General features: G+C 61.3%; 54 protein-coding genes and 1 pseudogene (2 of these 55 running past the window's edge). 31 read left to right on the top strand and 24 right to left on the bottom strand.

The window, feature by feature from the left end; all coding sequences use genetic code 11:
- The 3 genes in view from FJW06_RS21215 to FJW06_RS21205 are tightly spaced (at most 13 nt apart) and all read left to right on the top strand, a layout consistent with a single transcriptional unit that may run on beyond the window.
- Positions 1 to 71 carry the end of an ABC transporter ATP-binding protein gene (locus FJW06_RS21215; RefSeq protein WP_140754139.1) on the top strand. Its footprint begins 1471 nt before the window's first position, so only the last 71 of its 1542 coding nucleotides appear in the window; the start codon falls outside the window, past its left edge; its stop codon occupies positions 69 to 71.
- Positions 55 to 1149 (top strand): ABC transporter permease, encoded by a 1095-nt coding sequence (locus FJW06_RS21210; protein ID WP_140754138.1) that lies wholly within the window; start codon positions 55 to 57, stop codon positions 1147 to 1149. The genes FJW06_RS21215 and FJW06_RS21210 overlap by 17 nt, the downstream gene beginning before the upstream one ends.
- Before the next feature lie 13 nt (positions 1150 to 1162).
- Positions 1163 to 2083, top strand: a complete 921-nt coding sequence (locus tag FJW06_RS21205; protein ID WP_140754137.1) for an ABC transporter permease — start codon at positions 1163 to 1165, stop codon at positions 2081 to 2083.
- A gap of 804 nt (positions 2084 to 2887) precedes the next feature.
- On the opposite strand, the gene FJW06_RS21200 is transcribed toward FJW06_RS21205, so the two are convergent.
- A complete protein-coding gene (locus FJW06_RS21200; protein WP_140754136.1) occupies positions 2888 to 3097 on the bottom strand; it encodes a hypothetical protein in 210 nt (69 codons plus the stop codon).
- Positions 3098 to 3875: 778 nt separating this feature from the next.
- On the opposite strand from FJW06_RS21200, the gene FJW06_RS21190 reads away from it, so the two are divergent.
- Positions 3876 to 4172, top strand: a complete 297-nt coding sequence (locus tag FJW06_RS21190) for a hypothetical protein (RefSeq protein ID WP_140754134.1) — start codon at positions 3876 to 3878, stop codon at positions 4170 to 4172.
- A gap of 299 nt (positions 4173 to 4471) precedes the next feature.
- On the opposite strand, the gene FJW06_RS21180 is transcribed toward FJW06_RS21190, so the two are convergent.
- A complete protein-coding gene (locus tag FJW06_RS21180; protein ID WP_140754133.1) occupies positions 4472 to 5038 on the bottom strand; it encodes a DUF488 domain-containing protein in 567 nt (188 codons plus the stop codon).
- A 255-nt stretch (positions 5039 to 5293) separates the two neighbouring features.
- Between FJW06_RS21180 and FJW06_RS21175 the strand changes: the two genes are divergently transcribed.
- The gene (locus FJW06_RS21175) at positions 5294 to 5857 is read left to right on the top strand and encodes an EF-hand domain-containing protein (protein WP_140754132.1); all 564 of its coding nucleotides are present in this window, start codon (positions 5294 to 5296) and stop codon (positions 5855 to 5857) included.
- Between the two features lie 106 nt (positions 5858 to 5963).
- Here FJW06_RS21175 and FJW06_RS21170 read toward each other — a convergent pair whose 3' ends face one another.
- Positions 5964 to 7085 (bottom strand): mandelate racemase/muconate lactonizing enzyme family protein, encoded by a 1122-nt coding sequence (locus FJW06_RS21170; RefSeq protein WP_281404893.1) that lies wholly within the window; start codon positions 7083 to 7085, stop codon positions 5964 to 5966.
- Between the two features lie 148 nt (positions 7086 to 7233).
- On the opposite strand from FJW06_RS21170, the gene FJW06_RS21165 reads away from it, so the two are divergent.
- From FJW06_RS21165 to FJW06_RS21135, 7 genes are all read left to right on the top strand, one after another.
- A complete protein-coding gene (locus FJW06_RS21165; protein WP_246674751.1) occupies positions 7234 to 7995 on the top strand; it encodes an FCD domain-containing protein in 762 nt (253 codons plus the stop codon).
- Positions 7992 to 9653 (top strand): GMC family oxidoreductase, encoded by a 1662-nt coding sequence (locus FJW06_RS21160; protein ID WP_140754131.1) that lies wholly within the window; start codon positions 7992 to 7994, stop codon positions 9651 to 9653. The genes FJW06_RS21165 and FJW06_RS21160 overlap by 4 nt, the downstream gene beginning before the upstream one ends.
- A gap of 58 nt (positions 9654 to 9711) precedes the next feature.
- Positions 9712 to 10692, top strand: a complete 981-nt coding sequence (locus FJW06_RS21155; RefSeq protein ID WP_140754130.1) for an ABC transporter substrate-binding protein — start codon at positions 9712 to 9714, stop codon at positions 10690 to 10692.
- 60 nt (positions 10693 to 10752) lie between these two features.
- Positions 10753 to 12303: a sugar ABC transporter ATP-binding protein gene (locus FJW06_RS21150; RefSeq protein WP_140754129.1), complete on the top strand. Its 1551-nt coding sequence runs from the start codon at positions 10753 to 10755 to the stop codon at positions 12301 to 12303.
- A gap of 35 nt (positions 12304 to 12338) precedes the next feature.
- A complete protein-coding gene (locus tag FJW06_RS21145) occupies positions 12339 to 13304 on the top strand; it encodes an ABC transporter permease (protein ID WP_246674759.1) in 966 nt (321 codons plus the stop codon).
- 3 nt (positions 13305 to 13307) lie between these two features.
- A complete protein-coding gene (locus FJW06_RS21140; protein WP_140754127.1) occupies positions 13308 to 14276 on the top strand; it encodes an ABC transporter permease in 969 nt (322 codons plus the stop codon).
- 200 nt (positions 14277 to 14476) lie between these two features.
- Complete coding sequence (locus FJW06_RS21135; RefSeq protein WP_140754126.1) at positions 14477 to 15439, top strand: manganese catalase family protein; 963 nt, start codon at positions 14477 to 14479, stop codon at positions 15437 to 15439.
- Between the two features lie 270 nt (positions 15440 to 15709).
- Here FJW06_RS21135 and FJW06_RS21130 read toward each other — a convergent pair whose 3' ends face one another.
- A complete protein-coding gene (locus FJW06_RS21130) occupies positions 15710 to 15928 on the bottom strand; it encodes a DUF3606 domain-containing protein (protein WP_140754125.1) in 219 nt (72 codons plus the stop codon).
- A gap of 269 nt (positions 15929 to 16197) precedes the next feature.
- Complete coding sequence (locus FJW06_RS21125) at positions 16198 to 17115, bottom strand: hypothetical protein (protein ID WP_140754124.1); 918 nt, start codon at positions 17113 to 17115, stop codon at positions 16198 to 16200.
- A 306-nt stretch (positions 17116 to 17421) separates the two neighbouring features.
- Between FJW06_RS21125 and FJW06_RS21120 the strand changes: the two genes are divergently transcribed.
- The 3 genes from FJW06_RS21120 (at position 17422) to FJW06_RS21110 (ending at position 21471) form a co-directional block, all read left to right on the top strand.
- Positions 17422 to 18594, top strand: coding sequence for a glycosyltransferase (locus FJW06_RS21120; RefSeq protein WP_140754123.1), 1173 nt, complete (start codon positions 17422 to 17424; stop codon positions 18592 to 18594).
- 2 nt (positions 18595 to 18596) lie between these two features.
- Positions 18597 to 19736, top strand: a complete 1140-nt coding sequence (glf, locus tag FJW06_RS21115; protein WP_140754158.1) for a UDP-galactopyranose mutase — start codon at positions 18597 to 18599, stop codon at positions 19734 to 19736.
- 61 nt (positions 19737 to 19797) lie between these two features.
- The gene (locus FJW06_RS21110; protein ID WP_140754122.1) at positions 19798 to 21471 is read left to right on the top strand and encodes a glycoside hydrolase; all 1674 of its coding nucleotides are present in this window, start codon (positions 19798 to 19800) and stop codon (positions 21469 to 21471) included.
- A gap of 49 nt (positions 21472 to 21520) precedes the next feature.
- On the opposite strand, the pseudogene FJW06_RS30685 reads toward FJW06_RS21110, so the two are convergent.
- Positions 21521 to 21661, bottom strand: a pseudogene (locus FJW06_RS30685) (NADH-quinone oxidoreductase subunit D); the annotation flags it as partial.
- Positions 21662 to 21930: 269 nt separating this feature from the next.
- Between FJW06_RS30685 and cyoA the strand changes: the two are divergent.
- The 5 genes from cyoA (at position 21931) to FJW06_RS21080 (ending at position 26442) form a co-directional block, all read left to right on the top strand.
- Entirely contained in the window at positions 21931 to 22836 is a 906-nt protein-coding gene (gene cyoA, locus FJW06_RS21100) for a ubiquinol oxidase subunit II (RefSeq protein WP_246674749.1), read from the top strand.
- Positions 22837 to 22838: 2 nt separating this feature from the next.
- The gene (cyoB, locus tag FJW06_RS21095) at positions 22839 to 24842 is read left to right on the top strand and encodes a cytochrome o ubiquinol oxidase subunit I (RefSeq protein ID WP_181178485.1); all 2004 of its coding nucleotides are present in this window, start codon (positions 22839 to 22841) and stop codon (positions 24840 to 24842) included.
- Positions 24839 to 25507 (top strand): cytochrome (ubi)quinol oxidase subunit III, encoded by a 669-nt coding sequence (locus tag FJW06_RS21090; RefSeq protein ID WP_140754119.1) that lies wholly within the window; start codon positions 24839 to 24841, stop codon positions 25505 to 25507. The genes cyoB and FJW06_RS21090 overlap by 4 nt, the downstream gene beginning before the upstream one ends.
- Positions 25504 to 25914, top strand: a complete 411-nt coding sequence (gene cyoD, locus FJW06_RS21085) for a cytochrome o ubiquinol oxidase subunit IV (RefSeq protein WP_140754118.1) — start codon at positions 25504 to 25506, stop codon at positions 25912 to 25914. Before FJW06_RS21090 ends, cyoD begins: the two co-directional genes overlap by 4 nt.
- 201 nt (positions 25915 to 26115) lie before the next feature.
- Positions 26116 to 26442, top strand: coding sequence for a hypothetical protein (locus FJW06_RS21080; RefSeq protein ID WP_246674747.1), 327 nt, complete (start codon positions 26116 to 26118; stop codon positions 26440 to 26442).
- A gap of 368 nt (positions 26443 to 26810) precedes the next feature.
- On the opposite strand, the gene FJW06_RS21075 is transcribed toward FJW06_RS21080, so the two are convergent.
- The gene (locus FJW06_RS21075) at positions 26811 to 27956 is read right to left on the bottom strand and encodes an FAD-binding oxidoreductase (RefSeq protein ID WP_140754117.1); all 1146 of its coding nucleotides are present in this window, start codon (positions 27954 to 27956) and stop codon (positions 26811 to 26813) included.
- 147 nt (positions 27957 to 28103) lie between these two features.
- Between FJW06_RS21075 and FJW06_RS21070 the strand changes: the two genes are divergently transcribed.
- From FJW06_RS21070 to FJW06_RS21045, 6 genes are all read left to right on the top strand, one after another.
- Positions 28104 to 28760: an XRE family transcriptional regulator gene (locus FJW06_RS21070; protein ID WP_140754116.1), complete on the top strand. Its 657-nt coding sequence runs from the start codon at positions 28104 to 28106 to the stop codon at positions 28758 to 28760.
- 122 nt (positions 28761 to 28882) lie between these two features.
- Positions 28883 to 30430: an ABC transporter substrate-binding protein gene (locus FJW06_RS21065; RefSeq protein ID WP_140754115.1), complete on the top strand. Its 1548-nt coding sequence runs from the start codon at positions 28883 to 28885 to the stop codon at positions 30428 to 30430.
- A gap of 17 nt (positions 30431 to 30447) precedes the next feature.
- Positions 30448 to 31464: an ABC transporter permease gene (locus FJW06_RS21060; protein ID WP_140754114.1), complete on the top strand. Its 1017-nt coding sequence runs from the start codon at positions 30448 to 30450 to the stop codon at positions 31462 to 31464.
- Positions 31464 to 32351 (top strand): D,D-dipeptide ABC transporter permease, encoded by an 888-nt coding sequence (gene ddpC, locus FJW06_RS21055; protein ID WP_140754113.1) that lies wholly within the window; start codon positions 31464 to 31466, stop codon positions 32349 to 32351. Before FJW06_RS21060 ends, ddpC begins: the two co-directional genes overlap by 1 nt.
- The gene (locus FJW06_RS21050; RefSeq protein ID WP_140754112.1) at positions 32348 to 33343 is read left to right on the top strand and encodes an ABC transporter ATP-binding protein; all 996 of its coding nucleotides are present in this window, start codon (positions 32348 to 32350) and stop codon (positions 33341 to 33343) included. Before ddpC ends, FJW06_RS21050 begins: the two co-directional genes overlap by 4 nt.
- Positions 33340 to 34299, top strand: coding sequence for an ABC transporter ATP-binding protein (locus FJW06_RS21045; protein WP_140754111.1), 960 nt, complete (start codon positions 33340 to 33342; stop codon positions 34297 to 34299). The genes FJW06_RS21050 and FJW06_RS21045 overlap by 4 nt, the downstream gene beginning before the upstream one ends.
- Before the next feature lie 41 nt (positions 34300 to 34340).
- On the opposite strand, the gene FJW06_RS21040 is transcribed toward FJW06_RS21045, so the two are convergent.
- The gene (locus FJW06_RS21040) at positions 34341 to 35804 is read right to left on the bottom strand and encodes a M81 family metallopeptidase (protein ID WP_140754110.1); all 1464 of its coding nucleotides are present in this window, start codon (positions 35802 to 35804) and stop codon (positions 34341 to 34343) included.
- 151 nt (positions 35805 to 35955) lie between these two features.
- Between FJW06_RS21040 and FJW06_RS21035 the strand changes: the two genes are divergently transcribed.
- Entirely contained in the window at positions 35956 to 37215 is a 1260-nt protein-coding gene (locus FJW06_RS21035) for an amino acid deaminase (RefSeq protein WP_140754109.1), read from the top strand.
- 86 nt (positions 37216 to 37301) lie between these two features.
- Here the strand turns inward: FJW06_RS21035 and FJW06_RS21030 are convergent, their stop codons facing one another.
- The 5 genes from FJW06_RS21030 to FJW06_RS21010 form a co-directional block, all read right to left on the bottom strand.
- Positions 37302 to 38105: a M55 family metallopeptidase gene (locus FJW06_RS21030; RefSeq protein WP_140754108.1), complete on the bottom strand. Its 804-nt coding sequence runs from the start codon at positions 38103 to 38105 to the stop codon at positions 37302 to 37304.
- 78 nt (positions 38106 to 38183) lie between these two features.
- Positions 38184 to 39854, bottom strand: coding sequence for a serine hydrolase domain-containing protein (locus FJW06_RS21025; RefSeq protein WP_140754107.1), 1671 nt, complete (start codon positions 39852 to 39854; stop codon positions 38184 to 38186).
- An 18-nt stretch (positions 39855 to 39872) separates the two neighbouring features.
- The gene (locus tag FJW06_RS21020) at positions 39873 to 40745 is read right to left on the bottom strand and encodes an ABC transporter permease (RefSeq protein WP_140754106.1); all 873 of its coding nucleotides are present in this window, start codon (positions 40743 to 40745) and stop codon (positions 39873 to 39875) included.
- Positions 40742 to 41749: an ABC transporter permease gene (locus FJW06_RS21015; RefSeq protein WP_246674745.1), complete on the bottom strand. Its 1008-nt coding sequence runs from the start codon at positions 41747 to 41749 to the stop codon at positions 40742 to 40744. The genes FJW06_RS21020 and FJW06_RS21015 overlap by 4 nt, the downstream gene beginning before the upstream one ends.
- Positions 41750 to 41847: 98 nt before the next feature.
- Positions 41848 to 43782, bottom strand: a complete 1935-nt coding sequence (locus FJW06_RS21010) for an ABC transporter substrate-binding protein (RefSeq protein WP_246674744.1) — start codon at positions 43780 to 43782, stop codon at positions 41848 to 41850.
- Between the two features lie 123 nt (positions 43783 to 43905).
- Between FJW06_RS21010 and FJW06_RS21005 the strand changes: the two genes are divergently transcribed.
- The 4 genes from FJW06_RS21005 to FJW06_RS20990 all read left to right on the top strand — a co-directional run bounded on the left by FJW06_RS21005 (position 43906) and on the right by FJW06_RS20990 (position 48330).
- Positions 43906 to 44859 carry a LysR substrate-binding domain-containing protein gene (locus FJW06_RS21005; RefSeq protein WP_140754105.1) on the top strand — a complete coding sequence of 318 codons (954 nt, stop codon included), beginning with the start codon at positions 43906 to 43908 and terminating at the stop codon, positions 44857 to 44859.
- 189 nt (positions 44860 to 45048) lie between these two features.
- Positions 45049 to 46017, top strand: coding sequence for an ABC transporter ATP-binding protein (locus tag FJW06_RS21000; RefSeq protein ID WP_140754104.1), 969 nt, complete (start codon positions 45049 to 45051; stop codon positions 46015 to 46017).
- A complete protein-coding gene (locus FJW06_RS20995; protein ID WP_140754103.1) occupies positions 46014 to 46964 on the top strand; it encodes an ATP-binding cassette domain-containing protein in 951 nt (316 codons plus the stop codon). The genes FJW06_RS21000 and FJW06_RS20995 overlap by 4 nt, the downstream gene beginning before the upstream one ends.
- 118 nt (positions 46965 to 47082) lie before the next feature.
- Positions 47083 to 48330, top strand: coding sequence for an FAD-dependent oxidoreductase (locus FJW06_RS20990; RefSeq protein WP_140754102.1), 1248 nt, complete (start codon positions 47083 to 47085; stop codon positions 48328 to 48330).
- A 150-nt stretch (positions 48331 to 48480) separates the two neighbouring features.
- On the opposite strand, the gene FJW06_RS20985 is transcribed toward FJW06_RS20990, so the two are convergent.
- The 11 genes from FJW06_RS20985 to FJW06_RS20935 all read right to left on the bottom strand — a co-directional run.
- Positions 48481 to 49677, bottom strand: a complete 1197-nt coding sequence (locus FJW06_RS20985; protein ID WP_348644066.1) for an FAD-binding oxidoreductase — start codon at positions 49675 to 49677, stop codon at positions 48481 to 48483.
- A gap of 115 nt (positions 49678 to 49792) precedes the next feature.
- Positions 49793 to 50476 (bottom strand): amino acid ABC transporter permease, encoded by a 684-nt coding sequence (locus FJW06_RS20980; protein WP_140754101.1) that lies wholly within the window; start codon positions 50474 to 50476, stop codon positions 49793 to 49795.
- 3 nt (positions 50477 to 50479) lie between these two features.
- Positions 50480 to 51172: an amino acid ABC transporter permease gene (locus tag FJW06_RS20975; RefSeq protein WP_140754100.1), complete on the bottom strand. Its 693-nt coding sequence runs from the start codon at positions 51170 to 51172 to the stop codon at positions 50480 to 50482.
- A gap of 118 nt (positions 51173 to 51290) precedes the next feature.
- Positions 51291 to 52103: a transporter substrate-binding domain-containing protein gene (locus FJW06_RS20970; protein ID WP_140754099.1), complete on the bottom strand. Its 813-nt coding sequence runs from the start codon at positions 52101 to 52103 to the stop codon at positions 51291 to 51293.
- A 53-nt stretch (positions 52104 to 52156) separates the two neighbouring features.
- Entirely contained in the window at positions 52157 to 52831 is a 675-nt protein-coding gene (locus tag FJW06_RS20965) for an amino acid ABC transporter ATP-binding protein (protein ID WP_246674757.1), read from the bottom strand.
- Positions 52832 to 53496: 665 nt separating this feature from the next.
- Entirely contained in the window at positions 53497 to 54759 is a 1263-nt protein-coding gene (locus FJW06_RS20960; RefSeq protein ID WP_140754098.1) for an ABC transporter substrate-binding protein, read from the bottom strand.
- Between the two features lie 50 nt (positions 54760 to 54809).
- Positions 54810 to 55241 (bottom strand): hypothetical protein, encoded by a 432-nt coding sequence (locus tag FJW06_RS20955; RefSeq protein WP_140754097.1) that lies wholly within the window; start codon positions 55239 to 55241, stop codon positions 54810 to 54812.
- Positions 55238 to 56293, bottom strand: coding sequence for an aldo/keto reductase (locus FJW06_RS20950; protein WP_140754096.1), 1056 nt, complete (start codon positions 56291 to 56293; stop codon positions 55238 to 55240). Before FJW06_RS20950 ends, FJW06_RS20955 begins: the two co-directional genes overlap by 4 nt.
- Positions 56290 to 56649, bottom strand: coding sequence for a TIGR04076 family protein (locus FJW06_RS20945; protein ID WP_140754095.1), 360 nt, complete (start codon positions 56647 to 56649; stop codon positions 56290 to 56292). The genes FJW06_RS20950 and FJW06_RS20945 overlap by 4 nt, the downstream gene beginning before the upstream one ends.
- Positions 56650 to 56651: 2 nt before the next feature.
- Positions 56652 to 57140: a DUF3830 family protein gene (locus FJW06_RS20940; protein ID WP_140754094.1), complete on the bottom strand. Its 489-nt coding sequence runs from the start codon at positions 57138 to 57140 to the stop codon at positions 56652 to 56654.
- A 1-nt stretch (position 57141) separates the two neighbouring features.
- Positions 57142 to 57671: the 3' portion of a GntR family transcriptional regulator gene (locus tag FJW06_RS20935; protein WP_140754093.1), read on the bottom strand. Its footprint extends 199 nt past the window's final position; only the last 530 of its 729 coding nucleotides appear in the window; its start codon lies off the right edge, out of view; it ends in the stop codon at positions 57142 to 57144.

Below are 57671 nucleotides of genomic sequence, written 5' to 3'. Positions count from 1 at the left end.
GGCTCTTGATGACCGGTCGAACGATGGGCAAGGACCAAACGGGGAGTAGCAGCGTTGCACTTCAGGATTGAACAACGGCCAGAGCCTTCAGCCGTGATGCGCATCGCGGCGCCGGTGCTAGCGTCCGTGCTCACGCTGATCGTCGGCTCGATCTTCTTCGCCTCGCTCGGGCACGATCCGCTGCCGACGCTCTATGCCTTCTTTGTCGAGCCGCTGAGCTCGATGAACGGCCTCTCGGAATGGTTGCTGAAAGCCTCGCCGCTGATCCTGATCGCCTGCGGCCTGGCGATCGGCTTTCGCGCCAATGTCTGGAATATCGGCGCCGAAGGCCAATTCATCATGGGCGCGGTTGCCGCCAGCGGCGTCGGCCTGTTCTGGTCGGACCCGGACAGCGCGCTGCTCCTGCCGCTGATGTTCCTGGCCGGAATGGCCGCCGGCATGGCCTGGGCGGCGATCCCTGCCTTCCTGCGCTCGCGCATGAACACCAATGAGATCCTGGTCACGCTGATGATGACCTATATCGCGACGCTGTTTCTGTCTTATCTGGTGCATGGACCATGGCGCGATCCGGCCGGCTTCAACTATCCGCAGACGGCGTTGCTGCCGGCGGCGGCGATGTTTCAATCCTTCGATCCTGCCTACCGGTTGAACTCCTCGATCTTCATCACCGTCGTCGCCGTGTTTTTGATGTGGCTGTTCACCGACCGCAGCTTCCTCGGCTACAAGATGTCGGTCAGCGGCGCCGCCCCGCTCGCCGCTCGCTATGCCGGCTTTCGCGAGTCGGCTGCCGTGTGGATCGGATTGCTGGCTGGCGGCGCGGCGGCGGGCATTGCCGGCATGGCGGAGGCTGCCGGACCGCTCGGCCAGCTCTCGCCGCAAGTCTCGCCTGGCTACGGATTTGCCGCCATCATCGTCGCCTTCATCGGACGGCTGAACGCCTTCGGCATCGTGCTTGGCGGGCTGTTGATGTCGCTGCTTTTCCTCGGCGGCGAAGGCGTGCAGATGACGCTTGCCCTGCCCTCGGCACTGACGCGCATCTTCCAGGGCATCCTGCTGTTCTTCCTGCTCGCGGCAGACTTCTTCATTTTCTATCGCATCCGCCTGGTGCGGCCAGCGCCGGACGCGCATGCGCTCGAGACGGCGCGATAGCGGGAGACACCGGATGGAACTCTTCACCGCCATCTTCACCGGCACCATCGTCGCCGCCACGCCGCTGATCTTCGCCGCACTCGGCGAGCTCGTGGTCGAGAAATCGGGCGTCCTCAATCTCGGCATCGAAGGCATGATGCTGATGGGCGCAGCACTTGCCTTCTGGGCGGTCACCGCCGGCTATTCGATGCCGGTTGCGATCCTCGCCGGGGCTCTGGCTGGCGCTGCCGCCTCACTGCTGTTCGGCGTGCTGGCGCTCACCTTCCTCACCAACCAATATGCCGCCGGCCTGGCGCTGGCGATCTTCGGTTCCGGCGTCTCTGCCTTCATCGGGCGCGGCTTCGGCAGCGATCCGATCGAAGCGCTGCATGGCGTCAACATCGCGATCCTGTCCGGCCTGCCGGTGCTTGGGCCGCTGCTCTTCCGTTTCGACCCGCTCGTCTATCTGGCCCTCGCCATGTTCGTCGCGATCAGCTGGTTCCTCTACCGGACCAAGGCCGGCCTCATCCTGCGCACGGTCGGGGAATCGCCGCAGACCTCGCATGCCATCGGCTATCCTGTGATCCGGATCCGCTACATGGCGGTACTGTTCGGCGGCCTGATGGCCGGCCTTGCCGGCGCCTATCTGTCAGTCGCCTATACGCCGCTCTGGGTCGAGAACATGACCGCGGGCAAGGGCTGGATCGCACTGGCGCTGGTGGTGTTCGCCACCTGGCGGCCGCTGCGCGTCCTGCTCGGCGCCTGGCTGTTCGGCGGCATGACGATCCTGCAGCTCCAGGGCCAAGCGCTGGGCCTACAGGTTCCCTCGGAGCTGCTTTCGGCCCTGCCCTATCTGGCGACGATCGTGGTGCTGGTGCTGATCTCGCGCAATCGCCAGATGCTTGCCCTCCACTTCCCCGCCTCGCTGGCAAAGCCGTTCCGCCCGGCGGGCTAGCCGGGCGTGTTGATTCACGGAGAACTCAAAGAACCAGAGAATACGGCATTCTGAACATGGAACCACCCATCCGAAACGCTCGTGACGTAGTTGCTTTTTGGGGTGATGAAAGAGCCCGCACCGGGGGGGGAACGATGCGGGCTCATGCCGGGAACTGCCAAACCCGACGCGACGCCGTGAAACACTGGGAGGGGCACGCGTCGCGGCTACCCAACATTGGCGTGACGAGAATGTTCCGTGGGATCAATACCTTCGCTTCAGGAAGCGCGCTTCACGCAGGAGCGATGCCCAGTCAGTGCCGATCATCTCGACGAGCTCTCGGGTCTGCTGTCGGAAATCCCTGTCTCCTAACCAGCCGCCGAACCACAGATCAGCCAAGTCTTTCTTGTGGTCTCTTCCGTCGCGACACATCGGAAACTCCATGAATCGCGTCGAACTCGCTGAGCGGGACGGTTTCCAGGTGCGGATCAGGCGTAAGAGAAAGCGAAAAGCCCGCCGACCGAAGCCGACGGGCCATCTTCCCTCAAACTGCTCGTGCTCCCCTCCCCGGATGGTCCGCCCGAACCCAGGAACCCCGCACAAGACTCTTCCTAATGCAGTTTTGACTAATGGGCTGTAGCTCGGGAGCCACAACGAGGGGATTTCCCGGGTTGGCCGACCCGAGGAGGTGGTCTTGGGAATTCCAAAGGCCCGGCTCGCACCATGACACAGAATTGGGCGAGCCGAGCCTAGCGGGCTTCTGCTTGAAGAAATGCAGCCGATCCACCGCCAGCACCTGTCAGGCTACAGCGCAAGGAGTATCATCTAGCGACCGAGTGGCAGTTTTGACACTGACAGCAGTTCAGCCTCGTCCCTGATCCCTGCCAGGTAGTTGGCCAGCAGGCGAGATGCGAGGGCTTCGCGCCGCTCGAGGGACTGTTGTTCGACCTTCAGTTTGTCGAACACGCGACCGAGCAGCGCGACTTCTGATGAACTGAAGACGCCTGCTTCTCTGGCTCTTTCAAGAATTGGCATGAAGTCCCTCCCTAAAACAGGTCGATCCCTCAAACGCCGCAAGCCTGGCCATCAGCAACATTGGTTGTCAACAAAAAAGCACGCCGGCACTGGGCTGACGGGCTCATTAGAGGGTTGGGTTTGGGACCCGCCCTTCGTTTTCCGCTGGCACACGCTGGGCATGGCTCTCGAGCGGCGTCTCGGCAGGAGAAAGTGATCATCCGCTATATGTCGACCACATTGATCTGGTCGCCAAGCGATCGCGCCAAGGTCCAGACTGTTGGAAAACTCTTAGACTGAGTAAGAGTAGCGGCCGGTTGTCACTGCGCTCACTGAAAAGATCGGCCGCCGGCGTAGGCCGGCTCACTAGAGGCCACTAGGCGGTCCGCTTCAACTCCGTCACCCGCACACCCAGCCGGAAGGCCTGTCCGTCAGCATACGAACGTGCATAGTCCTCAGTTTCAAAGGGAACAGTGAGGGTCTTTCCAAAGGAGGTCACGCGGACCGCCCATTTGCCCTCTCTTGTAAGCTCAACCGCATGATGTTCGTGTGGCGCCATACTCTTCCCCTACGGCAGGCCGCAACGTAGCGGATAAGAGATGATTTGTATACGAACAATCGGATCGAAGCTGCAATTCTATTGTGCTTTGCGCCTGCGTAGAATCGGATTGACCTGTGGGAGCGGGTCCGACTTTCAGATTCACGGGCCAGGCGAGCCCTTGGTGTCGAAAGCTGATGCACGCTCGCTTTTGGTCACCCGTCCTGCTTGGCAGTCGGTCGGCGGAACTTTCGGCGGCCGGTGGAGTTTACCACGGCCACAGGGGGACGCTGGTTGCAAATATTCGACAGGCTCGAACGGCTGGTCCACGCAGAGGACGCCTCAGCGGCTGCGGGTGAAGCGCGATCACTGCTGGCAGAAATCGACCGCCGCGGCTCTGAACTGATCTCGGCCGCCGTCGACGATTTTCTCATCGATATGTTGACACTGGCATTCGTTGCCGAGGCGTTCGGGGGCGGAACGTTGGAAGCCGCTCGCCGGCTGGCGCAGAAGAGGTTATCCAAGATCAAGTTGTTATCTGTGGTTTTGCCTGTGTAATCCCCGCCGGTGGCCGGCCAAGCAAAGGGTTTTTGCTGTGATCCAGCGCCGACAAGGCGTCGGAGACGGGTAGCTGTCACAGCAGTGTCCCGCACCGGGCCTTGGGATTGCCTCGAACAGAAAAGCCGCCGATCACTTGCTTGTAAGCCCATCCACTTGCCAAACGATTCAAGCTGCAGGTGTCGATGTCGAGACCGTGGGTGGGAAAAGCCCAGCGATCACGCACCCGCCTGGATCGAAGTGCACGGATGAGCCGCTCGCGCCTGAAATGCGGTCTTGCTTCGGAACTTCGCCTTCCGTCAGCAGGCTGCCACTGACGGATAGATCACCGATCCGTCGTCTCGAAGAACCGCACCGGCCGTCGGTACGGCCTTCTCGACGCGGCCGTTGCCCATGAGATGGAAGACTTCCTCGCCACGCGCAAGAAGGTAATCAGCGATGACGCGGCGGTGGCACCGCCACCAGACCGCTTCCGAGCACATTATCGCGCAGCGGCGCGTCCGTATTGCGAGCAGGCGATCGAGTCCGCCTCGAAATTGCGCCGAAAGCGCATAGTCAGCGTAGTTGTGGAAGCTTTGGTTTCTCCACGCGCCGTTCGTTTCGGGCGAAACCCCGTCCACCTTGCCCCGCCGCCCGCCGAGCGGCGCCACAATTTCATAGGCGATCTGCGCCTCCGCGAGTGACGCAGCCAGGCGTTCGCTATCGAACTGCGGGTAGGCGCGGGACCCGGGCAGACGCCTCACGTCGACGACGATGCCGATCCTCCCCTGCCGAAGGATGTCGATGAATTCCTCGATTGTACGGTTCGAATGCCCGACGGTGAAGAAGGTGGTATGCGAGCGGTTGGCTGATTGCTTAGCATGCATCCTACATGACGTGGCAGCCGCTTCATTGTTCCAAGCACTCCAGGGGTGTCTCGGGACGAGAGCTGAACTGGCCGAATGCAGAGCATCTCCGGTCGCCGTGATGTCAATTATCGCCGCGCCGGAGGAAGCCATGGCCGGTTGAGAAAGTCGGCTCGTGTCACTTCATCGTGACGCGCAACGCTGGCCGGAACAATCGAGGAGACCTCCAGTTCGGGCAGCTTAAGCCAGACCACGTCCAATCAAATGGAGCATGCCATGAGATTCCCTCGCTGCACGACGGCTACGGCCGCCGTTTTAATTTTCGCGACTTTCCCTGCTCTCGCCCAGACGAACGGAACCCCTTCCCCCACCCCGGCGACCGAACAGCCCGGCGCCGGGCAGTTGCCGGATGTGAACGGGCAAGCGGGCGGCCCGACGCGTGAAATGATCCGCCAGATGATTGACCAAGCCATCCAGGAGCGGATGCAGCAGGATCGAAGCTCCGACGTGGCCAACAATCGTCAAGAAGAGGATGACGACGCTCAGGACAACGCAGATCGTCATGGCGCCCCTTGGCATAAAAACCGTTATGGCGGCCCGTCCGGCGACCACAGGATGGCTGGACACCATGGCGGGCGCATGATGATGCGTGGCGCCGGAATGCGACTGATGTTCGCGTTTTTGGACACCAACGGCGACGGATCATTGTCCGAGAACGAGGTTCAAGACGCTGTCGGGCGCATCTTCTCCGCAATCGACCAGAATGGCGACGGCAAGATCGACATGGATGAGATCCAGTCCTTCTTGCACGGCCCTGGCAGTGAAGACATGCAGCAATAGATCACACTGCACCAAGCCAAGGCCGCGACCCTTCGCGAGGCAGGGCCGCAGGCATAGCCGCGAGCTCAACGCATATCATCGTCACTGCGCACGGCAATGGTCTTGGCTAGCCCCCTTCCTCAAAGCCCTCCAGCTTACGCCAATCAAAGCTGACACCGATGCCTGGTTCGTCTGGGGCGACTGCCAGCCCATCCTGCAACATGAGCGGCCGAGTGGTGTACAGGTCGATGTCGAAACTGTGCGCCTCTACCCAACCAGCGTTTGGTTGACCTGAGACCAAACTGACATGCAGTTCCTGCATGCCGTGGCTGCACACCGGAATTCCGGCCTTGCGGGAAAGCTCGGCCACGCGCAACCAGCCTGTGATGCCGCCACAGTTCGAGGCGTCGGGCTGGATGTAGGAGAGCTTCGACCAAGCGAAGGCATGCTCGAACTCCTCGATTACATGCAAGTTCTCCCCCATGGCCAGCGGCATGCCCGTTGCCTCGGCAATGGCTGCGTAGCCCCGGTAATCATCCGGTATGATAGGCTCCTCGAACCACAGCAGATCGTAAGGCGCGAATGCTTTCGCCGCTTCGATCGCCCGATTGACGTCGAGCGCGTAATTGGCGTCCACCATGAAGGGGGTGTGCGGCCCGATGCGTTCGCGGATGGCCTTAACTCGGGTGATATCCTCGGTGAGGTCGTCTTTGCCGACCTTGATCTTCACGGCATTGAAACCGGCGGCGAGATAGGAGTCGATGCTCGCCTGCAACTGATCGAGCGAGAAGTTCAGGTCGATGCCGCCGCGATATGCCTTGGCTGTTTTGCCGGCGCCGCCGGCCATTTCCCAGAGTGACAGGCCGGTGCGCCGGCCCTTCAGATCCCAGAGCGCTATGTCGAGCGCAGAAATCGCAAACGACGCAATGCCCCCGCGCCCGACATAATGGATGTGCCATAACATCCCATCATGGAGCGCCTCGATGTCGGTAGCATCCCGTCCTTTCAGGAACGGCACCAGATCGTGCACGATCATGGCTGCGATCGCATGCCCCCCTTTGCCGCCAGTATAAGTGTAGCCAGTCCCTTCGCTACCGTCCGCCAGCCTAAGCGTCGCTGTCACCAGCTCGAAATGCGTGTGAGCGCCATGCTTGGCGTCGGTCATCACTTCACGCAGCGGCACCCGGAAAAGCCGAACCTTCACATCCGTGATTGTTGTATCGCCCATTGCGAGGCTCTCATCGTCCAATCCTATTTCGTCATACCATAATTGCACTCTGACGGGCAGATCGCAACGGTTCAGGCAAATTGTCGCCATTTTGGTCTGATGACAATTTGTTGGGCCTTGTGCTTTGGTCCGATCTGCGCATTAATGATTGCGTGAAGTGGAGGACGGCTTGCTGAGTACACCACGGCATCTTGGGACGCGGGCCACGAGCGGCGCTGCTCGCGCCGCGGACGCCATGGTGGTGGGAATCGAAGCGGACATCGCCTCCGGCAAGCTCGGTGACGGCAGCTTCCTGCCGGCTGAGCGCGAATTGATGGCTGAGTACGGCGTTGGCCGCGGTGTCGTGCGTGAAGCGGTCGCTCGCCTGGCAAGCCGCGGCCTTGTCGAAGCGCGTCCGCGCTTTCGCCCGGTGGTGCGCCGGCCGGGGCTGGACGCGGCGCTCGGCGCTTTGGAAGGTGTTGTCGGCCACCTGCTAAGCGCTCAGGCGGGAGTGAAGAACCTCTACGACACCCGGGTCTTTCTTGAGGCCGCACTTGCGCGCAACGCCGCCATCCATGCTCGCAAGGATGACGTGGCCACTCTCAGATCAGCGCTTGAGATGAACGAGGCGGCGATACCGGATTCGGCAAAATTCTATGCCACTGACGTAGCCTTCCACGCCGTGCTCTACCAGATCACGCGCAACCCGGTGATGCCCGCGGTGCACAAGGCATTCACCGCATGGCTGTCGCCGCATTGGATGAGCATGCCCCGATCACCAGAGCGCAACCGGATCAATTTCCTGAGCCACCGCGAGATCTGCATGGCGATCATCGAGCGAGATCCAGATGGCGCCGAGCGGGCGCTGCTCAATCATCTTTCCGCGGCTTGGGAATATGTCCGTGGCACATTTGAAAGCAGTGAGGGCCCGCGGGAGGACCGGCGAGAATGACGCAGACTTATGATCATATCGTGGTGGGGGGTGGAGCAGCGGGTTGCGTGGTCGCGGCGCGGCTGGTGAAAGCAGGACGGCGGGTCCTGCTTCTCGAAGCTGGGCATTCGCATCACCACCCGCTGCTCGATATGCCGCCGGGGATCTTCAAGATGATCAATGGCTCGAAGTTCATGCGATATTATCGCACCGAGCCGCAGCAGCATCTGGACGGCCGCGCGCACGAAATCTCGCAAGGCAACGTGCTGGGCGGCGGCACCTCGGTCAACGCCCAGGTCTATATGCGCGGCCGTGCCTCGGACTATGACGAATGGGATGAGTTGCTGCGCGGCAACAATGCCGGCATCCGCTGGAACTGGCAGGCGGTGCTGCCCCACTTCACGGGCATGGAAGGCAACAACCGCCTCGGCGGCGACTTGCATGGCAGCGAAGGACCGTTGCTCGTGTCTGACCCAGGTCACATTGACGACGTTTCGCGTTGGTTCGTGCAGGCGGTCCAACGGCTCGGACTGCCCTACAATCATGACTTCAACGGGCCGTCGCAACGCGGAGTGGGCTTCTATCAGTTCATGAACCGGCGCGGGAAGCGCAGCAGCGCTGCCTATGCGTTTATCGAGCCATTGGCCAAGGATCCCAGGCTGACGCTGAGGCTGAATTCTGCCGCGCGGCGGCTGCTGATCCAGAACGAGCGCGCAAAGGGTGTAATCTACACTGACAAATCGGGAACCGAACACGAGGCCTATGCGGACGGCGATGTGATCGTCTCGTCGGGTGCGCTGGTATCGCCGAAACTCCTTATGCTGTCGGGTGTTGGTCCGGCGGACGAACTTGCCAGACATGACATTGCCTGCATCGCCGATCTTCCAGGCGTAGGCCAGAACCTGATCGATCATCCGGAAGTGCCGATTATTGCCACGGCAAACGGCCCCTACGGCTACTTTAAGCAAGGCCAGGGTTGGCGAATGATCAAGAACGGCTTGCATTTCAAGCTGTTCGGCGCCGGTACGATCCTGTCCGCGGGGGTCGAGGCGGGAGCTTTTGTCAATCCGGCCGATCCGGATGGCGAACCGACGATCCAGGCGTTTTGCGTGCCACATGTGTACCTGGACCGCGATATCCTGACCCTGGTGGAGAATACCTACGGCCTCACTGTGACGACCGTCGTCGTCAAGCCGAAATCCCGCGGATTCGTGAAGCTGCGTTCGGCGGATCCGAATGACATGCCGGTCGTCTCTCCGCACCTGCTCAAACATCAAGATGACATGAAGCAGATGATTGCCGGCCAGCGCTATTTCCTGAACGCATTCCACACGAAGCCTCTGGCGGACCGCATCAAGGCTGTTGCCGTCCCCCGGGAAGACGACCTCAGCGACGAGGCGCTCGAAAAGCACTGCAAGCGCTTCGTCAAAACGAATTACCATCCGGCCGGCACATGCCGCATGGGTCCGGACAGCGATCGAATGGCCGTTCTGGACGCGGCCATGCGGGTGCGCGGGATAGAGAACCTGCGCGTTGCCGACATGTCCGCCTGCCCTAACATCAACGCCGGCAACACGGCTGCACCCGCCATGATGCTGGGCGACCGCTGCGCCGATTTCATCTTGGAAGCGGGCGCAGTTACTCAATTGAGGGCGGAGTCTGCAAGCGAGCTGGCCTAGCCCGCCATAGGCGAGGAATATTCAACGTCGTCAAAACACGACAACCAAGGAGGAAAGCATGATCATTACCCGTCGGAAATTGTTGGTAGGCTCCGCCGTCGGCGTGGCCGCTCTTACCCTCGCCTCACGCGCCTTCGCCGCGCTCCCGCCGCTTGCCAAGAAAGACAAGTACAAGGTCGGCTTCGCCCAGACCGAGAGCAATAATCCATGGCGGCTGGCTGAAACCAAAAGCATGCAGGACGAGGCGGCAAAGCTCGGCCACCAGTTGGTCTATACTGATGCTGCCGGATCCTCGGCCAAGCAGGCTTCCGACGTAAACTCCATGATCGCGCAGGGCGTCGACGCGATTTTCCTGCCTCCCCGCGAGGACAAGCCGTTGGTGCCGGTCATCCTCGCCGCCCGCGATGCTGGCATCCCGGTCTTTCTCATCGACCGGGACGTGGATCACACCATGGCCAAACCTGGACAGGATTACGTCACCTTCATCGGTTCCGACTTCATCAATGAGGGCAACCGCATCGCCGAATGGGTGGTGAAGAACGCCAATGGAAAATCGAAGATCATCGAGCTGGAAGGCACCACCGGTTCCTCGCCAGCCAACGACCGCAAGAAGGGGTTCGACGACATCATCGCCAAGCACTCGGAATTCAAGATTATCGCTTCACAGTCGGGTGACTTCGCTCGAGACAAGGGCCGCCAGGTGGCTGAGACGTTGCTGCAGGCGCATCCCGAAGCCGATATCATCTATGCCCATAATGATGAGATGGCGCTCGGCGCGATCGCGGCCCTCGAGGCGGCCGGCAAGACGCCAGGAAAAGATGTGCTGATTGTCTCGATCGACGGCGAAAAGGATGGCGTGCAAGCAATCGTCGACGGCAAGATCGGCGCCATCTGCGGCTGCAGCCCGCTTTTCGGGCCCAAGGCTTTCGCCACGATGGCCGATTATGCCGCTGGGAAGCAAATCCCGCCCTTCATCAAGAACGACGACGACTTCTACGACGGCACGAACGCAAAGGACAAGATCAGTACGGCGTTCTGAGTTATCTGGTTAAAGGCGCCTCCTCGCTTCGGCGGGGAGGCTTTTTCGGGAGCTTTGCCGATGACGCCGCCGGACGGACCTTCCCCGATGCTTCTCGACATGCGCGACATCCAAAAGCGTTTCGCCGGCATACCGGCGCTGGTGGACGCGTCGCTTTCCGTGCGCTCAGGCGAGGTCCATGCCCTGATAGGCCAGAACGGCGCGGGCAAATCCACGCTGATCAAGGTCTTGACCGGATACCACCGCAAGGATGCCGGGCAAGTGCTGTTCGAAGGCAAGCCCTTTGAGGTCCACTCGCCCCACCAGGCGCAAGTCAATGGCATCAGCACGATCTATCAGGAGATCAATCTGGTCCCGCTGCGGTCAGTGACGGAGAACATTTGCCTGGGCCGGGAAAGGCGCCGCCATGGGCTGCTCGACTGGAATGCCATGCACACGGAAGCCGAGCGCCTGCTGAGCCGCTTCTCCATTCGCATCGATGTTCGCCGTCCGCTGGGTGAATTCAACACGGCAACACAGCAGATGGTGGCGATCGCCCGGGCCATAGGGTTCTCCGCCCGACTTGTCGTTATGGACGAGCCGACCTCGTCTCTCGACGAACGGGAAGTGGGAGTGCTGTTCAGCGTCATTCGTCAGTTGAAGGCTGAAGGGATCTCCGTCATCTTTGTAAGCCATAAGCTCGATGAGCTGTATGAGGTCTGCGACCGGGTCACGATCATGCGTGACGGTCGCACCGTGCGCAGCGCCGGGATGAAAGAGATCAACAAGCTGGAACTTGTCGCAGCTATGCTTGGCCGCGATGTCGCGGCTGTCGAGGGTCACGCCACAGCCTTCGGCGAGCGCGACCGCTCTAGAATCGGGGATGCGATGTTTTCGGCCCGCGGGCTTAGGGCCGGGCAGGCGGTCCGCAATGTGAGCTTCGATCTCCGGCGCGGCGAGATCGCGGGCTTTGCGGGCCTCCTCGGGGCGGGTCGCACCGAAACCGCACGGCTCGTGTTCGGTGCCGATCGCGCGAGCGCGGGCGAGATGACGATGGAGGGAGCCGCGTACCACCCCGACCGTCCCGCCGACGCGATCGCCGCCGGCATGGGCTTTTGCACCGAGGACCGCAAAGGCGAAGGCATTGTCCCGGAGATGACCGTGGCAGAGAATCTCACCCTTGCCTTGCTTCCGAAAATCAGCCGCAACGGCGTACTGGACGAGTCACGCCAGCGTGAAATCGTCGAGCGGTTCATCCGCGAGCTGGGCATAAAATGCTCCGGACCCAATCAGAAGGTGCGAGAGCTTTCGGGCGGGAACCAGCAGAAGGTGCTGCTTGCCCGCTGGCTGGCGATGAACCCGAAACTGCTCATCCTCGACGAGCCGACAAGGGGGATCGATGTGGGTGCCAAGGGCGAGATCCAGCGTCTGATCCGTGGCCTTGCAGACCAGGGCCTCGGCGTGCTCATGATCTCGTCAGAGCTGGAGGAAGTGATTGAAGGTGCGGATCGCATATTCGTTCTGCGCGATGGTGTCAGCGTGACCGAGTTGGAAGCTGAAGCCGCCAACGAAGAAGAAGTGCTGACCGCCATGGCGCATGGGACGAGCGCTTCCTCGGAGGCCGCGACGTGACCGGGCTGCCGAGATCATATGCGGATCGGGATGCCATCGCGCGCAGCTTCGATCTCTTCGGTTTCTTGTCGCGCTACGGGACCGTGATCGCGCTGGTCTTGCTGGTTGCGTTCAACCTCGCCTTCACGCGCAATTTCGCGACAATGCAGACTCTGAACGTCAACCTCACCCAGGTCTGCACGATCGTCATCGTAGCCGTCGGAATGACGCTCGTGATAGCCACGGGCGGCATCGATCTCTCCGTCGGATCTCTGATGGCGATTTCGGGTGCGCTGGCACCGATGATCTTCATGGGCAAAATCCTTCCGATCGGAAGCATCTACCTGGGCGTGGCTGCCGCGATGATCGTCTCGGTATTGGTGGCCGGGCTGTTGGGGCTCTTCAATGGTTGGTTGGTCGCCCGCTTCCGCATCCAGCCGATTGTCGCGACACTGGTTCTGTTCATCGCGGGCCGCGGCATCGCTCAGGTGATGACGAACGGGAACCTGCAAACCTTCCGCGTACCTGAATTTCAATGGATCGGCCTTGCTCGACCATTGGACATCCCGGCGCAAGTCATCATCATGGCTGTCATTGTTGCGGCAGCTGCATGGGCGTTGAGAAAAACGCTGTTCGGGCGATGCATATTGGCGGTCGGCGGTAATGAAAAGGCTTCCGAACTCGCAGGTATTGCAGTCTCCAAGATAAAGATTGCGGTCTATGGCATTAGCGGCCTTTGCGCCGGGCTGGCCGGGCTTATCGTGATTGCAATCAACTCCTCCAGCGACGCCAACTTGGTTGGCCTTGGCATGGAGCTCGATGCCATCGCGGCGGTTGCAGTGGGCGGGACCCTGCTCAGTGGCGGCAAGGCCACCATCATCGGTAGCCTGCTAGGCGCGCTTACCATTCAACTGGTGCGCTATACCCTTCTGGCGAACGGGGTGCCTGACGCCGCTGCCCTGGTGGTCAAGGCAGGCATCATCGCGCTCGCCGTGTGGCTGCAGCAGCAGCATCGCGGGTAGCCTATGAATCGCGCCCGCCTGGTCCGCATCATTGGCACCTACGGCGTATTGATTGCGCTGGCTGCGCTCGTTCTGTTCGGGTTCCTGCGCTATGATCGGTTTCTCAGCTTCTACAATGTGATGACTCTCCTGCGCTACAATTCCATGTTCGCATTGGTGGCGCTTGGCATGTGCTTCGTCATCATGACAGGAGGAATCGATCTTTCCGTGGGCTCCGTCGCTGCCTTAGGCAGCGTAGCCTCGGCATTGGCGAGTCCTTATGGGATCGTGCCGGGTCTCACCGCGGGAATAGGCGCTGGCCTGGTCGCCGGGCTCATCAACGCGATCCTTGTCACACGCGCCAATCTGATGCCGTTCATAGCCACTCTCGCTACTATGCAGGCCGCCAGCGGCTCAGCCCTTCTGCTTGCGGGCAACCAGACCGTATCGGTCTCCTATGAGTCGGGCTTCACCGCCATCGGCCAAGGTAACTTGTGGACGTTTCCGATCCCTGCGGCCATCGCGGTCGTGGCATACCTCATCGGTTCCCTGGTCTTGAACTACACCGGCACTGGTCGCGCCGTGCTGGCAATCGGCGGCGGCGAAGATGCTTCGCGCCTCATGGGACTGCGTACCGATCGCGTGAAGTTTTTGGTCTATGTCGCGAGCGGAGGACTGGCGGGGCTCGCCGGCGTCATCCTTGCCTCGCAATTCGGAGCGGGACAGCCCATTGAAGGCGTTGGTTGGGAATTGTTCGCCATCGCAGCCGTCGTGGTCGGCGGCACGCTGCTCACCGGCGGTTCGGGCTCGGTTGTGACCACGCTCGCCGGCGTGCTCCTCCTCGGTATCCTTTTCAATGTTCTGAACTTTGAGAATGGAATGGGTTGGCTTTCGCTTTCAGCCTACTGGCAATCAGTGATCCGAGGGCTGTTCCTGCTGGCGGTGGTCTTGCTTCAGGCCCGACTGACACGACGCCGTCTCGGCGCGCTCTGATCGTCTCGGCCCATCACCTTCAAGTATTACATAAGGTGATCCTGCAGCAATTGGCGCGCAAGACTGCCCAGAATGAACGCGTAACATCAGCGTGGCTCGGTGGATTAAAAAAACGCGCTATTTTTAAGCCATTCTATTTTTGCGGAGGAACATTCCTGGAGGCCGCCGGTTAGGGAACGTCAACCCTTGGAGGAAGCCTCATGTTCATGCACAACAAGCGACTGCAATACACCGTCCGCGTCTCGGAGCCGAATCCACGGCTGGCGTGCATGATCATGGAGCAGTTCGGTGGCGCCGATGGCGAGCTTGCCGCCGCGATGCGCTATTTCACCCAGGGGCTGGGTGAGGACGATGTCGGCCGCAAGGACATGTTGCTCGACATAGCGACCGAAGAGCTCAGCCATCTCGAGGTCGTCGGCTCGATTGTCACCATGCTCAACAAAGGCCTGAAGGCACAGCTTGCCGAAGGCCAGATGAAGGAAGCCGAGCTGTACTTGATGGTCGGCGCAAGCGGCACGACGGCCAAAGAATCCATCTTGTTTGGTGGCGCACCTGCGCTGTGCGACTCGGCCGGAGTGCCATGGACTGCCGCCTATATCGATTCCCGCGGTGAACCTACCGTCGATCTGCGGTCCAATATTGCCGCCGAGGCGCGTGCCAAGATCGTCTATGAGCGACTGATCAACATCACCGACGATCCCGGGGTCAAGGACGCGCTGGGGTTTCTCATGACGCGCGAGATCGCGCATCAAAAATCCTTCGAGAAAGCGCTGTACGCGATCGAGAACAACTTCCCCACAGGGAAGCTCCCCGGCATTGCCAAATTTGCGAGCATGTACGTCAACACGTCCCAGGGTGAAGGCGACACGAATGGGCCTTGGAATTCGGGAGACGAATGGGACCGCGTGGATGATCTTGAGGAAGTCATGCCGGCGGACGATGGCGATGGGACTGCAACAGTCAAGCTGGCGGCCAAGGACATGAAGGTCGTAACCAAGATGGGCGAGCGGACGCTCTCGGACCCCTCCTCCGACCCGACCACAGGCGCGGATCTAGGGGCCGGGCCGGGAGCCGGACGAACCAAGAATGGCGACATGGGCGGCGCGGCCACTATCAAGGAGGCGCCTGCACAGGCCGAGGCCGCCGCTCGCAAGAAGAAATAGGTTCGGGCCGATTGCACCCTTCCGGCTTGCCGACCGGACCCTGCCCAATTGACGGGACTCGGTTTCTTCTGCCTCTCAGCATCCTGGACGCGCCGCACGCGCTGACAACCGTGGAGAGACGGAACCGTCTCACCACGCTGATCTGTGCCATCACGCCGGGTTGTACGCTGGATTTAATCAGCGCTGGCGGCCAGACGCGATTGTGCACGGTATTTCGCATTGAGGAAGTGCGCGTCATGTTGCCGTGGACAGTTCACTTGCCTGTCCGGATTATTCAAGTTCCTGCAGCTTCCGAGCTTCCTTGACAAGCACGGCAAGATTGTCTCCATGTTTTTGGACCAGTTCCCGTGCCTGTTGCTCCGTGATCCCATTTACCGCGGCAAAATAGGCGAGCTGATCTGCATCGGTTGTCGAAATGCGATTTGGATCGCGGACTTCGCTTTCAGCGCCGCCGCTTCCGAAACTGAAAATATTCACACGGGGGCGCACGACGACCTCGCGTCAGCTTGTCGGTTCAGACATCTTGCCGGATGCGTTGCGCAAGGAACGAAAATGAGCCCGGTTCGCCGCCTGGGTAGACGCCGCGAGTCTCTGGTTGTCAATTCTAGGCACATGGCCGGCCGCTCTCCGCTGGAACGCGACCGAACATTGCCTGACGGACATTGTTCCCGACGGCGATCTTTGCGTGGAGGACCGGTCGCAGGCCTAAGCGGGACGAAAACCTGTCGAAATAGGACCGCGAGCTTGTGAAGAGCCGGTCAGGCCACCTTCGAAAGCACGGACACATCGAAGCTCGCCAAGCCATAGCGCCACCGATGGTTCGTCGCCGCAACGCGACTTTGGTAGAAAAGTGTCAGCCGCTCGCCGTTGATCATAACTGTCGAGTGGCCGTTTTCCCCAGGCCCGCCCGGATCAAGCACTGGACCTATCGAGACGTAAGGTCCGGTGATGGTGCCCGCGATGGCGAAAAACACCCGTTGCCGGCTTCCCCGCGGTCCATGCGGAAGGAAGCAGGTGGCATTGAGGAGCACGCGACCATCCGGAAGCTCCACTAATTGGGCGCCTTCAATTCCCCATTCGTAGTCGGGGTCTTCCCGCGTGTTGTGGTGAGGAATCTCGTTGTGATCCAGGATTTTGCCCAAGCGCTTCCAAGGCCCGAACCATGAATCGGACTGGCTTCGGGCCAGATAGATATCCGGCTGCGGGACCCGGGTGAATTTCGGCATGCCCGAATAAACGATGTAGCGCTTGCCGCCGATGAGAGCCGGATGCGGATCATAGATGCCGTCTTCATCCGTGTCCGGCACGGACAGGATTGCAGGATTGAGTACCACCCAGTTGAACCCGTCATTTGACACCGCGTGCTCACAGCGGCCGCCGGATTTCATGAACTCGGTTTGGATGAACATATGGAAGACGCCATCTTCGTGCACGACACCCGGCGCCGCGACGCCCGAGCCCGTGACCGGAAGCTCGATCGGCGCATGCTCCGTCCACGGTCCATGCAATTCGGGCGCGGTCGCGTGAAGGATCTTCCAGGTCTCGCTGCTTACCGTGCCGCTCGACCCGAACACATGCCAGAGCCGGCCGTCGTAAACCGGGCATGGGTCCTTGAGATCGTCCACCGCCTGTGGGTGAAACAACGGGAACACGTTCGTCTCAAAGTCGATCTTCATCTTTCTGCCCCAGCGATTGCCGATCGTTAAACGCCCAAGGCGCTTCGGTCGGGCGAATCAATTCAAGCCGCCGGCTATGTTAGCTGCTGATCCAACGGAAATGCGGCATCCGCGCGGCCGTCCCCAGGAAGCTGCTTGATAGCGATGCCGCATTCTCTGGCCCAGCGCGCTGCATGCATATCGCTCGCTGGCTGGAACAAGTTAATCAGCGGACAGTTAGACATATTGCAGGAATAGGTTCCTGCATCTCGCGATTAACAAATGTTACTCGCAGTCTAAACGGCAATGTCAGCAGGGAAAACTTATATGGACGCAGCTATAAGAATACCGGCCGCCATCAAAACCAGAACAGAACAAGATTTACTGATATGCTTTTCCCACTTGCGATGGAATTTCGTTTATCAACGCCCACAGCACATTCTCACGCTTGCCTCTAAAGAGCACCAGATCGTCTACTTCGAGGAACCTATCTTCGAAGAATGCTCTCACTCATCCATTCGGTTTTGCGACGCGGCGCCGGGCATCCGGATCGCGACTCCCTTGCTGCCGGTCGGCACCAGCCCTGCCAGAGCCGACGCGATCCAGCGCAGATATCTTGACCGGATCATCGCGTCGACACCGCACGCTCAGTTGACCGCTTGGTACTATACCCCGATGGCGTTGCGCTTCAGCGCGCATGTCGACTTCGACGTATGCGTCTACGACTGCATGGACGAGCTTTCGGCATTCAAGAATGCGCCAGCCCAGCTCACCGTGATGGAGCGGGCGCTATTCGAACGCGCCGATGTCGTCTTCACCGGCGGCCTGAGCCTGTTTGAAGCGAAGCGCAGCCAGCATCGGGCAATCTATCCTTTCCCCAGCAGCATCGACGTCAGCCACTTTCACAAGGCGAGGACGCCCGGCGAGGAGCCGGCCGATCAATTGGGCATCCCACATCCTCGGGTAGGCTTCTTCGGCGTCATCGACGAGCGCCTTGACATCGATCTCGTGGCGCGGGCTTCAAGGAGGATGCGGGACGTGCACTTCGTGATGCTTGGCCCGGTCGTGAAGATCGACCCTGACCGCCTCCCGAGGGCCGATAACCTGCATTGGCTCGGCAGCAAAGCCTATACGGATCTGCCCGATTACCTCCGGCATTGGGACGTGGGCTGGATGCCCTTTGCGCTCAACGAAGCCACGCGTTTCATCAGTCCGACGAAAACTCCCGAGTTCCTCGCCGCGGGTCTGCCAGTGATCTCGACTGCAATCGTCGATGTCGTGCGAAGCTACGGCACAGCGGGACTCGTCGACATCGCGGATGCCGAAGATATCGAGCCGAAGTTGCGCTCGGTGCTGGCGCAACCTCGTGATATGCGGCTGCCAGCGGTCGATGCCTATCTCGCGAAGATGTCCTGGCAGCGAACATGGGAAGGCATGGCCGCCCACATCAAGAAGGCCAGTGCAAGCAAGAAGGTCGTGCCCTTTCGCAGGAGCGCATGACCATGTTCGACTGGCTGATCGTCGGAGCTGGCTTTGCCGGCAGTGTTCTCGCGGAACGGATCGCCTCGCAAAGGGGCGAAAGCGTTCTTCTCATCGACCGTCGCAGCCACATCGGCGGCAACGCCTATGACTGCTACAACGAAGCCGGCATCCTCGTTCATCGTTACGGACCACATATATTCCACACCAACGCCCAGTCGATCGTCGACTATCTATCGCAGTTCACAACTTGGCGGCCTTACGAGCACCGTGTGCTCGCTTTCGTGGACGGCAAGCTTCTTCCGATTCCGATCAACCTCGACACGATCAACCGCCTTTACGGTCTGGAGTTGAGCTCGGCAGAGCTGGAAGAGTTCTTCGTGTCCCGTCGTGAAACCGTCGAGGAAATCCGCACTGCCGAGGATGTGGTCGTGAGCACCGTTGGCAGAGAACTCTATGAGAAATTCTTCCGCGGTTACACGAGAAAGCAGTGGGGGGTCGATCCCAGCCAGTTGAGCAAGTCGGTGACGGCCCGCGTTCCGACCAGAACCAGCCGCGACGATCGCTATTTCGGCGACAGCTTCCAGCAGATGCCGGCCGGCGGCTATACGCGCATGTTCGAACGGATGTTGGACAATCCCAAAATCAAGATCATGCTGCAGACGGATTATCGCGAGGTCCGAGAGCGGATTCCTTTCAGGCGGCTGATCTACACAGGACCGATCGACGAATTCTTCGACTGGAAACTTGGCCGTCTGCCCTATCGCTCATTGCGCTTCGAGCATGTCACCCTCGACTGCGAGCAATTTCAGCCGGTAGCCGTGGTCAACTATCCGCAATCGGAAGCCTATACGCGCATCACCGAGTACAAGCATTTGACTGGCCAGAAGAATGTCCGGACCAGCCTCACCTACGAATACCCCACAGATATTGGCGACCCGTACTACCCTGTGCCGCGTTCGGAAAACGAGGCGCTCTACAAACAATATGAAGCGCTTTCTGCAAATTGCCCCAACGTGTGGTTCGTTGGCCGTCTGGCAACGTATCGCTACTACAATATGGATCAGGTCGTGGGCCAGGCTTTAGCGACTTTCGCGCGCATTCAGAAGACCGTCGCTGCTCAAGGCAGCGAGGTTGAGTCAGCACTCGCAATGCCCGTCTAGATGCCGTCCCTGCAACGCTCTTTGAATCGCCACGATAATAACCTGGGACTAGGGACGCACCGTGAAAGACAGTCTCGAAATCTGGGGCGGCGTTGAATGCAGCATGGTTCGCCTGCGCGATGGGATCCGCGATCAGCTCCGTGCGACGGGGCATTTCGATCGTGCAGGCGATCTCAGCCTCATTGCCGAGACGGGTATCAAGACCCTCCGATATCCCGTGCTGTGGGAACTGGTCGAGGGCGATGGTTCGCGCGACTGGCGCTGGCCGGATGCGCGACTTGACGAATTGCGAAGGCTTGGCGTGAGGCCTATTGCGGGGCTGGTCCACCATGGCAGCGGACCGAAATCGACCCATGTGCTTGATCCGGACTTCCCCGGATTGCTGGCGGGGTACGCCGGCCAAGTGGCGGAACGTTACCCTTGGCTGGAGATGTTCACGCCGGTCAACGAGCCCCTGACGACGGCGCGCATAAGCGGCCTCTATGGGCTTTGGCATCCACATGGCACATGCGAAGCAACCTGCTTCCGATTGACCGTCGCGCAGTGCCGCGCAATCGCCTCGGCCATGAAGGCAATCCGCAGACACATACCGGCGGCGCAACTCGTGCAGACCGAGGATTTCGGGCGGGTTTTCTCCACGCCACGACTTCGCTACCAGGCCGACTACGAGAACGAGCGCCGGTGGCTGGCGCTTGATCTGTTGAGCGGCCTCGTTGACGATGGTCATCCATTTCACCGGCGGCTGCTCGAGGCGGGCGTGGAGCCGCGTCATCTCGCCGAACTGACGGCCGACCCTTGCCCGCCGGACATCATCGGGATCGACTACTACCTGACAAGCGACCGTATGCTCGATGACGATCTCCGGCGATATCCGGAAGAGCAGACGGGCGGCAACGGCATAGACGCCTATGTCGACATCGCTGCGGTGCGTTCTGAGATGCGCGGCCATGCACGGTTGCGATTCCGGCTAAAGGAAATTTGGGACCGCTTCCGCCGGCCAATTGCCGTCACCGAGTTGCACAACGGATGCACGCGCGAGGAACAGTTGCGGTGGCTGATCGAGGGATGGCAGGAAGCCAAGGCGGCGAGCGACGACGGAGCCGATATACGCGCCATCACCGCCTGGTCGTTGTTCGGCGCGACAGACTGGAACTCGATGCTGGTGCATCAGAAGGGCTATTACGAGAGTGGTGCCTTCGACGTGCGGGACGCGAGCCCAAGAAAGACCGTCATCGCGAGTGCTGTGAGCCAACTCGTGAAGGCAGGCGCCTTTGATCATCCCGCGCTCGATCGGTCCGGTTGGTGGCGAACGGAGCCATTGCCGAGAAACCCCGTCAGAACAATGCTTCTGGCCGGATTTGGACGAATGGCGTCCGTGATCGAGGAGTGTTGTCACATGCGTCGGTTGGCGGTGCGCCCGGCGCCGCCGCACAAAATCGTCCAACATCTGTCGCAGACGAATTCCTGGGCAGCTATAAGTGTCGAAGAAGGGGACTGGTCGGCGCGCGGATCACGTTCAGCGTTCATCAAGCTTCGCTGTCAGTTTCCTGGCGGTGCTCTGCTGGATCTACACAGCTCTCCTGCGATCGGCATGGTCGAGGCGGCCAACGCTTTCCTGGATCTTGTGGTGGACGGACAAACGGGCAGGTTCAGGCTTCTGCGGGCCGAACCCAACAATCAGTATTGGATAGAGGCTGTTGAAGAAGAAGTGAGCGGAACCAATTACGCCGTCTGATCTGTCTCAGCTCGGACGTTGCGTTCGCGCACTCAACGGCTCGGACTATCTGCCTACGTCTCCCCAGCACGATATCGATAGATCCCAAGACCTCCGCAACCAGGTGGCCACGGCACGGCAGGTCCATCGTCTGCAGGTGCGCGGAGCTCGGCGCCCGCAGCTTGCAGCGGTAAGGCCTGTTGGTGCCGTCCCGCTCTGACCCGGCATGCCGCCATCGAAAGTCGACATTCGTTCTGATCGCCTAACGCCTGCACTTCCTCAAAGCAGGTGGAACAACCGCCTGCTGTGACAGTTGGGCGTGTCTGCGGGCTTGTACGTGCGCGCAGCGAGACCCGTCAGCGTTCGAAGACTTGATCAGAGACTTCCACGTGCGTCTTGGTTGGACGCACTATCCCAAACACGTGACCAATCGTTGTGTTGTTCCTCCATAGATCCGAATCACTGCCCCCGCTGTTCTGGTTGCCTGTAATATCGGCCCTGCCCGGCTGCGCGGGAGGCGTGCTCGACCCGCAGGGACCAATCGGCGCCGGCAACCGCACCATCCTTCTGAACTCGCTTGCCGTGATGCTGGTCATCGTCATCCCGACCTTGGTCGCGTTGCTGGCCTTTGCCTGGATGTTCCGCGCCACGAACCGCAGGGCGCGCTACGATCCGGAATTCACCTATTCCGGCCGCATCGAGCTGATCGTCTGGTCGATCCCGACGCTCACCATCCTCTTCCTTGGCGGGCTGATCTATTACGGATCCCACCACCTCGATCCGCGCCGGCCGATCGAGTCCGGTCAGCGGCCCCTGGATGTGCAGGTCGTGGCGCTCGACTGGAAATGGCTGTTCCTCTATCCGGACCAAGGTATCGGAACGGTCAATCAGCTGGTCATCCCCGCCGGTGTTCCGGTGCATTTCAAGCTGACCTCGGCCAGCGTGATGAACACCTTCTTCGTGCCTCAGCTCGGCAGCATGGTTTATGTCATGAACGGGATGCAGACCGAATTGCATCTGCAGGCCGACCGCGAAGGCGAGTATTTCGGCCTGTCGGCGCATTTCAGCGGCGACGGCTTCTCGGACATGAATTTCCGCGTGCGGGCGCTTTCGGCGGACGCGTTCGCAGCGTGGGCTTCGTCCCTGCACGGCAATGGCGTTTTGGACGCCAACGCCTATCGCGCCCTTGCCCGCCAAAGCATCAACATGCCGCCTGCCGCCTTCGGCCAGGTTCAGCCTGGCCTGTTCGATGCGGTGCTGCGCCAGACCCTGCCGCCCGGACCGGGACCAGCCGAAACCGCCGCCGGCGAGCCGCAGGTGAGCCCGAAAGCCGAGCCGAAGGCGGGGGCCCCGGCCATGACGCACCAGCCCAAAGAAGGAGGATGACGATGCTCGGCAAACTCGACTGGTCGGCCATTCCCTTCGATCAGCCTATCCCGCTCGGCGCGGCCCTGGTGGTGTTCCTGGCGGCCGCCGCGGTGCTGATCTGGATCACGCTGAAAGGCTATTGGCCCTACCTCTGGCGCGAGTGGATAACCTCGGTCGATCACAAGCGCATCGGCGTCATGTACATCGTGCTGGCGGCGCTGATGCTTCTGCGCGGCTTCGTCGACGCCATAATGATGCGCACCCAGCAGGCGCTCGCCATCCATGCGCCGGGCTACCTGCCGCCGGAGCATTACGATCAGGTCTTTTCCGCGCACGGCACCATCATGATCTTCTTCGCTGCGATGCCCTTCGTCATCGGGCTGATGAACTTCGCCGTGCCGCTGCAACTCGGCATCCGCGACGTCGCCTTCCCGACATTGAATTCGGTGAGCTTCTGGCTCACGGCGACCGGCGCGCTGCTCGTCAACATCTCGCTCGTCGTCGGCGAGTTCGCGCGCACCGGCTGGCTGCCTTATGCGCCTCTTTCCGAGACGACCTATTCGCCGGGCGTTGGGGTCGACTATTATCTCTGGTCGATCCAGATCTCCGGCGTCGGTACGCTGCTCACCGGCGTCAACCTGGTGACGACCATCCTCAAGATTCGCGCGCCGGGCATGGGCTATCTGCGCATGCCGATGTTCTGCTGGACCTCGCTCGCTTCCAACCTGCTGATTGTTGCGGCCTTCCCGATCCTGACCGCCACGCTCGCCATGCTCACGCTCGATCGTTATCTCGGTTTTCACTTCTTCACCAACGAAGCCGGCGGCAACCAGATGATGTTCGTCAACCTCATCTGGGCCTGGGGTCACCCGGAAGTCTACATCCTCGTACTGCCCGCCTTCGGCATCTATTCGGAGATCTTCTCCACCTTCTCGTCGAAGCCGCTGTTCGGCTACCGCTCCATGGTCGCTGCAACCATGTTCATCTGCATCGTCTCGTTCATGGTTTGGCTGCATCATTTCTTCACCATGGGCGCCGGCGCCGACGTCAACGCGGCCTTCGGCATCGCCACCTCGGTCATTGCTGTCGGCACCGGGGTCAAGATCTACAATTGGCTCTTCACCATGTATGGCGGCCGCGTGCGCTTCGACACGCCGATGCTGTGGGCGCTGGCCTTTGTCACCACCTTCATCATCGGCGGCATGACGGGCGTGCTGCTCGCTGTCCCGCCGGCCGACTTCATGCTGCACAATTCCCTCTTCCTCGTCGCGCATTTCCACAACGTCATCATCTCGGGCGTCCTGTTCGCCGCCTTTGCGGGCTTCACCTACTGGTTCCCGAAGGCCTTCGGCTTCCGCTTGCATGAAGGCTGGGGCAAGGCTGCTTTCTGGTTCACGCTTGCCGGTTACGTTCTGGTCTTCGTGCCGCTCTACATTGTCGGCCTGCTCGGCATGACCCGCCGCCTGCAGCACATAGACATGGATCTCTGGACGCCATGGCTGATGGTGGCGGCTTTCGGCATTGCGGTGATGATCGTCGGCGCAGCATGCCAGGTCATGCAGCTCATCGTTTCGATCAGACATCGCGACGTCTTGCGTGACGAGACAGGAGACCCGTGGGACGGACGCTCGCTGGAATGGTCGACGCCCTCGCCGCCGCCCGTGTTCAACTATGCGCGGCTGCCGCATGTCGAGAATGAGGAGCCCTACTGGACCGTCAAGCAAAGGGCCGTAGACGACCAGGCGCCGGAAATCGAAGAGGGCTATGAACCTATCGAAATGCCCCGCAACAGCCCGACGGGGTTCGTCACCGCCTTCTTCAGCACGCTGATCGGCTTCGCACTGATCTGGCACATCTGGTGGCTGGCCATCGTCGGCTTCATCGGCGCCTACATCACGTTCGTCGTGTTCGCATGGCGCGAGCATGGCGACTACGAAGTCCCCGCCAGCGAGGTCGAGCGCATCGATCGCGGCACGCGAGCGGCGCAGCTTGCCTGGATGCGCAGACGGGAGCGCCCGGCATGAGCGACATCACGGCCGGCCGCGCGCCACGCGATCCGTATCGGCTGGGCCGCAGCCACAGCCATGGCCTCATCTCGGCGACCGGACATGGCGAGGGAGGCCCGGCGTCGAAGTTCGTCACGGTAGCCTATGGCTTCTGGATCTTCCTCTTGTCCGACATCATCATGTTCTCGGCTTTCTTTGCCGCTTACGCTGTTCTCTCCAAGGCGACGGCCGACGGACCGACTGGCAAGGACCTGTTCGAGCTCACGCGCGTTGCGGCGCAAACGGGTCTGCTGCTCACATCGAGCTTTACCGGCGGCCTGGCAACGCTGGCGACCCATCGCCGGTCAATGGCCGCCGCGCAATTCTGGCTGCTTGTCACCGGCTTGCTCGGCGCGGCCTTCCTGTTCCTGGAAGTGCAGGAATTCGCAACCATGGTCAACGAGCAGGCTGGACCCTCGCGCAGCGCCTTCCTCTCCGCCTTCTTCGCCCTCGTAGGCTGCCACGGCACCCATGTCGGGCTCGGCCTGCTTTGGCTCGGCACAATGATGGCTCAGCTTTGGGTGAAAGGATTCCGGCCGGAGATCTTGCGCCGGGTGCATTGCTTCAGCCTGTTCTGGCACGCGCTGGATATCATCTGGGTCGCCATCTTCACGCTGGTCTATCTCCTGGGAGTATCATCATGAGCGAAACGGACGGTCGCATTGAGCAAGCGCTCGATCACCGCGACGCAGCGCCGGGTGAAGAACGCATCGAGGAGCATGAGCTCGCAGGGGGCCTTGCAGGCTACCTGCTCGGCTTCGGCCTGGCGATCCTGTTGACCATCGCCTCGTTCCTCGCCGCGCAAACCGACCTGATCTACCAGCCGGCAGTGATCTCGGCCCTGACGGTGCTCGCCATCGCGCAGATGGGCGTGCACCTCGTCTTCTTCCTGCACATCACCACGGGGCCTGACAACACAAACAATGTCCTCGCCCTCGCCTTCGGCGTGCTGATCGTGGCGCTGGTGGTTTTGGGCTCAGTCTGGATCATGGGTCACCTGAACGAGAACATGGCAGGCATGACGCCCCATCAGGCAGCAACGATGCCTTAGCTGAAGTTGATCGGCAGGTCGGCGAAGAGCAAGCTGCGCAGCATGAAGGTCCACTCAAGGGTCATCTGCCAAGGCCACGATGCAGCCGCCGGGAAGGCAGGTGCTCAGGCGACTTGCGAAACTCCGACAACGTCCAAATCGATTTCCGCCGGTACAGCTTCGGCTTCCGAAGCTTTCGATAAGACCTGAGGATTCCCAGGAATGCAGGGGCGACGCCGGATTCGGCAACAGCTGCTCGCTGACGCTCACGAACTCAGGGAAGAAATCACCCAGCTGGAACGAGATCTGCTTTCTCCCGGGGTGGTCCTTTACGCCAACAAAGCTCACAGAAGTCAGGTATCAGATACGGCGCCGCAAGAAGGGTTCACTGCCGAAACTGCGGCCAAGGCGTTGGGAATACCGAAGCGCACGTTTGAGTGCATCGAGCAAGACAGAGGCTTCCCCTATCCGCTCCTCCTGCGCATTGCGATGGAAGGCAATGCTCTTTCACTCAAGGCAATCCAGGAGAAATTGTCGCGCAAGGATTAGCTGCCGCTGAAGTGTCATGAAGCAACGAGCGATCCTGCGCGTCGTCAAGTGATCAACCAACCGGAACAAATCAGGACCGACCCAGCATCCTTGGGCCCATAACGTTTTGGCAAATGGCAATTTTCATCAATGAAATCAATGACTATGGTGGACCCGGAGGGTGTGAGGCTAGCAAAGAAAATCAATGGCTTACAGGCTGGTTAGCCAACCCATATCCTTCGTATCGTCTCGTATGGTCTGGCGAACCTAACGACAAGACGAAGAGTTGATTTAGTTTCCGCTAGTCCACACGATCTGCACTCGAGTGACATTCGTCAATGACCAAAATGGGGCCGAACGCAGACTGTCCGATTTGAGCGAAATCTGCGTCAGTGCTGGGCAACTCTCTTTAGTCGAGAAAACCGCGACGGCGAAAGCAAGGCGGGGTCAGCACCGGTATCATAAAACTCCGCAGGTACGTCGCGTCCGGTCAAAAGCGCCGCGGCCGTCTGCCCAAGCGCGGGCGCTGTCTGGATGCCGTAGCCGCCCTGGCCGGCCAGCCAGAAGAAGCCTTCGGTATTGGCATCCCAGCCGACGGCCGGCGTCTTGTCGGAGAAGAAGGAGCGCAAGCCCGCCCAGCTGCGCGAAATGTGCCGGACCGGGATGTCGGCCGCCCGTTGCACGCGGTCGACTGCGATGGCGATATCCATTTCGTCGGGCTGCGCGTCACAGGGCTCACTCGGTGTCTCGTCGGCTGGGGACAGCAAGAGCATTCCCGACGAGGGTTTGAAGTAGAATTGCTCATCGACGTCCGTGACGGCCGGCCATGCGCCGATAGCAACTCCGGGCGGCGGCTCCACTAGCAACGCGGTCCTTCGCTTCGGCATGAGGCCAAGCGGCGCCACGCCGGCCAGCGTGGCGATCTGGTCCGCCCAAGCGCCGCCGGCGTTGACGAGCACGGGTGCCGAAAACACTCCGGCCGTGGTGGTGACCGCCCAAACGCCGTTCTTGCGTTCGATTTCAAGCACGCTGGCATCGGTCATAACCGCAGCGCCCGAGCGGCGTGCGCCGCGCAGGAAGCCCTGATGCATGGCGTCGACATCCATATCCATCGCGGCACGGTCAAGGAACCCGCTCGTCGAGTAGTCGTTGCGCAGCACGGGAATAGCGGCGCGAACCTGGTCGGGATCGAGCCACTCCATGGGGATGGCCGGTTCAGAGCCCACCTCGGCAAACTGCCTCTTCAAAGCTTCCTGGTTTTCAGGTGATCCGATGACGAGGCAGCCGCGCGGTGACAGCAGCGGCGCCTCGCAGAAGCCAGCCGGCGGCGCCATGAAGAATGCACGGCTGGCGCGCGTGAAAGCCCGGATCGCGGCGTTGCCATAGCCCTCGATGAACAGGGCGGCTGAACGCCCCGTCGTGTGCATGCCGCAATGCGGCTCGGCTTCCAGGATCGACACGCGTTTGTGCGGAGCAAGCCAGTAGGCCGCCGATGCCCCTGCCATCCCCCCGCCGATGATCAAGACGTCTTGCATGGCGAACCCTTAGCAAGCAGGGGCGGAGCGAACCAGCGTTTTTTCGTATCGACCAAAACTATTTCTGATCATAAAGTATTATTGCATGCCTGTCGACTTTCGCGAACCAGCGCTTTAAAGTGCACGAATGACGATTTCAGGTGGCTCATGAGCGATTCGAAGCCAAGTCTCGGCGAATCCCTGAAAGCGTTGCGCAGGGAAAGTGGTTGGACGTTGACACAGGTCAGCCAGATGTCGGGGCTGGCCATCTCGACCTTGTCCAAGGTCGAGAACAACCAGATGTCACTGACATACGACAAGCTGCTACAGCTGGCGCAAGGACTGAACGTGGACATCACCGAACTGTTCGGTGTGAAAAAGGCAGGCGCTCCGCCTATCGCTCGCGGTGCCAGGGTGGTGAGCAAGGTCGACGACGGCCGTATCGTCGAGACGCCGAATTACATCTACAAATTCCTCTGCACAGAGCTCTCGCGCAAGGAAATGATCCCAATGCTGGGCACCGTGACAAGCGAAAGCATCGATGCTTTTGGTGAGTTAATCCGGCATCCGGGGCAGGAATTTACCTACGTGCTTGAAGGCGAGGTAGAGCTTCATACCGATGTCTATGAGGCGCTTCGGCTGAAGGCGGGGGAATCCGTATATTTCGAAAGCACCATGGGCCATGCCTATATTAGCGTCGGCGATACGCCAGCACGCATCCTGTGCGTCTGCACCGCGGCCTCCGGTCAGTCCGAGCAGATATTGATCAGCGCCGTGAGCCAAGCCGCCGACGGCCCCGCCAGCGCCGAAATGCTTGTTGGCTAATTCGAAAAATCGCTTTCCTATCCGAAAAATCGCCTTGCCATCCATGTTACGGATGCTAGCGTGGGCAATAGCATCCGGCTCGACGCCAGAGATGCTCAATGAAAAGCTCTAGGGGAGCGCGCATGAAAATCTCTCGTCGCCTGCCGACCGCGGTATTTGCCGCGTTCGCTGCTTTCGCCTTGACCGGCCATAGCTGGGCCACGGCCAAGGATGTCCTCGTCATCGACAAGGCAGAGGATCCGCCCACCGCCGATCCCGGAGTCGAGGTCAGCAACAACGGTTATACGCTGATCTTCCCGGCCTATGAGCGTCTGGTGAAGTATGACGGGGCAAAAACGGACGTGATCCCCGAGATCGCGGAGAGCTGGACTGTAGCGCCCGACAATCTCAGTTGGACCTTCAAGCTGGCGTCCGGCCACATGTTCGATGACGGCTCGCCGGTCGATGCGGCCGCGGTCAAATATTCCTTCGACCGCGTCAAGAAACTGGCCGCCGGTCCCGGAGACATGTTCCCAACCATCAAGGACGTCGTCGTGGTCGATCCGCAGACGGTGAAGTTCGAGCTCTCGGCTCCGTTCGCGCCTTTCCTTTCGGCGCTCGCCACCTCCGCCGGGTCGATCGTGAATCCGAAAGCGCAGGACCATGCGGTCAACGGCGACGATGCCCGCGCCTGGCTCGCCGAGCACAGCGCCGGCAGCGGCGCCTTCAAGATTGCGAGCTGGGAGCGCAACCAGCAGATCACGCTTGATCCAAACCCGCACTATGCGGGCAAGGCTCCAGCCTTCAAGCAGGTTATCTTCAAGATCGTACGCGAGATGTCGTCGCGCCGGCTGCAGCTGGAGAACGGCGACGCCGATCTAATCGACCAGGTTCCCGTGGACCAGGCCGAAGCCATGAAGTCGAGCGCAGGGGTGGCTATTCAGAGCAATCCCAGCCTCTACGTCGTCTATCTTTACCTGAATAACAAGAAGGCACCGCTCGACAATCCGAAGGTGCGCCAGGCAATCTCCTACGCCGTTGACTACAAGGGCCTGGTCGATGGCGTGATGCAGGGTCAGGCCGAGCAGATGCGCGGCGCGGTACCGGACGGCATGTGGGGCCATGATCCGCAAGGCATGCAGTACAGCTACGATCTGGATAAGGCCAAGCAGTTGCTCGCCGACGCCGGCGTTTCCAACTTGCATGTCACTTATACCTATTCGCAGGCCGACTCGGCCTGGGAACCTGTCGGCCTTGCGCTGCAGGCATCGCTCGCCGAAATCGGCGTCACGCTGGATATGAAGAACGTCGCCGACACAACCAAGCGCGAGCTGGTCGCCAAGGGCGATTACGACATCTCGACCGGCGCCTGGACACCCGATTTTGCCGACCCCTTCATGTTCATGAACATATGGTTCGATCCCACCAAGATGGGCGCTCCCGGTAACCGTTCCTTCTACGAGAACCCGAAGGTCACCGACCTGATCAACAAGGCGCTGCAGACCGTCGACCAGAAGGAGCGCGAGAAGCTCTACATCGACGCCCAGAAGATCACCAACGAGGATGCGCCTTACGTGCTGCTGTTCCAGAAGAACGATATCTTCGCTATGCGCTCGTCGGTGAAGGGCTATGTTTATAACCCGATGCTGATCCAGGTGTATAACATCGCCGACATGTCGAAGTCCGAATAAGAGCCGACGCCGAAGGCATGTCATTGCTGTCCACCATCCTTCGGCGTCTCGTTCTGCTGGCCTTCGTGGTCGCGGGCGTTGCTGTAGTCACCTTCACCATCTCGCATCTTATCCCCGGCGATCCGGCACAGCTGATCGCCGGGGACAAAGCTTCCGCAGAGACGCTGGCGCATGTGCGCCAGGAGCTTGGGCTGGACAAGCCGGTCACGCAGCAGTTCGTCATCTACGTCAGGCAATTGCTGTCTGGCGATCTCGGCAATTCTCTGCGGACACGGCGGCCGGTGGCGACCGACATAGCGCTTTTCCTGCCCGCCACGCTCGAGCTCGGCATCACAGCACTGTTCATGGCAATCCTGCTCGGCGTGCCGCTCGGCGTGCTGTCAGCCATCTTCAAGGACGGCCCGGTCGACCAGGCGGCGCGCGCGGTCTCGGTGGCAGGCATATCGATGCCGGTCTTCTGGTTCGGCCTGGCGCTGATCATCGTGTTCTATGTGAAGATCCCGATCCTGCCCGGCAGCGCACGCATCGATCTCGGCGTCATCCCGCCGCCGCGTGTGACAGGCTTCTTCCTGATCGACTCGCTTGTGGCCGGCGACCTCACCGCATTTCGCTCGACGCTTTACCACCTGGTCCTGCCGGCCTTCGTGCTGGCATTCGCCAATCTCGGCATCATAACCCGCCAGATCAGGGCCTCGATGCTCGACGTGCTGCAGGAAGATTATGTGCGCACCGCTCGCGCCAACGGATTGTCGCGTTCGGCGATCATCCTGCGCCATGCGCTGCCCAATGCGCTGATCCCCTCGGTGACCTTGCTCGGCCTTGCCTTCGGCGACCTTCTTTACGGTGCCGTGTTGACCGAGACGATCTTCGCCTGGCCGGGCATGGGCAGCTATGTCGTATCGTCGATCCAGACGCTGGATTTCCCGGCGATCATGGGATTCACGATAGTCGCATCGCTTGGCTACGTCCTGATCAACCTGGCGGTCGACCTGACCTACATGGTGCTCGATCCCCAGATCCGGGAGCTCGGTTGATGACCATGGAAGCGACTGGCTTCGCCAGGCATCCGTCCGCCGCGCGCGAAGGCCTCCGCCGTCTGTGGTATAGGGTCAAGGGCAGTCCGCTCACGCTCGTCGGCGCCGGCATTGCCCTGGTCGTTTTGCTTGTCATTGTGGCGGCGCCGATCCTGGCGCCCTACCCCCCCGACCGGATCTCGCTCTCGGCGCGGCTCGCAGCGCCAAGCCTGCAGCATTTGTTCGGCACGGACGAGGTTGGCCGCGACCTGTTCTCGCGCGTTCTCTTCGGCGCGCGCGCTTCCTGCGGCATCGCGTTCGCCATCGTCATCATCTCGACCGTGGTCGGCTCGATCGTCGGCTGCCTGTCCGGCGTCGTCGGCGGCGTCGTAGACACGGCAATCATGCGCTTGATGGACGTTTTCCTTGCCCTGCCGGCGCTGATCCTGGCGATGGCTCTGGCCGCCGCTCTCGGCCCCAGCCTGTTCAACGCGATGCTCGCGGTGGCCGTCGTGCGCGTGCCGGCTTATGTGCGGCTGGCGCGCGGCCAGACGCTGGCGCTCCGCAACCGGACCTATGTGAAGGCTTCGCGCAGCTTCGGCGCTTCGCCGGCCTACCTGCTGCGCTGGCATATCTTGCCCAACGCGCTGTCGCCGATCATTGTCCAGGCAACGCTCGATCTCGGCGGCACGATCCTGACCGCGGCGGCGCTGAGCTTCATCGGCCTTGGCGCACAGCCGCCGACATCGGAATGGGGCTCGATGGTCTCGAGCGGCCGCAATTACTTTCTCGATCAATGGTGGTACATCACCTTTCCAGGTCTCGCGATCCTGGTCAGCGCCATGGGCTTCAACCTGCTGGGCGACGGCCTGCGCGACATGCTCGATCCGAGGCTTGGCGGCCGATGAGCGCGCAACGCGGCGACATTCTGCTCGACATCGACGATCTGTCGCTCGAGTTCCGCACTTTTCGCGGTGCGGTCAAGGCGCTCAACGGGATCAGCATTAAAGTGCGCGCCGGCGAGATCGTTGGCGTCGTCGGCGAGTCCGGTTGCGGCAAGTCGGTCACCATGATGGCCGCGATGCGGCTCCTGCCCAAGGGCAGCGCACGCATCACCGGCGGCGCGGTCCGCCTTTTCGGCAGCGATCCGATGAAGCTCAGCGAGCGCGAGTTGCAGCATGTTCGCGGTCGCCAGGTCTCGACAATTTTCCAGGAACCCATGAACGCCCTCAACCCGACGCGACGCATCGGCGAGCAGGTGATCGAGGTCATCCGCCGCCACCAGCGCCTCAGCAATGCCGCGGCACGACAGAAGGCGATAGGCCTGTTGCGGGACATGCTGATCAGCGAGCCGGAGCGGATCATGCAGGCCTATCCGTTCGAACTGTCGGGCGGCATGCGCCAGCGCGTGCTGATCGCCATGGCGTTTTCCTGTGAACCGAAGCTCATCATCGCCGACGAACCGACAACGGCGCTCGATGTGACCGTGCAGGCGCTGATCCTGTCCCTGATCAGGCAAAAGGCAGTCAGCACCGGCACCGCCGTCGTCTTCATCTCGCACGACATGGCGGTGGTGTCGCAGCTGTGCGACCGGCTCTACGTTCTGTACGCCGGGCGCGTCGCCGAATCCGGGACCACTGCTTCCGTTCTTGCCGCGCCCGCGCATCCTTATACCCGGGCGCTGATCCGCTGCCTGCCGGGCCTGGCCGCGCCGAAGCAACCGTTGGAACAGATACCTGGAACATTGCCCGACATGCTGAACCCGCCCCCAGGGTGCCTGTTTCGCGCGCGTTGCCGCGAAGCCGATGAGCGCTGCGTCGAGGTTCCGCCGCTCTCCGCGATCGACCCTTCGCGCCGGGCCGCGTGCTGGCGCCGCATCGAGGAGACCGAAGCCGCGTGAACTCAGACCAACCCCTGCTCGCGCTCGAAGATGTCGAGGTGCGCTACCGCGTGACCTCCGGCTGGTTCGGCGGCGCCGACGTCTATGCGGTCAATGGCGTTTCGCTCTCCGTGGCCGAAGGCGAGACGCTGGGCATTGTGGGGGAGTCAGGCTGCGGCAAGTCCACGCTGGGTCAGGCAATCGTCGGATTGACGCCCATCACCGCAGGCTCGATCAGGCTAAAGGGCGCCGATCGCGCGCAATCCAACACGCATATCCAGATCATCTTCCAGGATCCTCAATCTTCGCTTGATCCGCGCCTGCCGGTGTGGCGGCTGATCACCGAACCGCTGCACATCCGCGGCGGCTACAGTCGCACGCAATTGATCGACCGGGCGACCGAGCTTGCCGTGTCGGTCGGCCTGCGCCCCGAGCAGATCGATCGCTATCCGCATGAATTCTCCGGCGGCCAACGCCAGCGCATTGCGATCGCCCGGGCGCTCGCCGTCGAGCCGGAACTGCTGGTGCTGGACGAGCCGACATCGGCACTGGACGTCTCGGTGCAAGCGCAGATCGTCAATCTGCTGCTGACGTTGCAGGCTCAGCGCAAGCTGTCCTACGCCCTGATCTCGCATGACGTCTCGCTGGTTCGCCACGTTGCCGACCGCGTTGCCGTCATGTATCTCGGCCAGATCGTCGAGGCCGGGCTGGCACAGGAGGTGCTGGACGGTCCCCGGCATCCCTACACGAGGACGCTGCTCGAGGCCGTGCCGAGTTTCGAGCGCCCCCTAGCTACGATCGCGCCGCGCGCCGGCGAACTGCCAAGCAACCGCAAACTGCCCACAGGCTGCTATTTCAGGGACCGCTGTCCTTCCGCGACGGCGGGCTGCGAGCTGCCGCAAATACTCAAGGCTGTCGAGGGCGCGCGCACCGTGCGCTGCCACGTCGTGACCGGCGCGCTCGAAGCCCCTCGGTAACGCCGGCATCGGCATAGTTGCCCCCGGTCTGCTGACGCCGATCAGGCCGCCTCGAACGGGTCCTCCACCTTGGGCCAGTAGGGCCGCTTGAGTTTGGTGTAGGGGATCGAGGCGAAGTTGGGCTGCGTCGCACCGGGTGGGGCGCAAAACAGGATGCGCTTGGCGATCGGCGCGAAACCTGCCTGGAAATGATAGTTGGACTTAACGATGACGATGCGCCGATTGCTCGGGTCGAGGCCAAGCGCAGTCATGCAGTCGGGATGGAAGACCTGGGTCCGCACGGTGTTGATGATCAGGTCTATGCCGCCATCGGTGGTGACCCATGCCGCGTCGCCGAGCGGCCAAGGCATGGTGCCGAAACGCTGGGTCAACTCCCGCCCGAGACCCTTCACGGTGACACGCAGATCGACCGGCATGCCCGAAAAGACACCGCACTTGCCGCCGACCCGCAGATCGATGGTACCGCCGACGCCTGCCTCCACACAGAAGCGGTAGGCGATCGGATCCCAATACATGGCGCTCGCCGCATTTTCGATGCCGCGCTCTATCAGGCGTCGCAGGATATAGGTGGAATCGCCTGGAGCGCCGCCGCCGGCATTGTCTGAAACATCGGCAATCACAACCGGCCCTTCCGACTCGGCGAGCGCGATATCGAGCGCCTCGTCAATGCCGAGGAATTTCGGGATCAGATCGTTGCGCAACGCGAAGAGCCGTTTGCCGAACTTCTCCGCGGTCCGTTCGGCGAGCGGCTTGTCGTTGTCGGTAACAACCAGCATTCGCGCGCCGACATCCTCAACGTCGCCGTGCGGAAAACCATGACCCAGCGAAACCGACAGTATGCCGGGCTCGGTTTCGGCGGCGGTCATGGCATCGACGAAGTCGCGCATCGGTTGCTCCTGCACGCGGAAGGTGCTGATCATGCGGCAGTCATAGAGCGCCATCGCAGGCCGAACCTTACCCTCCACCGTGTCTACGATGATGCGATAGAGCTCGCCGGCACGGTCCATGATGTCGGTATGCGGATATTCCTTGTACGCGACGATCGCGGTGGCATTGTCGACCATCTTGCGGGTCGTATGGCAGTGCAGATCGAGTTCAGCACCGACGGGAATGTCGGGGCCGACGATTGCCCTGACATGGGCAAGCAGGTCGCCCTCGGTATCGTCATAGCCTTCCGCGACGAAAGCGCCATGCAGGGCCAGGAGCACGCAATCGACCGGCATAGCCGCCTTGAGCTCGGCCAGGATCTCGTCCCGGAAGTGCTCATAGACGTTGCGGATGGTTATGCCCCCCGGCTCGGCGCAGACACAGAGGCTTTCTACGATCTCGTGTCCGTCGGCTTCGCCGCGCTGGCGCCACACGAACAACTGGCAGGAGGGTTCGTTGAGAGCCTTCGAAGTGGCGTCGCCCCGCGCGATCCCCATCTCCTCGAAACTGCGGTAACCGGTCGGGATGGGCGCGAACGTGTTGGTCTCGGTATCCATGCCGGCGATGAAAATGCGCATTTCGTTATTCCAGCCTGTCTTTCGTTTAAGAAAAATCTTTTCTCATCATCAAACTATTATATGATTTCCGCAAGGCGTCCGGATCATGTAACGACCGGCGCCGAGTCGCGCCGGCGCGGCTTTGGCAGGGTGGCAGGGGATCGGAAGTCACATGGATCTTGGAGTGCTTGACGATCTGGTGCTGGACGAGACCACCAAGGGCATTCCGCCTGGCGCTGTGGTCCGTCTTAACGACGTTGCGTCGAAGGGCTGGAACTTGTTGCGCGGCGACGTGCCGTTGCCGGCGGCGGTCATCAAGGAGTCCGCGCTCGATCACAATTCGCGCTGGATGCAGCGCTTTCTCGCCAAGCGCGACGCGGTGATCGCGCCGCACGTCAAGACGACGATGTGTCCGCAGATCATGCAACGCCAGTTGCGCGACGGCGCATGGGGCGTGACCGTCGCGACGTTGCACCAGATCAAGGTTTGCCGCCGGTTCGGCATCGATCGCATCGTGCTGGCCAACCAGCTCGTCGGACGGTTGGAGCTGGATGCATTGGTCGCCGAGCTGAATGCTTCGCCAGACCTCGATTTCTACATGCTGGTCGACAGCCTCGATGCCGTGCGCCTGGCGAGCGAGGCAGTCCGGCGAGCTGGAGAGAAGTCGCGGCCCATCCAGGTGCTGGTCGAGCGCGGCTACCTTGGCGGCCGCACCGGCTGCCGAGACAACAAGACGGCGCTCGAGGTGGCACGCGCCGCGCAAGCCGCCCCTCAACTGCGGCTTTGCGGCGTCGAGGCGTTTGAGGGTTTGATCAAGCCGAAGGATGGCGGCCCGGCAAAGGCCGTTGCCGATTTCGTCGACGAGATCGGCGTCCTCTACAATGCGTGCGCGAGCCAAAACCTGTTCGAACGCGAGCCGCCGATCGTGACAGCCGGCGGCTCTTCGTTCTATGACGTCGTTGTCGACCGGCTCGCCGGCAGCGGCGCCCAGGTGATGACCCGCAGCGGTTGCTATGTCAGCCATGACAGCGGCGTCTACGAGGCAGAGCAGAAGCGCATTCTTGCCGCGACGGGCGAGAACGAAGGACTGATCAACGCGTTGGAGGTCTGGACCTTCGTGCAATCCTGTCCGGAGCCCGGGCTGGTGATCCTGACGGCCGGCAAGCGGGACTTTGGCACCGATTCCGGACTGCCGGTGCCCCTGCTCGTCTCGCGCGACGGGACGTCGCCTCAATGGCTGAGCGGCTGCGAGATCTTCGCCAGCAACGACCAGCACGCTTATATGCACGTCCCGGAAACGGTTTCGGTGAAGGTCGGGGATCGTATCGGACTTGCTGTGTCGCACCCCTGCACAACCTTCGACAAATGGCAGATTCTGTTCCTGGTCAATGACGCCTATGACATTGTCGGCGCGCTGAAGACCTTTTTCTGACGATCGCCCGAAACCGAACGGTTACGGGCTGCGACCGGCAGGACATGCCGGTACAACCCGCTGCAGATCGGCGGCCGGAGTGCCAATCAACTCAAGACGATGAACCGGATGGCGCGCTGAATGTCGAAGAAATCGTCCGCCTCGAAGCGTAGCGTGCGCGGGGCCGGATGCTGGATGCCAGGATACCAGCTTCCCTTGTAGGCTTCGATCGGGGTCGTGTATTCGACAATGAGCTCGAACCTGTCCGCCAGTTTCGGCAGGCATTTCGACAAATCGCGCGACAGCGAGGCTTCCACCGTTTCTCGGATCGCCTTCACGGCGCCTTGCGGCGAGAGTGAGGACGTGGCCGGCCCGAACCCTTCGCTGGTCGCGACGGTAGCGATTTCCGGCACCAGCGCCCTCGCCTCGCCGCACATGCCGGCATCACCCGACAGGAACACGGAGGGCACGCCGTAACGGGCGGCGCAATGCGCGTTAAGCGTATACTCGGAGGCCACTTCCCCGTTGATCAGCATTCTGGAAACGGTGCCGGTCAACGTGTGCGCCAGCGGGTTCGTGTCGGTGCCGGCCTTGTTGTGGTAGCCCGTATAGAGAGCGGCGTCGAAGCTCTTGTCGATGCCGAACATCATTGCGTCCGGGTGGCCGCTCCAGCCTCGCACGATGCGCACATAGGCCGGCAGCTTGGACAGGATCAGATTGCGCGCGGTCGAGTGGGCGTCCTTGACGACGACTTCGCTCGCACCCGCCGCCTTTGCGCCCTCGCAGGCCGCGACGAGCTCGTCCGTCATGTATTCGCGGAACTCGGCATAGTCGGGATTGCCCTTGCGCGCCTCGTCCCAGTTGGTGATACCCGCCGTGCCTTCGATGTCGGCGCTGATGAAGATTTTCATGCCCTTGCCTTTCAATGTCTGAGAAGTCGTCGGCTGCGGCTTGTGCCGTCGCCGAGGTGAGAACCTGCCGCTTGTCCTTCAGGCCGCCATTTCGGCCTGACGGCGCACAAGGAACATGGGACCGACCCGAATGCCGCGGCGTCCGTTGTCGTCGATGGCGTCCAGCTCGAGGATTTCTTCTTCGTAGAGCAGCCCATGCATGCGGAACCTGCCGGCATCCACCGGCTCGCATGTGTGGGTGCAGAAATACTCGATCAGGCACTTCAACTCACCGTGGCTGTAGGTCAGATAGGTGATGTTGAAGTCAGGCCCATACTCGCCGAGATGCGGCGCGATCTCAGGCGGCACCTTTTCGACAGGCAGGGTTTCGACGCGCGACCAGTTCGCCCCTTTCCAGGCCAATTGATTGGCCCCGGAGAAGGAGAGGCTCATATGCGCATAGTCGGCCCCGCGACCATATATGCGTCCGTCGATGACGAAGTCGTCGCCCGAGACAGGGCGGATCTGGAGCGGCACACCCTCACCCATCAGATAAAGCTTGCCGTGCTTGCTCTTCACCTCGACGACCTCGCCGCTCGTCTCATGGCGATAGAGACCGGGCAGGCGCGCGAACTGATCCTCGCTGATGGGCGGCGGAGTCTGGCTGCGTTCGGGCATACGCCCCATGCCCTGACTGGCAAGAGCGATACGAAGGCCATCGCCCGCGAGCCGTGAGGTTATCTCATTGGCGAAATCAAGCGTGGCGAAAATCAGCACGCCCAGACCGGCCCTGGGCAAGATCATCATCTGCGACGCATAACCATAGACCGCACCGCCATGCCCAACGGAGGTCCATCCGTCCATATCGCCGACGCCAAAACAAAGGCCGTAGCCGTTCAGATCTTTGTTGTGCCCTTCGGGGCGCTTGCCGATCGGCGTCCACATCTTGCGAAGCGACGCCGGACTGACGATGGAGTGGCCATCTGGTGCAAAACCGCCACGCAAGAGGCATTGCGTATAGCTCGCCATGTCCGATGTGGTGGAGAAGATATTGCCGGCGGGCGATCCGCCGAGATTGAACACCGGCGCCGGGCTGTCCCCGTCGAGCGTCCACATATCCGCCGGCGCAAGTCTTTCACGGATGCCGGGCGCCATTCCTGATGACGTGTCCTTCATGCCCAGCGGCTTCAGGATGTTCTCGGTGATATAGTCGGAATAGCTTTTGCGCGTCACCCGCTCGATCACCATGCCGACCACTGCGATGCCGGCATTCGAATAGTGCATGATGCCGGCGCTGGGATCCTGCTTCAGGGTGGATGTGGCGAGCTCGGCGACCGTGTCGGCCAGCGGCGGCTTGTGCGAATCCAGATAATGTCCGCTCTTCGGCTCGCGCACGATGCCGGCGGTGTGACTCATCAGCTTGCTCAAGCTGATCTGGGAACCGTGTGGCCCGCTTTCGCGCCCGGCGAACGGATTGACCGGACGGAAGCCCGGCAAATACTCCGAGACATCGACGTCCAAGTCGACGAGCCCCTGTTCGACAAGTTGCATGATGGCAACCGACGTGAAGGTCTTGGTGATGGAGCCGATGCGAAAACAGGTATCGTCCTTCATGTCGAAGTGACGATCGTGCCGCTGGATGTGGCCATGCGCCATAAGGCCGTCCCTGTCCACCAGTGCATAGGAGATCGAGGGTATCGCCTTGTCCTCGACCTCGTGGCGGATCAGATCATCAAAGAGCTCGATGGCGCGGTTGGAAAGCGAAGACACGGGGGAACTCCCTTATTTTCAATCGGTATGGCGTGGGTCGAGAATGTCGCGCAGTGCATCGCCGACGAGGTTCCATGCCAGCACGAAGAGGAAGATCGCGGCGCCGGGGAAAGCGAGCGTGTACCAGTACTGGAACGGATTGCCGGGCTGACCGACGATCCAGTTGCGCGCGTAGGCGATGAACTGGCCCCAGTCGGCATAGCCCTCTTCGGTGCCGACGCCCAGGAAGCTCAGGGCCGACGCCGTGAGCACCATTGAACCCGTGGCCATTGTCGCCAGCACGAGCACGGGAAAGAATGCGTTGGGCAGGATGTGGAACACGATCAGCCGGAAGTCGCCGGCGCCGTAGCTTCTTGCCGCGTTCACGAAATCCATCTCGCGGATGCGCAGGATTTCGCTGCGCACGATACGCGCATAGCCCATCCATCCGAAGGTCGTCAGGGCAATGGTTATCGGGCCGAGCCCCTTGCCGAGCAGTGCGGTCAGGACCATGGCGGCGATCAAAAAAGGAACCGCCATGAACACGTCGACGATACGCATCAGGACCTCGTCGACGACGCCGCCATAATAGGCCGCGACCGAACCGATGATGGTTCCGATCAGAACCGAGACGGCAACGACGCCGAGGCCAATCTTGAAGGCCGTGCGGGTACCCCAGACGACAGCGTAGTAGATGTCATATTGGCCTTCGGTGGTTCCGAAAATCGCCTCGGGCGATGGTGGCTGCGGCGTCGCCAGGAAACCCGCGCGCGGCGTGTCGTAGACCGACATCTGGAATTCCTGCGGCGGCGCCAGCACCGGCGCGAAGATCGCGATCAGCACGAAGGCGAGCAACAGGAGCACGCCGATCAACGAAATGGGATTGCGCTTCAGATAGCCAAGCGCTCTCATCGCGTCTTTACCCTCGGATCGAGCAGCGGATAGATCATGTCGACGGCCAGGTTCAGCAGTACGAGAACCACCGCGAAATAGAGACCGAAGCCAAGCACGGCGGGAAAGTCGAGATTGGCGGCGGTTTTGGCCGCGAACTGGCCGAGCCCGGCGTAGTCGAAGATGGTTTCGGTGATGACGACGCCGCCCATCATGGCGGCGAGTTCCATTCCGGCAATCGTCGTGACCGGAAGAAGCGCGTTGCGTCGTGCATGATGCAACTCCACCACCCGCCTCGGCATGCCCTTTGCGCGCGCCGTGCGGACATAATCCTGGCGCAGGGTCTCCAGCATCGAGGTGCGCATGACGCGCGTCATGTTGGCGAGGTTGACGTAGGTCAACGTGATGACCGGGGCGGCAAGATGCCTAAGCGAGTCCCAGAAGATGGCGAGATTGCCGTTGAGTAGCGCGTCGATCGTGTTCGCGCCGGTGTAGCGGGTGAAGCCGGGAGACGTGACGGCCGCCTGCGCCCACTGGCTGAGGCGGCCGGGCGGAAACCAGTCGAGCGCCGAATAGAAGATCAGCAGCATCAGCAGTCCGAAAACATACACGGGGAAGGACCAGCCGAGGATGGTGAAGATCCGGATCAGGTGGTCCGGCCAGCGGTTGAGATGAATGCCGGCCCGCGAGCCCAGATAGATGGCCAGCAGAAACCCTGGGATGAAGGCCAGAAGCACCAGTTCCAGCGTCGCTGGCAAAAGCGACGCCAGCGCATGGGCGACGGGCTGCCGCGCGGTCTCCGACCAGCCCAGGTTGCCGGTCAGGATGTTGCCGATCCAGCGTCCGTATTGAACGTAAAAAGGATCGTTCAGCCCATACTGCTCGATCATCCTGCGAATGCTGTCCTGACCACCCTTGAGGAAGTCGGGCGACGGCGCGTAAGCGGCCAGGCGCTGCGTCGGCGACAGCGACATCTGCAGCGCAAAAAGCATCAGCGACAGGGCGAAGAGGACGACAGGCAACATCAGTAGCCGCCGCAAAGCGTAATTCAGCACATCAGCATCCGCGCCGTGAGGGACAGGTTCAGCCAGGCGGCGGTTCCGCCGGCTGAACTTCAAGCTCGTCAGTCAGCCTTCTTGGTAACGGGATAGAAGTCCCACGCACCGTAGAGGATCATGTTGTGCACGTAGCCATCGATGTTGCTGCGGGTGACGATATAGCCGAAGTCCTCCCACAGGAACTGCGTCGTGGCGTAGTCGTAAGACATGTCCTGCAGTTTGGCGTAGATCGGTTCGCGCACGGCCGGATCGGCCGAGGCCCAGGCCTGATCGAGAAGCGGCTTGAACTTCTCGGCCATGAGATTGCGATATCCCTGTCCGAGCATACCGCCGACCAGACCGGTCGGGGACAGATAATAGGTCGCAGCGCCCAACGGGCCGCCCGGATCGGAATAGTCGGGACCCCAACCCATATAGGTGAGCGGCGAGGCAGGTTTTGCACGGTTGTTGAGCTTGTCGGAGATCGAAGACCACGGCAGTGACTGGATCTTCATCTTGAACTTCGGGTTGATGCGCTGCAGTCCCTGCTGGAGCGCTGAAAGCGCCGCCGTACCTTGCGGCGTACCCTCCTGGACATAGGCCGTGAAGGTGAAGCCGGTGTCCCATAGCTTGCCGCCGAAGGCCTTCTTGAAATGCTCCGCAGCCTTTGCGGGGTCATAGCTGTAGATCGGCGAATCCGCGCGATATCCCATGATGCCGCGCACGGTCGGGCCATGTGCCTGGACCGTCTTGCCGAGCAGCGCCTGCTTGATCAGCGCCTGGTAGTTCTGGGCATAGTTGAAGCCCTTGCGGACATCGATGTCGGAGAAGAAGTCTGGCGGGATGCCGTTGCCGTCCAGCTTGCCGCTGCCGATCGCGGGATTGTCGGCATCATCCAGCGGCCAGGCAAAGTAGAGGCCGCGGCTGAAGACCTTGGGCAGGCCGTCGATGACCTTGACGCCGTCCGTCTTGGAGAGTTCGTCCAGGAATTCGACAGGCGCCGTCACGAAGTCCGCATCGCCGGAAAGCAACTGCAAGCGGCGCGTCGTCCATTCCGGAACGGTGCGCATGACGACGCGCTCAAGCGAGGCCGGCCCCATGAAATAATTGTCGAAACGCTTCAGCGTGATGCGGCGATCGGTTCGGTCCCATTCCTCGAGCATGAACGGGCCGGTGCCGTTTTCCTCGGCAAAAAGCGGATCGTCGCCGAGCTCGGGGCGATAGTACTTCTCCCAAGTGTCGCCATTGCCATCCCAACCCCCGACAGAGGCGACCCATTCCTTATCGACGATCGAGGCACCGAACGGCAGTGCCAGCACGCCAAGCGTGGCGGGGAAGGATTTCGGCAGCTTCAGCGTGACGTTGTCGCCTTCGACTGTGATTTGCGAAGCGAGTTCGTCATAGACCTTTCGAAGCGCCTCGGGACTGGCGTCCTTGATATCCGGCACCTTGCCTTCGGCCTCTGCCCATTTGGCAACGTCGGTGTATTTGCTTCCCGACATTACCTCGGTGATGGCGTTGGACATCCAGGATTGACCCATGAGGATCGCGCGCAGCAGCGAGTAGCGCACGTCTTCGGGCGTGATCTCGCCATAGCCTGGTTCAATCTTGGCCTTCTGCTCGCTGGTCAACCCGTCATAGTACTGCCAAGTGATCTTGCCGTCGTCACCCTTGATGCCGACCTTGTGGGCGTGGACACCCTTGCGGATCGGGAACGTATAGCTGACCGAACCGTCGGCGTTCTGCTTGATGAGGCCGTTTTCCAGGCTGGGCACCTTGGACGACAGAGACGGTACGAATTCGGAGATCTGGGAACCGTTATAGTTCAACAAGCGACTGTAGACGTTCAACACGCCGTAGGAGCTCGGCGTGTTTGCGATATAAGCAGGATCGAATGACTGTACATCGTCAGTCCAGAGGAACACGAAGGTTCCCGGATTCTTGGTTTCTGCCGTCGCCTGCGACGCAACGGAGCCAATGCCGATGCAGAATGCTACCGCCAGGGCACGTTTGATTTTCATGAAGATGTTCCCACAATTGACGCAAGGTCTTTTTATCGTTGCGGGGAAAGCTAGGAGGACGCTTGCACCACTGTCCAATGCGTAGATAGGATCGGTTATGCGAATTGTGCATGAGGGTCGATCGTGGAGCTGGCCTGGTTTGAGGATTTCCTCGAAATTGCCGCGACGCGGAATTTTTCCACCGCGGCCGCGTCTCGAAATATCTCGCAGCCAGCCTTCAGCCGCCGTATCAAGGCGTTGGAAGAGTGGGTGGGTGCCGAACTTATCGACCGCAGCACATATCCGGTGCACCTCACCAGCGCCGGCAATATTTTCGTTCCGCGTTGCCAGGAAATGCTTCGCGACATCTATCGCCTGCGGACCGATTGCCGCAACGCCGCCGGCGCCAGTTCACGGCTGCTGACCTTCGCCGCGCTTCATACGCTGGCTATCTATTTCTTTCCCAAGTGGATCAGCCAGCCCGAACTGCCTGACGCGCCGGTCCGCAGCAGCATGCACACCGGCGATTTCCTCGAATGCGTCGACCATCTCTCGTCCGGCAAGTGCGACTTCGCCATCACATACGATCATCCAGACGGTCCGCCAGTGCTGGAAGGCGGCCCCTTCGAATCGCTTCAAATCGGTAGAGATCGCCTTGTTCTGGTGTCTGGCGTCAGCCCCACGGGAGCACCGCTCTTCGATGTCGACGTGCCAGAAGGAACCCGCATCCCCTATCTCGCCTATTCCTGGAGCGACGGCTATCTCGGCAAGCTGATCTCGCTGATCCAGTCGCGCTGGCGGCGCCCGCTCAATCTCAGCATCGTCTACCAGTCATCGCTGGCCGAAGGCTTGAAGCAGATGGCGATCGCGGGCCAAGGCGTGGTCTGGCTGCCGCAGATATGCGTTCAGAAATCGATAGCGCAAGGCGAATTGGTCCAGATCGGCGGACAGCAGATGTCGCTTGAGATCGAGATCAGGATTTTCCGACGCGTGGGGACACGCAGCCGAGACGGCGAGGCGCTGTGGAAGCATCTGTCGCGGACAGCCGAACAGGCGAACGGACGCAACCTGGTCGATGCGGCACTGGCGATGCGCTAGTTGATTGGGGGTCATGCGAAATCCGATAGGTCGATGCAGATTTTGCATAACCACGAAAGGCCGACCGGAAAACCCGATATTCGCTCAAGAGATGATGTGCGAGGAGCATCCCGACGGCACCCGGGCCGGGAGCAACTGGATGACCCAGGCATCGGCCCCTATTGACAGGCGATAGGCTCACTGCGTTCGATGCCCCGCTTCGCGCGAGCGAACGCGCCCGGAGTGCCTTCCTTGACCCTCAAATCCGCCGCCACCGTGAACCTTGCCGATGACGTGATCCTGTCGGTCGAGACCCTTGAAGTCTGCTTCGGGTCAAGGATGACGAGGGCGGTGCGGGCCGTTCAAGGCGTTTCGTTCCAGATCAGGCGTGGCGAGACGCTGGCGTTGGTGGGCGAATCCGGGTCGGGCAAGTCCGTGACAGCCATGACCGTGATGCGCCTGACAGAATATGATGGCGCTCGGATCACCGGCGGTCGCATCCTGATGAGGCTCAAGGACGGCGGCGTCGTTGATCTGGCAAAGCTATCGGAAAAGCGCATGGAGGGGCTTCGCGGTTTCGAGTTCTCGATCGTGTTCCAGGATCCGATGTCGAGCCTCAATCCGGTGTTTACCGTTGGCGACCAGATCGCAGAAGTGGTTACGCGGCATCAAGGCAAGTCGCCGCGCGAGGCCCGCGAAGTCGCGCTGAAGGTGCTCAGGCTCGTGCGTGTGCCGGATGCCGTCCGGCGGCTCGATCAGTATCCGCATCAGCTTTCGGGCGGCATGCGCCAGCGCGTCATGATCGCCATAGCGTTGGCATGCCGACCTTCCCTGATGATCCTCGACGAACCGACCACCGCGCTCGACGTCACCATCCAGGCGCAAATCCTGGATCTTGTCCGCGCCCTGCAGCGTGAGATCGGCATGGCCGTTCTTTTCATCACCCATGACATGGGTGTCGTCGCAGAAATCGCCGACCGCGTCTGTGTCATGCTGAAGGGCGAGATTGTGGAATCGGGCGCGGTGAACCAGATTTTCGCTGATCCGCAACATCGCTACACGCGCGCGCTGATTTCGGCGGTGCCGCGGTTGGGCAGCATGGCCGACAAAGATGCACCCGAGAAATTCCCGCTCGTCATTTACAATACCGAAGCCCCGCAGCCGGAGATTCCCGCATGAGCGGACCGATCGCAACCGAAAGGAAGCCGTTGGTCGAAGTCCGCGACCTGGTCACGCGTTTCGATCTGAAGGGCGGTGTTTTTGGCGGCATCACCGGCCGGGTTCATGCAGTAGAGGGAGTTTCCTTTGATATTTTCCCCAGTGAAACGTTGGCTTTGGTTGGAGAATCGGGATGCGGCAAGTCGACCGTGGCGCGCAGCATCATGCAATTGGACAGGCCGCTGTCCGGCTCCATGCGCTATGACGGGCGGGAGATCATCGGCGCGGGAAGAGCGACGCTGGCGGCTTTCCGCCGGGAGGTGCAGATGGTCTTTCAGGACCCTTTCTCCTCGCTCAATCCGCGTATGACGATCGGGCAAGCCCTGACGGATCCCATGCGCGTCCATCGGATCGCGCGAGGCGGTGAGTTGCGCAAGCGGGCAACCGATCTGCTGGCCAAGGTGCATCTGCCGTCAGAACATCTCGAACGCTACCCCCACGCCTTCTCGGGCGGCCAACGACAGCGTATTTGCATCGCCAGGGCATTGGCGCTCGACCCCCGCCTGCTCATCGCGGATGAGGCGGTCGCCTCGCTCGACGTCACTATCCAGGCCCAGGTCATCAACCTGCTGATGGATCTTCAGCATGACATGGGAATCGCCATTCTGTTCATCAGCCATGACATGGCCGTGGTGGAACGTATCGCGCATCGTGTTGCCGTCATGTATCTGGGCGAGATCGTGGAGATCGGTGATCGCCGATCTGTCTTCAGCAACCCGCAGCACCCTTATACGCGCAAGCTGCTCTCGACGGTTCCCGTCGCTGATCCTAAGCAGCGGCCGGTCGGGCGGGAACCTATGTCCGATGAAATCCCCAGCGCCGTTCGCGGCGTCGATTTCGTTCCCATCCGTCTGCCGATGAAAGCGGTTTCATCCACCCATTTCGTGCGCCAGACGGCGCTTGCCTAGGCGAGTGCTTGTTGACTGAGCTTGGCGCAAAGAACGGGCAGCCTTTGGGCGGTTGCCTGGCAAGCAGCGCCAGCTAAGGTTTGTAGGCTCGTGGCAGGGTATTTGAACAAGGAGCGACATGCCGGTTTCGATTGGGAGCGTGGTTGTCATTGGCGCGGGCATCATCGGCGTCAGTTCAGCGCTCTATCTGAAACGGGCGGGGCTGGACGTAACAGTCATTGATCCTCTGCCTCCCGGCAGCGCGACGTCGTTCGGCAATGCCGGAATGGTCAGGCACGATTGCAACGTGCCCGTCGCGATGCCTGGAATGCTGCGACAGGTACCTGGCTGGCTGCTCAACCCACTCGGACCGCTTGTGCTGCGGCCAGACTATGCGCTGAAGGCTGCGCCCTGGCTGCTTCGATGGATACGCGCCGGCAGGATGGATCGCGTCAACATCGCGGCCGATGCTTTGTACAAGCTGCATAAGGGCAATCTTGCTTGCTACCGCGACTTGATTGGTGACGGCGCCTTCGAGACTCTTATTCGCGAAGTGGGCGGCATCCAGATATGGGAGAGCGAAGCGCTTGGCCTCTCCGACCGTGTCACGGCCGAACTAAACAGCCGGCAAGGTGTCGTCACGGAACCTTTGTCCCGCCGGGATCTCGAGCGCCTGCTGCCGGGCATTTCAGGCATAGCGAAACGCGGCCTGCTCTATCCCAACAACGCCCATACGATCAATCCGCATCGCTTGGTCATGGCGATTGCGGACGGGGTGCGCCAGGCTGGCGGCGTCTTTGCAACGGAACGCGTGCTTAAGATCATTCCCCGCGAAGGTGGTGGCTACACGTTGATGACGAACACCGCCAACCGCAAGGCCGACGCGGTGGTGATCGCCGCTGGCGCCTGGTCGAACCAGTTGCTCGAGCCGCTCGGTGCAAGCCTGCCTTTGGAGACCGAGCGCGGCTACCACCTCATGCTGCCCTCGCCGTCAGTCGAATTGCCGATGCCGCTGCAAATGAAGAACCGCGGATTCGCGCTATCGCCGATGGAACACGGCTTGCGGCTCGCCGGCACGATCGAGATCGCTGGTCTCGAAGCCGCACCCGACGAGCGCCGCTCGGAAATTCTGCTCAGGCACGCCCGGGCACTCTTCCCCGACCTCAAGGGTGGCGAGCCGACGATGTGGATGGGCCATCGCCCGTCCCTGCCCGACAGCGTGCCCGCGATCGGAAAAGTACCGAAACAGCGCGCTTTGTACATTGCCACTGGACATGGGCATACGGGCATGATCGGCGGCGGCTCGACGGGACGGCTGATCGCCGAACTGGTCACCGGCAACAAGCCTCAGATCGACCCGGCCCCCTATTCGCCGGCACGATTCTAGAGCAATTCCAGGAAAAGTGTGTGCGGTTTTCCGTTCGGAATTGCATAAAAACAAAGAGCTAGAGCGGTTCGCCGTTTCCATGAAACGATGAAACGCTCTCGTCTAGGCGCCAACCGGCAGCCCCCCGAACTTACGCCGAAATGGCTGGCGCTATGCGGCACGCGCCGAGCGGCGCTCGCGAAGAAAGTCCATTCCCTGGTAGGCCCAGTAGGTCAGTTGCGCCGCCGCGGTGCCGAATGGACCGCCATTCCATGCAAAGCTGAACGGCTCAAAGAGGCGATAACGATCGCTTTCTTGCGCAATCGCCTCGGCGACCACCCTGGCGCCTATGGCTGTGGTATTGAGGCCGTGGCCGCCGAAGCCGGTGCAGGACCAGACATTCGGCATCAAAGGGCCGATCAAGGGCATCAAGTGCCGGGCGTAGGCCATGAGCCCCGACCATGCCGTCTCGATCTTCAGAGCTCCCAGTTGCGGGTAGGTCGCAGCGATCTCTCGACGGATCACTGCGGCGATGTCGCGTGGATCGGTCGTGCGTGTGGTGATCCGGCCGCCCCACAGCAGCCTGCCGTCCACGACCCGGTAATAATCCCCTGCCCGGCGCCCATCGCTGACGCCGGCCTTGGTCCGGATCGCGCCGGCGATCAGGTCGGGCGCCAGCTCGCTCAACACAACATAGGTGGCGATCGGCAGGAAGGAACGCCGCAGTGCGGGCACAATGCTGTCGGTATAGCCGCCTCCGGCCAGGACCACGGTCGCGGCCTTCACTTCGCCTGAAGGCGTCCGTACGGTTTTTTCCTGCCCGCCGAGATCGACTTGTACCGCTGGGCTGTCTTCGTGGACGCGACCGCCCAACCTTACGATCTCGCGCGCAAGAGCCCGCGCATAATTCAACGGATGAAAATGAAATGAGGCCTCGTCCAGAAGCGCCTGGTGATATTTATTGGACAGCAACAGACCTTGAACTTCTTCGCGCGTCAGAAGGCGCAAATGGCGACCGAATTCCGCCTGCTGTTCATCGCGCAGCTGCTCAAGCGCCCTGGTGTTTTCATAGCGCGATACGCGCAGAATGCCGGGCGTGACGTTCGCGTCGGAAATGCCGAGGTCTCGGATCGCCTCCTCGACCATGGTGACACCCTCCATCGACAGGCGGAACAGCGCCTTGGCATGGTCGGGCCCTACCCGCTTCAGGACCTGGCTGGCACGTGCCGCCCAGCCCGGAGACACGAACCCGCCATTACGGCCGGAGGCACCCCAGGCTATCCGGCGCGACTCCAGCACGGTCACGCCGCGCCCTTTGCTGGCAAGTTCGAGCGCGACCGTCAGGCCCGCGAGTCCGCCGCCAACGATGCATATCTCGTGTTTCGCTTACCGGCAATGGCGGGATAGGCCGCCCCCGAGGATAGTGTTCGCGTGTAATAGGTGTCGACGTAAGGAGGCATGATGGTCGGTTTCCGCGCGGGGCTCAATCGAGGTTGACGACGCGCGTGCCGCCCACCTTCCGCTCGGCCCAGCGCGTGAAGCGCAAGACCGGATAGCAATAGACGAAATAGACCAGCGCGATCACCCCGTAGATGAACAGCACGTCGCTCGGAAAGCGCATGATCGAGATCTCGCCCTGACGCGTGAGCTCGGAAATGCCAATCACCGACAGGATGGCCGTGTTCTTGATGATGTTGACATAAACACCGCTCATCGGTGGAACCGTGAGCTTAAGCGCCTGCGGCAGCACGACGAGGCCCAATATGGGCAATCGTTTGAGCCCGAGCGCGGTGGCCGCCTCCCACTGGCCTGCCGGCACCGTGTCTATAGCCGCCATGACGATTTCGGCGACATAGCTTGAGGTGTAGACCGAGAGCGATACGAAGGCCGCCGTCTCGGAACTCCACTGCAAGGCTTCGATGCCGGTATTGGGCAGGACGAAATAGAAAACATAAAGTTGAACCAGGAACGGCGTGCCGCGCAAGATGTGGATGTAGAGGCCGAACAGCTGGTGCAGCAAGGGAATGCGCTGGCTGCGCGCCACGCCGATTAGGAAGCCCAGCACCGAACCGGCCGCGATGGCGACCAGCGAGACCCAGAAGGTCTGCACGAAGCCCGCCCAGAGAAACGGCAGGATAGCGGCGATGACATCGAAATAATGTTGCATTCGCTACACCGCGTTCCATGCCGGACCGGCAAGCCAGCGCCTGACAGCCCATGACAGGCCGAGCATTACGATATAGATCGCAAGGTAGCCGAGGGCGATGGTGAGAAAGCTTTCGTTCGGCCGCACCCTTTCGCTGTTGAGCAAAAGTCCGGCGCTGAGGAAATCGAAGACCGCGATGATTGAAAGGAGCGAAGTATCTTTGATCAGCACCGCGGTTTGGCCGAGCAAGGGCGGCAGCGTGTTGGCGAATGCCTGCGGCAGGACGATGTAGCGCAACCGCTGCAGGTAAGACATACCGACGGCCTTGCCGCCCTCGATTTGGCCGCGGGGCACCGATGCAATTCCACCGCGCACGATCTCACTCATATAGGCTGCGTTGTGCAGCGAGAGCGCAATGATGCCCAGAGTCAGCTCGCTCCAGCGGCCGGTGGCCGGGATCAGGCTCGGCAGGCCGTAATAGATCAGGTAGATCTGCACCAAGAGCGGCGTCGCGAGAATGAACGCGACATAGCCGGCCGCCGGACGCCACAGGATGGCACGGGTAGACATCCGGCAAAGCGCCACCATGGTGCCGAGTATCACAGCGGCCACGAGGCTGACAGCCGCGGCCATGAGGGTGTTTTCAAGACCCTCGGCGAAGCGATCAAGATACTGCTCGACGATGCGGTAGTTGTAAAAGTCGAGAGCCCAGTTCATCGGGTCGAAGCTTTGATGAGTTCAGTTGCAGAGGCCATCAATCAGGCCCGGTTACGCGCGCATGACGCGCGGATACGATCGGCGCGGCGCGAGCACGCAGCGCCGATCGACGAGACCGTTACTTGTGGTCTTTCTCCCAGGCGTCCGACGTCCACCAATAGGCAAGGAGCGACTGCAGCGAATTGTCCGCCGTCTTCAGCTCGACGTAATTGTCAAGCCACATCTTGAGGTGGAAGGCGTTGGGGCGGGTGGCGAAGGCCAGCGGCTCGCGCGTCATCGTCCCTTCGAGCGGCTTGAGGTTGCCGAACTGACGGACGTAGGAATTGTAGTCCTGTCCGCCAACCATGGCATCGACGCGCCCCATTGTAAGCGTCTGCGCCACGGCGGGGCCGCCGCCTGAAAACACCTTCAACGTCGCCTTAGGCAGATATTTGCTTACGGCATCGGCGTAGGTGCTGCCCTGCAACGCAGCAACCGTAACGCCTTCCTTGTTGAGATCCTGCCAGGTCTTGAACTGGGAATCCTTGCTAGCGAAGGCGAGCGTGTCGTTGAAGAACATCGGCCGCGAAAACAAAAGCTGCGAAGCGCGTTGCGGCGTCGGCGTCATGTCGCCCGCGATCATGTCGGCCTTGCCGGCAAGCAGCGCCGGAATGAGGCCCTTCCAATCATAGTCCTGGAAGACGACCTTGACGCCGAGATCGGCCGCCATCTGTTTGGCGATCTCGACCGCGAGCCCAGTGCGCTCGCCCTTCTTGTCGACGAAACTGACGGGTGGTCCCTGCGTCTGTACGGCGACGACCAGTTCGCCCTTTTTCAGGATGTCGTCCATTTCGTCCGCCTTCGTCACGCTCGTTGTGGCGAACCAGGCCGCGACCACGACGGCCAAACCCGCCGCGACCCCGCTCAGTCTACTGCTGAAACTGCTTGTCATTCGTCTCTCTCCCGTTGAGTTTTGGTTGTTTACGGTCCGGATATCTCCAAACGTCATAATATCTGCCGAAGGAACTCCTTTGTTCGCTCTTGCCTTGGCGTTTGGAAAATCTGCTGCGGGCTGCCGTCCTCGACGATCAACCCGCCATCCATGAATAACATCCGGTCGGCGATCTCGCGGGCGAAGCCCATTTCGTGGGTGACGACCGCCATCGTCATGCCCTCTGCCGCGAGGTCCTTCATGAGGTCGAGAATACCGGTGACGCTTTCCGGATCCAGCGCCGACGTCGGCTCGTCAAACAACATCACCTTCGGATCCATGGCTAAAGCGCGCGCGATTGCCACGCGCTGCTGCTGTCCTCCCGACAACTGGCTGGGGTAATGCCCGGCACGATCGCTTATGCCGACTTTTTCGAGAAGATCACGCGCCCGCCGCAACGCTTCGGACCTTGGCCGGCGACGCACGACGATTTGTGGCAGAACGACATTGTCGAGAGCGGTGCGATGCTGGAAGAGATTGAACAGTTGGAAAACCATGCCGACTTCCGATCGCAACTTGTTGAGGTCGGCGCCAGGATCGGAGACGGAAACACCGTCCACCATGATCCGGCCGGAATCGATGGTTTCCAATGCATTCAGAGTGCGAAGAAATGTGCTCTTGCCGGAACCGGAAGGCCCGAACACGACCAGTACCTCGCCTTGTCCGATCGAAGCGGTAATCCCGGCCAGTGCAAGATGCGAGCGGCCATCGTCAGACCGATAGGTCTTGCGAACATCTTCAGCGACGATGATCGGCTTTAGATCTGAGGCAGGCGAGCGTTTCACGATTCTACGCGTGCCATTCCCTGCCGAGACAGCGCCGAGGTGAGGGTCTTACAATTCCGCCGATCGACATCCCGCGCTCCGCCCCATACCCGTCGTTCGTTACGTTCTGCCGCGGTCGTCGGAAATCGGCCTTGCTGACCCAATGTGTGCAGCATCATTCGAAGCTGCTGCTCATGAAAGCCGATTGACTTAGCCAAAACAAGCAATTTCTTCGGCGCATTCGGAGCCCATGCCCTCGACACGGCTGCGACCCGCGTCGTGGTCCAAAGATGCAGGTGGCAATTCGGCCAATCGTTTACTTTCAGCCAAGCTGGAAGAGAATGTTCGCGTTCGTACTTTGGACCTAGAGGCTCGCCTGCCTTCAGCGCCTTTAAGGCTTTGCATAGCGAAATCGTCGCCGCGGTGTCAGCTTCAGGATCTGCGCTTGCGGAGGCAATGACCAACTTCAGGCGCTTTCCAGACGTGCGCCTGGCGGCGGAACCTGCTCTGCGCCGATCCAGGTGGTTACCGCACTACGTCCCCCCACACGAAAGACCCGGATCGAGCGATCCGGGTCTTTCGCAGAGGGCCTATTTGTTCAATTTCGCCTGCAACGCGTTGACGTCATCTGTCGTCATCTCGCCGTCGGTGGTCACCTTGCCGTCAACAATCTTCCACAGGCGGAATGGGCCAGTGATATCGCCAAATTTATCGAAGGCGACCGGACCGATGACGCCTTCGTAGCGGATCGGCTTTCCATCCTTGATCAGGCCGAGCGCCTTGGCGAATTCCTCCTTGCCGGCGTAGATCGGTGTGCCTGCCGGATCAACCGCCTTGTACATGGCGTCCTTGATCTTGGCCGGGTCGTCAGAGCCGGCGATGGCGATGGCAAGCCCGACGATGGCCCCGGCGTCATAGGAACGATCGGCGGCCGGGTTCGATGGCTCGATGCCTGAGAATTCCTTGTAGTTCTTGTTGAAATAGTCTGTCGACGCGGTCGGGCTGGTGCCGGAGGACGTGCCATAGGCCTCCTTGAGATAATCAGCTCCGACGGATTCAATGAAGTCGGGACTGTTCATGCCGTCATTGAGCAGGAACTTCTGCACGCCGCCTTGCGAGATCCAGGTGCGGGCAACGGTGGCGCCGTCGACCGGCGTGCTGACGAGATAGAGCCCGTCCGGTTCACCGGCGATCGCGGCCGTCACTTCCGAGGCATAACTCGACTGCTTCTCATTGTAGGGCGTGTCGGAGACGATAGTGCCGCCGAGCGCCTTATAGGCACGCGAGAACTCCGCCACCATGTTGACGCCGAAGTCGTTGTTGACGTGGATGATCGACAGTTTCTTGAAGCCCTTGTCGATAGCGTATTTGGCGGCGGCCACGCCCTGCAGCGCATCGGAGGTGATGGTGCGGAAGAAAATGCCGTTGGTCTTGCCCTCGCGGCCGAGCGCGGTCAGCGTCGGCGAAGAGGACGCAGGCGACACCTGGACGATCTTGGCCGGAGCGGTGACTGAGGTGAGGATTGGGATCGACACCGAAGAGATGATGCCGCCGATGATCACCGGCACTTTCTTGACCTGGACGAGTTGGGTCGCGGCGTCGACCGCCACATTGCCCTGGCTTTGGCTGTCGCGCGTGTCGGTCACAAGATCGCACCCACGCACGCCGCCCGCGGCGTTGATGTCGCGGAAGGCCATCTCGACCGACTTGGCACCGGCCTGACCGTATTCGCCAGCCGGGCCGGTCAGTTCCATGACCAGGCCGACGGTGATCTTGCAGTCGGCGGCGTGGGCCGCGCCCGCCAGCGTGACGAGAGCGAGCGTGGTGGTGAGTTTCAGTATCGTGTTTCTCATTGTTGTTCCCCTTGAGTTACTCGATTTTGGTTTGATCTCTCGAACCTGTCTCAGCGTTCCGGCACCTGCAGCCAGGTCTCATGCAGATGCCGCCATTCGACGCCGTTGGGCGCCGATGAACTGGTGGTGAAGACGGCGCTCGACTGGCGACGGCTGAGCTTGTCGTCGCGCAGCTGTTTCTCGACATAGAGGACGACGATCGTGTCGTCGGTTTGCCAGCCTGGCCTGATGTCCTCGATCGAGATGACAAAGCCGTCATCGCAGGTGGCGCGGCATTGCCTGACATGGTCGACGACCGCATCGCGGCCGAGGACCGCGCCGCTCGGCGCGATCATGGTCAAGCCTTCACCCATGGCGGCTTCGAAGCGACCGAAGTCGACCGCGTCGGCGCGCGCGGCAACGAACCAGTCGACGAAGAAGCGGTGCAGGTCGATCACCTCCGCGCTAGCACGGGAGAACAGTGAGGTGTCCATGGCGCTCATACCCGGCCCGCGTTCAGGTTGTAATGCATGATGGAGCCGTGGCGGCCATGGCGGTCACGCTCAAGAGTGTAGACGTCGCCCTCGAGGCCCGAGCTTTGCGCGATCACGGCGCCGATCGCCGCCCTGTCGTCAGGGCTCAGTTGGACGTCCATGATTGCCGCATTGGCAAGCGCGTGCGACTGGTTGCGGGCGCCGACGATGACGGCCGCGACCTGCGGCTGTTCCAGCACCCAGGCGCTGGCGATGGTGGCGATGTCGACGCCGTGGCGATCGCCGACTGTCCTCAATGCCTGCAGCAATTGCTGGAACAGGTCCCAGCCGCCGAAATCGTCGATGATCAGCTTGTATTTGACCAGCGAGCGGTTTTCGAGCGGCGTCGCCGGTTCGGCAGCGCCAAGCCATCGATCGCTGAGGAAACCGCCGGCAACCGAACCATAGCAAAGGAAATGCATGCCATGCTGCTTCGCCAGCGAGGCAAGGCTTTGGGCAGGACGCTGATCTAGCACGGAATATTGCAGTTGCTGACTGACCAGCGGAATGCCCGCAGCCAGGATTTCGGCGAGCCGCCGCGTGTCGAAATTGGTGGTGCCGAGATTGCGAACCTTACCCTCGCAGCGGAGCTCGTCGAGCCAACCCATCGCGTCGACATAGCGAGGCTGCGCATAGTCCCACCAGTGGAATTGCACGAGGTCGATGCGCTCGGTCTTCAGCCTGCGCAGCGACTGGTCGACGATTCCCCTGATATAATCGCGGCTGATGCCGGCCAACCGCTCAAGGTCGGGCACCAGCTTGGTGTGCACCTTCATCCTGGCGGCGACATCGCGGCCGCGCTCGTTGGCGAGCCGCAGACGCGCGGCGCCGATCAGATCCTCGACGCCGGTGTAGATGTCGGCGCAGTCATAGGTGAAGATACCGGCGTCGAAAGTGGCGATCAGGTCGGCCACCGCCTGTTCACGGTCTATCGCGCCGTGGCCGCCGGCGAGTTGCCAGCCGCCGCGAATGACGCGCGAAATGACGTAGCCTGCGGCAAGTTCGAAAGTCTTGGCGGTCATTTGTGCTCCGTTTCCGGCGGCAGCGGCACTGCCGTAGTTTCGGCATGGCTGAACCGCCGCTTGGCCAGCCTGACGATCCTGAGCCGACTGGCGCAGTTGGGATCTGGACAGGCAATCTCGGCATCCGACGTCATCCAGTCATTGGCATGGGTCGGCCGCTGCTTGGCCGCCAGCAGCGGCAGCACGGCGGCAATGGAATAGATCGAAAAACCCTGCCCCGCAGGTAGCGACAGCATCTCGCCTTTCAGCTCGAAATAGTCGCCGGCCTTGGCGCCGCAGTAGATCGGCTTACCTTCGGGGATGACTGCCTCGACGCGGAGATCGAAGAGCTCGAAACTGTCGTCGCGCTCGACCATTTTCAGATTTCCGCTCGCGTGAAGGCGACGTCGCAGGCACCATTGCGGCGAATGACCCCGCAGGCGGCAGCGAACTGTTCCCGCTGCTCCGGCAGCACTTGTGCGATGACGCTTCCAGCGAGCCAACCGATCGGGAACAAGAGCCGCGCGCCCTGCCCGTAGAACAAGCCGATGTCGAAGATCGCGTTCGGATTGCCGCCCCACATAAGCGGCGGCACATAGGAAAGCACGATGTCGCCGGGCTGAGGTGTCAGCGTCGCATTCTCGGCCGGCAAAGGCCGGGCATAGGCTTGGCCCTCCAGATGCGACGGGGGCACCGGACAGGAGATTTCAGGACCGGTCCACATCGCGTGGATGCCGGCGACCACGCGAGGCTTCTCCAGATAGCTCCAGAGAAAGGCAGCATTGTCCGGCGCCTTTTCCGGCAACAGCAGGGCCGTAGCCGATAGGCCTGAACGCGGCTCGGTGATTTTTATGGCGCCCTTTGTCATCTCACTCCGTTCTTGCCTTGGATTGCAGCTTTTCGCGAAGGAAGGCAAAGGGCCGGCTGATGTCGGCCACCAATGCCACCCGTGCGGCCTGTGCATTCTGCGCCGCAAGCGCTGCCACGATGCTGCGATGATAATGCGCGGTGTCCACCTCGCCGGCTTCGGAAAACGCGTAGATGGCGACGCGGATGCATGGGCCGGATTGCAGCCAGAGGCTCTCTATCATCGGTATCAGCACTGCAGACCCGCAGGCACGGTAGATTTCGAAGTGAAAGCTTTGGTTGAGCGTAACCTCGCGGTCGATATCCTTCTTATGCTTCAGTGCCCGGACCTGGTCCCATTCGCGCAGCAGGGCCTCGACGGTCGCAATTCCACGCGGCCCAATGCGAGTTGCGGCGAGCGAGATCGCCTCTCCCTCGATCAGGATGCGCGCGCGCAGCAGGTCGTCGATCCGCTCAAGCGTGATCGGCGGCACGCGCACCGAGCGATTGGGCAGCGCCTCGAGTGCCTTTTCCGTAATCAGCCGTCCAAGCG

Source organism: Mesorhizobium sp. B4-1-3 (assembly GCF_006439355.1).
Taxonomy (GTDB): domain Bacteria; phylum Pseudomonadota; class Alphaproteobacteria; order Rhizobiales; family Rhizobiaceae; genus Mesorhizobium.
This window is presented reverse-complemented; position numbering and strand designations above follow the sequence as displayed.

Bases quoted from the DNA above. Each gene is read 5' to 3' on its own strand.
- FJW06_RS21205 (WP_140754137.1), top strand. From the start codon at position 1,163: ATGGAACTCTTCACCGCCATCTTCACCGGCACCATCGTCGCCGCCACG.
- FJW06_RS21200 (WP_140754136.1), bottom strand. From the start codon at position 3,097: ATGCCAATTCTTGAAAGAGCCAGAGAAGCAGGCGTCTTCAGTTCATCA.
- FJW06_RS21180 (WP_140754133.1), bottom strand. From the start codon at position 5,038: ATGCATGCTAAGCAATCAGCCAACCGCTCGCATACCACCTTCTTCACC.
- FJW06_RS21175 (WP_140754132.1), top strand. From the start codon at position 5,294: ATGAGATTCCCTCGCTGCACGACGGCTACGGCCGCCGTTTTAATTTTC.
- FJW06_RS21160 (WP_140754131.1), top strand. From the start codon at position 7,992: ATGACGCAGACTTATGATCATATCGTGGTGGGGGGTGGAGCAGCGGGT.
- FJW06_RS21155 (WP_140754130.1), top strand. From the start codon at position 9,712: ATGATCATTACCCGTCGGAAATTGTTGGTAGGCTCCGCCGTCGGCGTG.
- FJW06_RS21150 (WP_140754129.1), top strand. From the start codon at position 10,753: ATGACGCCGCCGGACGGACCTTCCCCGATGCTTCTCGACATGCGCGAC.
- FJW06_RS21140 (WP_140754127.1), top strand. From the start codon at position 13,308: ATGAATCGCGCCCGCCTGGTCCGCATCATTGGCACCTACGGCGTATTG.
- FJW06_RS21135 (WP_140754126.1), top strand. From the start codon at position 14,477: ATGTTCATGCACAACAAGCGACTGCAATACACCGTCCGCGTCTCGGAG.
- FJW06_RS21125 (WP_140754124.1), bottom strand. From the start codon at position 17,115: ATGAAGATCGACTTTGAGACGAACGTGTTCCCGTTGTTTCACCCACAG.
- FJW06_RS21120 (WP_140754123.1), top strand. From the start codon at position 17,422: ATGGACGCAGCTATAAGAATACCGGCCGCCATCAAAACCAGAACAGAA.
- glf (WP_140754158.1), top strand. From the start codon at position 18,597: ATGTTCGACTGGCTGATCGTCGGAGCTGGCTTTGCCGGCAGTGTTCTC.
- cyoB (WP_181178485.1), top strand. From the start codon at position 22,839: ATGCTCGGCAAACTCGACTGGTCGGCCATTCCCTTCGATCAGCCTATC.
- FJW06_RS21090 (WP_140754119.1), top strand. From the start codon at position 24,839: ATGAGCGACATCACGGCCGGCCGCGCGCCACGCGATCCGTATCGGCTG.
- cyoD (WP_140754118.1), top strand. From the start codon at position 25,504: ATGAGCGAAACGGACGGTCGCATTGAGCAAGCGCTCGATCACCGCGAC.
- FJW06_RS21080 (WP_246674747.1), top strand. From the start codon at position 26,116: ATGCAGGGGCGACGCCGGATTCGGCAACAGCTGCTCGCTGACGCTCAC.
- FJW06_RS21075 (WP_140754117.1), bottom strand. From the start codon at position 27,956: ATGCAAGACGTCTTGATCATCGGCGGGGGGATGGCAGGGGCATCGGCG.
- FJW06_RS21070 (WP_140754116.1), top strand. From the start codon at position 28,104: ATGAGCGATTCGAAGCCAAGTCTCGGCGAATCCCTGAAAGCGTTGCGC.
- FJW06_RS21065 (WP_140754115.1), top strand. From the start codon at position 28,883: ATGAAAATCTCTCGTCGCCTGCCGACCGCGGTATTTGCCGCGTTCGCT.
- FJW06_RS21060 (WP_140754114.1), top strand. From the start codon at position 30,448: ATGTCATTGCTGTCCACCATCCTTCGGCGTCTCGTTCTGCTGGCCTTC.
- ddpC (WP_140754113.1), top strand. From the start codon at position 31,464: ATGACCATGGAAGCGACTGGCTTCGCCAGGCATCCGTCCGCCGCGCGC.
- FJW06_RS21050 (WP_140754112.1), top strand. From the start codon at position 32,348: ATGAGCGCGCAACGCGGCGACATTCTGCTCGACATCGACGATCTGTCG.
- FJW06_RS21040 (WP_140754110.1), bottom strand. From the start codon at position 35,804: ATGCGCATTTTCATCGCCGGCATGGATACCGAGACCAACACGTTCGCG.
- FJW06_RS21035 (WP_140754109.1), top strand. From the start codon at position 35,956: ATGGATCTTGGAGTGCTTGACGATCTGGTGCTGGACGAGACCACCAAG.
- FJW06_RS21030 (WP_140754108.1), bottom strand. From the start codon at position 38,105: ATGAAAATCTTCATCAGCGCCGACATCGAAGGCACGGCGGGTATCACC.
- FJW06_RS21020 (WP_140754106.1), bottom strand. From the start codon at position 40,745: ATGAGAGCGCTTGGCTATCTGAAGCGCAATCCCATTTCGTTGATCGGC.
- FJW06_RS21015 (WP_246674745.1), bottom strand. From the start codon at position 41,749: ATGTTGCCTGTCGTCCTCTTCGCCCTGTCGCTGATGCTTTTTGCGCTG.
- FJW06_RS21010 (WP_246674744.1), bottom strand. From the start codon at position 43,782: ATGAAAATCAAACGTGCCCTGGCGGTAGCATTCTGCATCGGCATTGGC.
- FJW06_RS21000 (WP_140754104.1), top strand. From the start codon at position 45,049: ATGCCCCGCTTCGCGCGAGCGAACGCGCCCGGAGTGCCTTCCTTGACC.
- FJW06_RS20995 (WP_140754103.1), top strand. From the start codon at position 46,014: ATGAGCGGACCGATCGCAACCGAAAGGAAGCCGTTGGTCGAAGTCCGC.
- FJW06_RS20990 (WP_140754102.1), top strand. From the start codon at position 47,083: ATGCCGGTTTCGATTGGGAGCGTGGTTGTCATTGGCGCGGGCATCATC.
- FJW06_RS20980 (WP_140754101.1), bottom strand. From the start codon at position 50,476: ATGCAACATTATTTCGATGTCATCGCCGCTATCCTGCCGTTTCTCTGG.
- FJW06_RS20975 (WP_140754100.1), bottom strand. From the start codon at position 51,172: ATGAACTGGGCTCTCGACTTTTACAACTACCGCATCGTCGAGCAGTAT.
- FJW06_RS20970 (WP_140754099.1), bottom strand. From the start codon at position 52,103: ATGACAAGCAGTTTCAGCAGTAGACTGAGCGGGGTCGCGGCGGGTTTG.
- FJW06_RS20960 (WP_140754098.1), bottom strand. From the start codon at position 54,759: ATGAGAAACACGATACTGAAACTCACCACCACGCTCGCTCTCGTCACG.
- FJW06_RS20955 (WP_140754097.1), bottom strand. From the start codon at position 55,241: ATGAGCGCCATGGACACCTCACTGTTCTCCCGTGCTAGCGCGGAGGTG.
- FJW06_RS20950 (WP_140754096.1), bottom strand. From the start codon at position 56,293: ATGACCGCCAAGACTTTCGAACTTGCCGCAGGCTACGTCATTTCGCGC.
- FJW06_RS20945 (WP_140754095.1), bottom strand. From the start codon at position 56,649: ATGGTCGAGCGCGACGACAGTTTCGAGCTCTTCGATCTCCGCGTCGAG.
- FJW06_RS20940 (WP_140754094.1), bottom strand. From the start codon at position 57,140: ATGACAAAGGGCGCCATAAAAATCACCGAGCCGCGTTCAGGCCTATCG.